Source organism: Nonomuraea spiralis (assembly GCF_014648435.1).
GTDB classification, from domain to species: domain Bacteria; phylum Actinomycetota; class Actinomycetes; order Streptosporangiales; family Streptosporangiaceae; genus Nonomuraea; species Nonomuraea spiralis.
This window is the reverse complement of sequence record NZ_BMRC01000035.1, coordinates 1-57,671: the sequence shown is the minus strand read 5'-3', so window position 1 is coordinate 57,671 and position 57,671 is coordinate 1. Positions and strand designations below refer to the sequence as shown.

Genomic DNA, 57,671 nt, shown 5'->3' with positions numbered 1-57,671 from the left:
ACGTCCATCGTGATCAGCTTCTGGTCGGCCCGCGCGGTGAGCAGGGCCGCCTCGTTGATCACGTTGGCCAGGTCGGCGCCGGTGAACCCGGGGGTGCGGCGCGCGATGACGTCGAGGTCGACGTCGGGCGCGAACGGCTTGCCACGACCGTGGACCTTGAGGATGCCCTTGCGGCCCTCCAGGTCGGGGCGGTCGACCGTGACCTGCCGGTCGAAACGGCCGGGACGCAGCAGCGCCGGGTCGAGGATGTCCGGCCGGTTGGTCGCGGCGATGAGGATCACGCCGCCCTTGACGTCGAAGCCGTCCATCTCGACGAGCAGCTGGTTGAGGGTCTGCTCGCGCTCGTCGTGACCGCCGCCCAGGCCGGCGCCGCGGTGGCGGCCGACGGCGTCGATCTCGTCGATGAAGATGATCGCGGGGGCGTTGGCCTTGGCCTGCTCGAACAGGTCACGCACACGCGAGGCGCCGACACCGACGAACATCTCGACGAAGTCGGAACCGGAGATCGAGTAGAAGGGCACGCCGGCCTCACCCGCGACCGCGCGGGCCAGCAGGGTCTTGCCGGTGCCGGGCGGGCCGTAGAGCAGCACGCCCTTGGGGATCTTGGCGCCGATCGCCTGGAACTTGGCCGGGGCCTGCAAGAACTCCTTGATCTCCTGGAGCTCCTCGATGGCCTCGTCAGCGCCGGCGACATCGGCGAACGTCGTCTTCGGGGTGTCCTTGGTGATGAGCTTGGCCTTCGACTTGCCGAAGTTCATCACCCGGGAGCCGCCGCCCTGCATCTGGTTCATGATGAACAGGAAGATCAGCACGATGATGACGATCGGCAGGAAGCTCACCAGGATGCTGAGCAGGAAGTTCTCCTGGGGCACCTCGGTGGTGAAGCTCTTCGTCTTGTTGGCGTCGACCTGGGCCTGCAGCTCGTCGGTCAGCTTCGCGCCGTAGCCGCTGACCCAGTTGGACTGGATCAGCTTCGCCGGGGCGTCGCCCGGCCTGACGACGACCGGCTTGATGAGGGTGAGCTCGACCCGGTTGTCCTTGTCGACCACTTTGGCGCTGGTGAAATTGCCGGCGCGAATCTGCTGGAGAACCGTGGACGTGTCGGCCTGCTTGAAATTGCCCCCGCCGCTCCAGAGCTGAGTGACGAGCAGGAGCAGCACGACGATGCCCAGGATCCACAGCAGTGGCCCACGTGTAAATCGCTTGAGATCCATCCGATGCGGAACCCCTTGCGGGCCCGTCCCTTCCTGACCATGGCCTGGAACCCCGGGCTGGCCCGGGGCCGCGGCATCCGACACCGCGACTTCTGACTACCCGAAGGGGACACGCGGTCACCCTTCCGGAGTCTGAAGGTACACCGGCACGGCGCGCGGAGGGACCCGCCCACTACACCGGTCTTGCCCTATCAACGTACGTCACGTTGCGCGATGTTCCCGGCCATGGCCAGGATTACTACTTATAAACGTGCGGGGCGAGCGTTCCGATGAACGGCAAATTCCGGTAGCGCTCCGCGTAGTCGAGCCCGTAGCCGATGACGAACTCGTTGGGAATGTCGAACCCGACGTATTTCACGTCCATCGGCACCTTCACCGCGTCCGGCTTGCGCAGCGCGGCGCAGATCTCCAGCGAGGCCGGATTGCGCGACTTCAGGTTTTCCAGCAGCCAGTGGAGAGTGAGACCGGAGTCGATGATGTCCTCGACGATCAGGACGTGGCGGTTCAAGATGTCGGTGTCGAGGTCCTTCAGCACCCGTACGACGCCGGACGACTTGGTGCCCGCGCCGTAGGACGACACCGCCATCCAGTCCATCTGAACGGGCACGTGCAGCGCCCTGGCCAGGTCGGCCATCACCATGACCGCGCCCTTCAGCACGCCCACGAGCAGGACGTCCTTGCCCGCGTAGTCCTCGTCGATGCGCCCGGCAAGCTCTTTGATCTTGGCCTGGAGCTCGTCCTCGGGGATGAGGACCTTCTCCAGGTCTGTGCCCATGTCGGCAGCGTCCACCTGTGGTTCCTTAAACGATGGGACTGATGGCGAGTATCAGGGTGCCATACCGCCGAACTGCGGACAGACCTCCGGGCAGATCGACCGCCTTCTGCCCGTGCCATTGTGTGACCAGCCGATCCACCGCAAGCACATGGGTGGCCGAAAGCGCCCCGGAGGGCGTTCCGGCCGCGATGGCCGCGCGCCGCAGCACCCTGCGCCGCACGGCGTCGGGCAGTTTCTCCAACTCCGGTACGGACAGGATGACGGACTCGGCGATATCGCTTAGAGCGCAATTCGGGAACGCCGATTCGGCCCACTGATCGAGGGCGTCGGCGTCCTCCCGGGCCATTCTGGCCGTCCTCGCGAGCGCTTCGGCGACCCCCGGGCCGAGTTCTTCGTCGAGCATCGGCAGGATCCGCTTCCTGACGCGGACGCGGGTGTAGCGGGGGTCGTCGTTGTGGGGGTCGTCCCAGGGGTGGAGGGACATCGCCCGGCAGGCGGCGACCGTCGTGGCCCTGGGCAGGTCGAGGAAGGGACGGCGGTAGCGGCCCGCCCGCGGGGCCATGCCGGAGATCGACCGCAGCCCGCTCCCCCTGGCCAGGCCCAGGAGCACGGTCTCGGCCTGGTCGTCGCGGGTGTGCCCGAGGAGGACGGCGGCGGCCTGGAGCCGGTCGGCCGCCTCGGCCAGAGCGGTGTACCTGGCCTCGCGGGCGGCGGCTTCCGGGCCGCCTTCGGTGCCCACGGTGACGGTGAGCACCTCGGAGGGGGCCAGGCCCATGGAGGCGGCCAGCTCGGCGACCTGCCGGGCCCGCTCGGCCGAGCCGGGCTGGAGCTGGTGGTCGACCGTGACCAGGCCCGCGCGCAGGCCGGCACGGGGGGCGACGAAGGCGAGGGCCGCCGCCAAGGCCAGGGAGTCGGCGCCGCCGCTGCAGGCGGCCAGGACCAGCGCGCCGGTGCCGCCGAGGTCGGCCAGCGCCTCGCGCACGGCCCTGCGCACGTCGGCTACGGCTGGATGGGGACCCACGAGGACCATTGTCCCGGCCGCCGGGCCCCGCCGCACGCGGCGACGGGCCCGGCGCGCGGGGCCTTCGGAAGAGGAACGAGGTCAGGCGGGGAGGGCGGGGGTGCCGATGACGCGGTGGACCCAGGCGTCCGGGTCGGCGATCTCGGCGGTCGTGGGCAGGGTCTCCGGGGAGGTCCAGACCTTGTTGAAGCCGTCCATGCCCACGCGGTCGACCACCGTGCGGACGAACGCCGCCCCCTCGGCGTACTGCTTCATCTTGACCTCGATGCCCAGCAGGCGCCGCACCGTGCGGTCGAGCCGGGAGCCGCCCTCGCGGCGCTGGGCGAACTTGGCGCGGATCTCCGAGACGGTCGGGACCACCGACGGGCCCACGGCGTCCATGACGAAGTCGCCGTGGCCCTCGACCAGGGTCATCACGGCCGTCAGACGGTCGAGGATCTCCTTCTGGGCGGGCGTCTGGATGGCGTCGATCAGGTTGCCCTCGCCGCCCCTGACCACGTCGGCCACCGTGTCGGCGGCGTTGCGCAGGCGGTCGAGCAGCGTGGGGAGGTCGAGGTCGGAGGCGAGCAGGAACTCCGTCATCTGCGACCGGACGTACTCGCGCAGCCAGGTCACGCCCGTGAACTGCACGCGGTGGGTCTCCTCGTGCAGGCACACCCACAGCCGGAAGTCGCGGGGCACGACGTTCATCTCGCGCTCGGCGTGGACGATGTTGGGCGCGACGAGCGTCAGCCTGCCGGTCGCCTCCTGGCCCGTCGGGTCGGGCGGCAGGAACAGCTCGTACTGGCCGAGCACCCGGGAGGCGAGGAAGGCGAGTACGGCCCCGACCTCCACGCCGGTGATGCGGGAGCCCACGGCGGTGACGATGGCGGGCGGCGGGTTGGCGCCGCTGCCCATGCGCTGGGTCAGCGGTTCGAGGACCACGCGGAAACCCTCGACGTTGGCCTTGATCCAGCCGGGCCGGTCGACGATGGTCGCGGGCTGCGGCGCGGTCTCGGTGTGGATCTTGGTGAACTCGCGCACGTGGCCCTCGGCCTCACGTGACAGCGTGCGGAGCTCGGTGACGGCCTGCCTGGCCTCCTCCTTGCTCACCTGAGGACCGGGGCGCACCAGGCGCGTGCCGGTCGTGACGGCCAGATCCCAGTCGATCACCTGCATACCGTCCACCGTACGTTGTTCTCGTCACGCCTGCGAAGAAGCGGCGTTCAGGATCGCGCGACGATCGCGGCGAGCCTGTCGAGCACGGGTTCGGCGTTCACCGGCACGTCGTCGGCCAGGAAGGCGAAGGTGACCAGCCGGCCGTCCTTGGTGGTGGCGAGGCCGGCCAGGGTGTTGACGTTGTTGAGCGTGCCGGTCTTGGCGCGTACGAGGCCGACCTGGCCCCTGCTGTCGGCGCGGGTGAAGCGCCGGCCGTTGCCGAGCGTGCCGGAGAAGCCGGCGATCGGCATGCCCGAGTCGACGGCCCGCAGCTCGGGGTGCTGGGCGGAGCTGGCGATGGCGATGACCCTGGCCATGGCGTCGGCGCTGACCCGGTTGCGGATGGACAGGCCGCTGCCGTCGGCGACGGCGACGCCCTTCGTCACGCCGAGCCGCCGCATCACCGCGAGCACGGCCTCCGCCGCCCCCGCGAACGACGCCTCCTTGCCCTCCTTGATGGCGACGTGCCTGGCCAGGGCCTCGGCCATGTCGTTGTCGCTGTGGGTCAGGGTGTGCTCGACCAGGGCGTACAGGGGGGCGGAGTCGACCTTGCCCAGCTCGGCGGCGCCCGCCGCGGCCTTCTCCTGGCGGATGTCCTTGGAGACGGTGACGCCGTACTTGGGGAGGAGCCGGGCGAAGGCGGCGGCGGCGGTCACGGCCGGGTCGGCCACGCGGGGCCGGGCGCCGGGGCGCTGGCGTCCCTCGTCGATGGCCAGGGCGTGGACGGGGGCCGCCTCGCCGTCGGGCACGTAGTTCGGCTTCCAGCCGGGCGCGATGGCCGGCCCGGTGAACAGGCTGTCGTCGTAGGAGAGCGTGACCTTCCTGACGCCCTTCGCCTTCAGCGTGGCGGCGGTGCGGGCGGCCAGGGTGGCGAGGGAGGCCTGCTTGGGGTAGCCGGGCTTCGCCGTCGGCCCGGCGAGCAGCGGGTCGCCGCCGCCCACCAGGACGATCGCGCCGGGCGCGCGGCCCTGGACGACGCGGGTGGAGAAGCGGGTGTCGGGGCCGAGCGAGGCGAGCGCCGCGGTGGTCGTGACGACCTTGTTCGTGGAGGCGGGGGTGATGCCCACGTCGGGGTTGGAGGCGAAGATCTGGCCGCCGGTCGCGGCGTCGAGCACGACCGCGCCGACCCGGCCGCCGAGCGCTTTGTCACCCAGCGCGTCGGTGAGCTGGCGCGTCAAAGTACTCTTAGTCGGGAGAGGTCCGTCTCCTGACGTCGCCGAAAGCTGGGCCAGCACAGGCCCCGAGGTGACCACGGGGGCGGGGGGGATTCCCCGAGGAGACGCCGTCGGCCCGATCGGTGACGGCTGCCTCGTCAGCGCTCCCAGGTTGAAGTCGCTGGTCATGGCGTAAACGCCGATGACGATCGTGACGATCTGGAGCACGGCGAGAGTGGCCAGCATCACCGTACGCTCGTGCCGCGCCACGTCGCCTGACCTCTCTCCTGGTGTTCGCCTACGAGACATTAACGCCCAGCCGGGACTTCCCGGGGGCCTTGAGCGGAGGAACCGCGGTGGAGTTCGACGTTGTCGTTGAGATTCCCAAGGGGCAACGGAACAAGTACGAAGTGGACCATGAGACCGGGAAGATCAGGCTGGACCGGCTCCTGTTCACCTCCACGCAGTACCCCGCCGACTACGGCTTCATCGAGCACACGCTCGGCGAGGACGGCGACCCGCTCGACGCGCTGGTGCTGCTCCAGGAGCCGACGTTCCCGGGGTGCTACATCACCTGCCGCGCGGTCGGCATGTTCCGGATGACCGACGAGAAGGGCGGCGACGACAAGGTCCTGTGCGTCCCCTCGACCGACCCCCGGATGCACCACATCCAGGACATCCACCACGTGTCGGAGTTCGACCGGCTGGAGATCCAGCACTTCTTCGAGGTCTACAAGGACCTTGAGCCCGGCAAGTCCGTCGAGGGCGCCAACTGGGTCGGCCGCATCGAGGCCGAGGCCGAGATCGAGCGCTCGTTCCAGCGGGCCAAGGACGCGGGTCACCACCACTGATCCTCACTGGGGCCTGGTGGCGCCCACCAGGTCCCCTCTCCAGATCGAGGCCACCCGCACGACGTCGCCGGTCTGCGGCGCGTGCACCATCTGGCCCTGGCCGACGTAGATGCCGACGTGGTGGATCGTCCCGGGGTCGTCGGTGATCCGGCCGAAGAACAGCAGGTCGCCGCGGCGCAGCTGGTCCAGCGGCACGTGCGGGCCGGAGGTCCACTGGGTCCCGGTCCAGTGGTCGAGGCGCACGCCCACCTGTTCCCAGGCACGCATCACGAGTCCGGAGCAGTCGTAGGTGTCGGGGCCGGCGGCGGCCCACACGTACGGCTTGCCGAGCTGGGTCAGCGCCCAGTTGGCGGCCAGGTTGCCGCCCGCCGAGCCCGCCGCGAGGCCGGCCGCGGACAGTGCCACCGTCCGCCGCCTGGCCAGCAGCTCGGCTCGGCTGCGGGCGGCGTTCACCCGCTGTTGCAGTTCCTTCCGTTCCAGGCGCAGGGTCCGCGTCTCGCGGCGCTGCCGGGCCACTGCCGCCTCCGCGGCGAGCTTCGCCCGCCGGGCGCGCTCCGAGGCCGCCTGCTGGGTGTCGTAGGCGTTCTGTGCCTGCTTGCCCAGGATGGTGGCCACCTCCTGGGCGTCGCGCATCCTGCGCAGGATCTCAGACCGCTCGTCGCCAAGGTGGTCGAGCACGCTCGCCCGGTGCAGGAAGCCGTCCGTGCCGCCTTCGTCGATGAGCATGCCGACCATGGGGTCCACGGCCGTCATGCCGCCATAGCTCTCCGCCGCGAGCAGGGCGACGGCCTGCCGGGCCCGCTCGGCCTCGGCGCCGGCCGCCGTCTGCCGCTCCTTGGCCTGCGCGTACGCCTGTTCGGCCACCCGGAGCCGGACCAGCTCGCCGTTGTACGCCTCCACCTGCCGTTCCACGCCGGCCGCCAGCTCGTCCAGCCGGGACTGGGCCACCGCCAGCCCGGCACTGGCCACCCCCAGCTCCTTCGACCGGTGGCGGGCGGTCTCGCGCGCCTTCTTCACGTCCCTGGCCGACGGCACGGGGTCGGCCGCCACCGGCGGACACAAGGTGAAAAGCAGGGCGCACGCCAGGAGTCCGGCCCGAATTGAGCGCATAAGTCCCCCTGAAAACAGATGGTTACTCTATGCACACAGTTCCCGCGCGTGCGCTCACGTAACGTAGTCAGCGCAGGCGGAACAGGCGTTCGATCCACGGACGGATGCCGGCGACCGCCGGACGCGCGGCTCTCGGGTACGTGAAAACGGGCGGCCGGCCGCCGTACGCGGCGTGCAACTCGGCCGCCTTGCACCAGTCGGCGGTCACCCGGCCCGTGGCCCACGCCGCCGCGATGGCCGGCCTGGCCTCGGGATGCCGGTCGTAGGTCTGGAACAGGGTCATCGTGGCGTCGGCGGCCGCGTGCCCGTCACCCGGGTACGCGGTGCCCGCCAGGTAGGCGGCGGTGACCCGGCCGCCGTGGCAGGTGTCGAGCACCCAGGTCCAGTTGGCCGTCACCAGGCCGAGCACGGGATCGGGAACGGCGGCTGCGGCGCCGTACATGCGTTCCTGGCGGGGGCCGGTCAGGCGGCGGGCGTCCCAGAGCCAGTCGAGCTCGTCCGGCTGCGGGCCCCCGGCCAGCCACGACAGGACGGCCAGGCCGCGCGCGGTGCGCAGGCGGCACAGGTCGAGCACGTGGCGCAGCATGCGCGGGCCATGGTCGAGCCAGGTCGGCCAGTCGACGCGGTGACCTCTCGGCACCAGCTCGGCCACCCTCCGCGGGACGGGCAGCGGGCAGACCCGGCAGCCTAAGTGCGGGTCCTGGCGCACCTCGAACGCCTCCACGGCCCGCTCAGCCGCTCTCGACCGGCGTGACGGGCTCCTCGGTGGGGGTGCGCGTGGGAGGGTGCGTGGGCGCGGGGGTCGCCGTCTCGGAGGGCGTGGTGGTCGGCGCGGGCGTCTCGGTGGGGGTCGGGGTCGGGGTGGGCACGGGCGGCGTGCGGCTGGGAGGACGCGTTCCCGGCTCGCCGTGGGGCGGACGGCCCGGCTCGCCGTGCGGCGGATGACCGGGCTCCCCGTGCGTCGGCCGGCCGGGCTCGCCGTACGTCGGACCGGGGGGCTCGACCTGGGTCGGGCCGTCGGGGGGCGTCGGCTGCGGCTCGGCGGGCTCGGGGGCGGTGGGCTCGCCGGGCGGCGTGGTGACGTGCGCGGTCACGTGCGCGGGCACGAGCAGGGCCGGCGGCACGGGCGTCGCCGAGCCGAGCAGGCCGAACGGCTCGGGGGCGGCGCTGTCGAGGATGGGCTCTACGGTCAACGACACGTCCTGGGGGTCGGGCTGCCAGGGCAGTCTGATGCCGGGCGGCTCACCCGTGGCGGGGAACGCCGCGGTCGCCACCCCGGCGAGACCGCCGTTGTCCTTGCCGAACTGGTTGAAGATCACCGCTATCGCCACCACGGTCGCGACCGCCGCCAGCGCGCCCGCCACCGCCTGAGGCCACCTTCGAGCCGCCTTCTGCGTGGGAACGGGAAACCCGGCGGCGTCCAGGGAGGCCGTACGCCTGGCGACGTAACGGCGGTAGGGCAGCAGCTCAGGGTCGACGAAGCAGCTCATGACCCTGATGCGCAGCGCGTCGGGGAGCGCGGCGGCGGGCAGCAGCCGGTAGACCTTGGCGGCCGAGACCTGGCGGTCGCGGTGGGGGGCGCAGACCTCGCAGCGGGCGACGTGCCTGACCAGGGCCTCGCGCATCTCTCTGGTGAGGTCGCCGGAGAAGCCGGCGAGGATCCGGGCGCGGCGGGGGCAGTCGTAGGGGCCTTTGCGCGCCAGGATCTCGGCGGTGATCGCGTCGGTCAGGCGCTCGCGGGCCTGCGCCTGGGCCTGTTCGACCTGGCGCGGCGGGATCGCGAGCACCTGGGCCAGGTCGGCGGTGGGGAGCTCGTGGCCGGTCGCCAGCTCCAGCACCTCGCGGTCGGCGACGGGCAGGCTGACGACGGCGTTCCAGGCCATGATCCGCAGGTCGGCGTCGGCCGGGTCGTCCGGTGGCGGCGCCTCGGCCAGGGCCTCGTCGGCGCCGGGCGGCGCGGCCATCCTGCGGCGCAGGCATTCGAGCCGGGCGAGGGCGAGCAGCCAGACCCGGAACCTGTCGGGCTGGGTCAGCGCGCCCGCGTGCGCCTCGGCGGCGATCAGCGTGTCGCGCAGCGCCACCTGCGCGCTCTCGGTGTCGAGGAGGAGGGACCAGCAGTAGCGGTAGACGCTCTCCGCGTGGGTGTCGTAGAGCGCGGCGAGGGCTCCCGGGTCACGGGTGCGGAGCGCCTCCACCAGGACGCGGTCATTCATGTAACCGAAGGTAATGGATCGGTAACTAGTAGTTCTACCGGTTCCGCCGCTTGTCTACCGCGACCCCGCGAATTCACCAACCCTTATCATGACTAATACCGATTATTGCTTTACTCCGGCCATCGCCTCGCTCCCCCGGTCCACCGCGAACGGCTCGGTGGTGGGCTTGATCGTGTGCATCGGGATCGCGCCGCCCATCGCCAGATCCTCGTACGGGCGGCCGGTCGAACCCCAGGTCCTCGCGGTGACGTCGGTCTTGGTGACCTTGATGTCCTTGGGCAGTCCGGCCACGGTGAGGATGAACCGGGGCGGGCTGCCGGCCTTCACGTCGTCCACGAAGGTGCTGCCGCCGCCGAGGAGTTTGCCTGCCGAGTCGCGCAGCAACGCGTTCACGACGAGGCTGCTCGCCGGCAATTGATACGGATTCCCGACATATCCAGTAATAAGGTAGGAGCCGTCTTTTTGGCGCATTGTCTGGACGCGCGTGATCGGGAACGACTGGAACGCCGACGGGATGCGCGCGGCCGACCGCCACTGCGCCGGACGGTACTGGATGGTCACCTTGACCGGTTTCTCGGCGGCCGACGCCTGGCCGGTGAAGGCCAGGGAGCCGCCCGGCGGCACGGCGTCGAGCGGCTGGTCCATGCGCACCACCTCGGTGCCGGCGGCGTCGCGGCCCACGATGGTGGCCACCACGTGCTCGCCGAAGTGCCACGGGTTGGCGTTGCTGAGCACGCCCGCCCAGTTGACGGCGTAACCGTCGGCGGACTTGGCGATGTTCGAGACCTGCTCCTTGAGAACGAGCGGCTTGAGCGATTGGGCTGGCTGGTCCTCACTTGAACAACTGGCGAGGCAGATCGCCCCGAGTGCGAGGAGGCTGACGGTTCGGCTACGCGGGATCACTTTGCCGTGATAACCCGTGCATGGGCACGGCTGGCAGATGACACGCGCCGGGCGTACCAACTCTTTAACGGCGGCGGACGACCCTGGTCTCGTCCCACACCGGCTCGGGCGACTCGTAGACCGTGCCGTCGGAGCCGAAGACCAGGAAACGGTCGAAGTCGGCGGCGAACCAGCGGTCGTGGGTGACCGCCATGACCGTGCCGTCGAACGCGTCGAGGCCCACCTGGAGCGCCTCGGCGCTGGCCAGGTCGAGGTTGTCGGTCGGCTCGTCGAGCAGGAGCAGCGTGGCGCCCGACAACTCCAGCAGCAGGATCTGCAGCCGGGCCTGCTGGCCGCCGGACAACGTGTCGAACCGCTGCTCGGCGATCAGCCCGGCCAGCTCGTAGCGGGCCAGCGTCTTCATGGCCTCGTTCTTGAGCTTGGCGTGCTCGTTCATCACGATCTCTACCGGAGTGCGGCCGAGCAGCTCGGGGCGGGCGTGGGTCTGGGCGAAGTGCCCAGGCACCACGCGTGCGCCGAGCCTGGCCACGCCCGCGTGCGTGACGGGCTCGCCGGCCAGCAGGCGCAGGAAGTGGGACTTGCCCGAGCCGTTGGAGCCGAGGACGGCGACGCGCTCGCCGTACCAGATCTCCAGGTCGAACGGGCGCATGAGGCCGGTCAGCTCCAGGCCCTCGCAGATGACCGCGCGCTTGCCGGTGCGGCCGCCGCGCAGCCGCATCTTGATGTTCTGGTCGCCGGGGGCCTGCTCGGGCGGGCCCGCCTCGACGAACCTGCGCAGCCGCGTCTGGGCCGCGTGGTACGGGGCGGCCATGCCGTCGTTGTACCTGGCCTTGTTCTTCAGCATGTTGACCAGGGCCTTGAGCTTGGCGTGCTCTTCGTCCCAGCGCCTGCGCAGCTCGTCGAGCCGCTCGTTGCGGGCCTTGCGGGCCTCGCCGTAGGTGGCGAAGCCGTCGCCGTGGATCCAGATGTTGCCGGACTCGACCGTGACGATGCGGTCGGCGGCGTTGGCGAGGAGCTGACGGTCGTGGCTGACCAGCAACACGGTCTTGGACGTCTCCCTGAGCTGCTGCTCCAGCCACTCCTTGCCGGGCACGTCGAGGTAGTTGTCGGGCTCGTCGAGCAGCAGGGTCTGGTCGGGGCCGCGCAGCAGCGCCTCCAGGACGAGCCGCTTCTGCTCGCCGCCGGACAGGGTGGCCACGTCGCGGTACTTCACCCGGTCGTACGGGACGCCGAGGGCGGCGACCGTGCAGGTGTCCCAGAGCACCTCGATCTCGTAGCCGCCGGCGTCGGTGTAGTCGCTGATGGCCTGCGCGTAGCGCATCTGCGTCTTCTCGTCGTCGCGCTCCATCATCACCAGCTCGGCCGCGTCGAGCCGCTCGGCCGCCTGCCGCACGGCCGGCGGGGCGACGCCGAGCAGCAGGTCGCGGACGTTGCTGCCGTCGCGCACGCTGCCGATGAACTGGCGCATCACGCCCAGCCCGCCGGAGCTGGTCACGGCGCCCTCGACAGGCTCCAGGTCACCGGCGACCAGGCGCATGAGGGTGGTCTTGCCCGCGCCGTTGGGCCCGACGAGCGCCGCCTTGACACCGTCGCCGATCCGGAAGGAGACGTCGTTGAGCAGGGGCCTGCCGTCGGGCAGCACGTACGTCAGATGTCCTACTTCAACGTGGCCCATCCGGGCAGGTTACCGGCCGTCTTCCGTGGTCGGCACCCGGTTTTCGGCCCGGCGATCTCCGGACTCTAGACAGTAAGTGATCTAATGACTAGAACTGTAGGGACTCCCCAGCCCCTTAGGAACCGGTGATGACGCGATTCCGCTCCTCCCTCGCCCCCCTCGCCGTCGCGGTGCTCGGCCTGATCGCCGTTCCGCAGCAGGCGTGGGCCGCGCCGCCCAAGCCCGTGCCGCCGTCGATCGGCGCGACGCAGCAGCCGTCCGGTCCGGTCTCGGCGTGCGCGCCCACCGTACGCGGCGCTTCCGTCGACGCCCGGCTGACCAGCCTGTTCACCTCGTACGGCGACGACAACAGCCGCCTGGACGACTGGACGGGAGCCGACGGCACCTACTCGCTGCGGCTGCCGAACGGCCGCGAGTTGTGGGTGTTCTCCGACACCTTCCTCGGCCGGGTCAACCCCGACGGGTCCAGGCCGCCCGTCGTCGAGGAGGGCGGCACGACCGTCTTCCTGAACAACTCCTTCGCCGTCGAGCGGAACGGGCGGCTGTCCACGGTCCACGACGGCACGGCCGCCAAGCCCGAGGCCGTGATGCCGCCCCGGGACGACAAACACTGGTTCTGGGCCGGGGACGCCACGCTGGCGGGCGGCGTCGTCGAGGTGACGTACCAGGAGTACGAGCGGTTCGGCACCGGCGCGTGGGACTGGCGCTGGCACCGCAACGTGGTGGCCAGGTTCGCACCCGGCCGGCTCGACCAGCCGATCAGCGTGCACGACCTGCCCTCGGGCCACGGCGTCTCCTGGGCCTCCGGCATCCTGAAGGACGGCGGCTACACCTACGTGTACGGCGTCGAGGACCTGGGCGCGACCAAGTACATGCACCTCGCCCGGGTCAGGGGCCAGAGCCTGCTGGGCGCCTGGGAGTTCCGTACGGCCGACGGCTCCTGGTCGCCGGACGAGAAGGACTCGGCCCGGATCATGGGCGGGGTGGCGAACGAGTACAGCGTCTCCCGGGTCGGATCCGGATATGTCCTGATCACGCATGACACGACCGAAGCGCTCAGCCCCAACATCGTGGCCTACTCCTCCTGCTCGCCCACCGGCCCCTTCACCGGCAAGCAGCACGTCTACACCACCCCCGAGACCAGCGGGAACGTCTTCACCTACAACGCCCACGCCCACCCCGACGTCGCCGGGAACGGCCTGGTGGTCTCCTACAACGTCAACAGCTTCGTCAACACCGACCACTACCGCGACGTGTCCATCTACCGGCCAAGGTTCCTGGATGTGACGTTCGAGTGAGGCGTAACTGGGCGGCGCGCCTGCGGCACCTCACCCTCGACGGGCTGCGGGCGGTCACGCTGGAGAACGAGCGGTTGCGCGTGACCGTCGTGCCGGACAAGGGCGGGGACGTGGTGGAGTTCCTCCACAAACCCACCGACACCGACTTCGTCTGGCTCTCGCCGCAGGGCCTGCGGGATCCGCGCGACCACCGTCACGGCGCGGCCGACGACGTCGCCCAGTTCGTCGACCACTACGAGGGCGGCTGGCAGGAGGCCTTCCCCAACGGCGGCGCGCCCAGCGAGTACCGGGGCGCCCGCCTCGCCCAGCACGGCGAGGTCGCCGGGCTGCCGTGGTCGTGCGAGGTCGTGGCCGACTCCGAGGAGGAGGTCGCGGTGCGGCTCGGCGTACGGACGCGGCGGTTGCCGTACCGGGTGGAGAAGGTGTTCAGGCTCCGCTCTGGGACGGCCGCGCTGGAGGTCGAAGGGCGGGCGACCAACGAGTCGGACCTCACGCTGCACGCCATGTGGGGGCAGCACATCGTCTACGGGCTGCCGTTCCTGCGGGCCGGGGCGCGGATCCGGCTGCCCGAGGGGGTCAGGGTGATCCCGCACGCGGGCCCGATCAACCCGGCAGGGCGCCGGGTGCGGCCCGGCGGGCCGTGGCGGTGGCCGGTGGTGCCCGCCGACGGGGGCGGGGAGACGGATCTGAGCGTGGTGCCGGAGCGGGGCGGGCCGAGCGACATCGTCTACCTCACAGGATTCACCGAGGGTTGGTACGAAATTTCGGGGGATATCGGTATGCGGGTGGAGTGGGATGCGGCGCTCCTCCCCTACCTGTGGATGTGGCAGGAGCTCGGCGCGTCCACCGGTTACCCCTGGTGGGGCCGGGCCTACACGCTGGGGCTCGAACCGTTCGCCGGCATGCCGACCGACGGCCTGGCCGCCGCCGTGGACAACGGGAGCGCCCTGTCGCTCGGACCGCACGAGACGAAGGTGTTGAGTTGGCGCGCGGAGGTGCTGGCGTGAGTGAGTTTTCCGGGAAGGTGGCGCTGGTCACCGGCGGGTCCATGGGCATCGGCCGGGCGGTGGTCGACCGGCTGGCCGACGGCGGCGCGAACGTGGTGTTCTGCGGCGTGGACGAGGACGCGGCGCTCGACAGCGAGCACGTGACCGGCGTCGTCGCCGACGTACGCCGGGCCGGCGACCTGCGCGACCTCGTGGACCTGGCCGTGACCAGGTACGGCGGCCTCGACATCGTCGTCACCTGCGCCGGCGTGCAGCGCTACGGCACGGTCGAGGACACCCCCGAGGAGGTGTGGGACGAGGTCATGGACATCAACCTCAAGGGCGTCTACCTCACCTGCAAGGCGGCCGTGCCGAGGCTCAGGGAGCGCGGCGGCGGCTCGATCGTGGTCATGTCGTCGGTGCAGGCGTTCTCCTCGCAGGCGCAGGTGGCCGCCTACACCGCGAGCAAGGCCGCGCTGAACGGCCTGACCAGGGCCATGGCTCTCGACCACGCGGCCGACGGGATCAGGGTCAACGTGGTCTGCCCCGGCTCGGTGGACACCCCCATGCTGCGCTGGGCGGCCGACCTGTGGCGGGGCGAGTTGTCGCAGGAGGAGCAGGTCGAGCAGTGGGGCAAGGCCCATCCGCTGGGCCGCGTGGGCCGTCCGGAGGAGGTGGCCGAGCTGGTGGCGTTCCTGGCGGGGCCGCGCTCGTCGTTCATCACCGGGGCCGAGCACCGCGTGGACGGGGGTCTGCTGGCCCGAAACCCGGCGGCGCTCCCCGACTAGGTCGAGTAAGTCCCCAGTCGCCGCCCAATCCTGGCAAGCGTTGCGTCAATGCGACGAAGTGCCAGGTGGTGAGCCTGGTAACCAGGTTCTCTGCGTGTCTCATGAGGGTGGGTCCCGAGCCCCCTCCCAACACGCTGAACGGGTTCCGAAACGACTCACCGATCTAGGAGAGACCTGTGAGGCTCACCAAGAAGGCCGCCGCCATCGTCGCCGCGGCCGCGCTGTTCACCGTGGTCGTCCCGGCTGCCGCCGCGGAGGCCAGCCCGCGTTCGACCTGTTACGGCGGCCGCGTCTGCCTGTACGCCGGTTTCGACTACAACCGAGGCCAGAGCGACCACTGGCGCGACTTCACGGCCGACGACTCCGACCTGGCCGACAACAACTGGCTGAACTGGGACTTCAGCAACACCTGGCACAGCATGGACAACGAGACCAGCTCGGTCAGGAACCGCGTCGGCTGCAGCACCACCCTCTGGCAGCACGCCGAGTACACCGGTGCCCACAGCACCTTCACCCACAACTCCAACGACGGTTACCTGGTGAACAACGCCATCGGCAACAACCGCACCAGCTCGATCGACATCTGGTGCCGCTGAGAAATAACGGGAGTGCCGGTTTCCGGGCTTGGCCGCCGGAAACCGGCTGTCGTGGGCTCCTCGCGGGCGCGCTGCTGCTGTCCGTCGCGGCCTGCGCCACCGCCGAGCCCGTACGCGAACGGCCCCCGGCGGGCGTGACCTCGGTGTCGCAGCTCGTGTTGCCGTTCGACGCCTACAAGCCGACTCCCGAGCAGCAGGCCGTCCTGGGCAACGCCCACAACCACCTGGTCGTACGGTGCATGAGCCGCCGCGGCCTCACCGTCACCCCACCCGCCGAGAACGCCGCCGACCTGGCCGCGATCGACCCGGGCAACTCCCGCCGCTACGGCGTCGTGGACACCGCCGCCGCCCAGCGGTACGGCTACCACCTGGCCAGGCCGCCGTCCCCGGACACCAGCGGTTCCTGGATCAACAAACTGCCCAAGCACACCCGCCACCGCCTGTACGGCACCGCGGCCGACCGCGGTTGCCTCGACCGTGCCTCCTCCGCCCTGGAGAGCGGCACCCGCAAGGCCGACTGGCCCTGGCTGGGCCTCCAGGACTCGCTCACGCTGGAGCAGGCCGCCAAGCACGGCGGCGTGACCGCGGCGACCAGGCGCTGGCAGTCGTGCATGACCCAGGCCGGGCACTCCTACCCGGATCCCGAGGCGGCCATCGCCGACTCGCGCTGGGACCTGGAGAAGCCGCGTGTGAGCGAGGAGGAGAAGCAGACGGCCGTCGCCGACACGACCTGCAAGTGGTCGTCGGGCCTGGTCGCCGCCTGGTTCACGGCCGACGCCGAGCTTCAGCGGGCGATCATCCGGGACAACCGCGACCGCTTCGACGCGCTGGCGGCGAGCCTGCGGGAGCGGCTGGCACGCGCCTCAAGCCTGCTGTCCGAGCACGAAGGCCGCCAGGTCGGCTGACTGGCTCAGCCTGCTGGGCTCGTGCACGTACATCATGTGGCCGGCCTCGTAGTACTTGAACTCGACGTTGGCCGCCAGCTCGGCGGGCACGGGCAGGTGGGCGAAGGCGTGCTCGGCGGCGTAGTAGGGCGTGGCGCCGTCGTGGTAGCCGCAGGCCACGTGCACGCGCAGGTGCGGGTTGGTCCGCATGGCGGCGCCGAGCCGGTCGGTCACGATGACGTGCGCGCCCTCGAACTCCTTGTACGACCACGGGTGCACCCGCGAGGTGAGGATCTCGTACGGCAGGTCGTTGGCGTAGCCCAGCTCGGTCCGCAGGTAGTGGTTGAGCGCGGCGCTGTAGGGGCCGGTGATGGCGTTCATGCTCGGGTCGGCGGTGAAGTGCTCGCGCCCGCTGTCGGGGTCCCAGCCGGTGAAGCGGCCGTCGAGCCTGCCGACGGTAAGGCGGCGCTCGCGCAGCAGCTCGGTGAAGAAGCGGATGTGCTCGATGCGCAGGTCCACGCGGTCGACGTAGCCCTCGGACAGGCCGGACAGCGCGGCGACCCTGGAGACCGCGGTGGCGCGCTCGGCGGGGGTCAGGCGGTTGCCGCGGGCCAGGGCCCAGGGGTAGTCGCGGGCGGCGTACTCCTCGGCCTCGCGCAGCACGTCGGCGAGCGGCCGGTCGCCATGCAGCCCGTGATAGTGCGCGATGGCGGCATATGTCGGTAGATAGAGGGCGTAGGCCAGGTCGTTGCCCTCGTTGAACTCCACGGTCGCGTAGTCGAGCACCGAGGAGATCAGCATCACGCCGTTGAGGTACATGCCGTACCGCGACTGGAGGTGGTCGGCCAGCCCGGCCGCCCTGACCGTGCCGTACGACTCGCCGGCCAGGAATTTCGGCGACATCCACCGCGCGTTCCTGGTCGTCCAGAGCCGGATCACCTCGCCGACCGACTCCAGGTCGCCGCTGAACCCGTGGTACGGCTCGGCCTTCTCCCCCTCGGCCGCCCGCGAGTAGCCGGTGGACATCGGGTCGATGACGACCAGGTCGCTCACCTTGAGCAGGGTCTCGTCGTTGTCGGCGAGCGCGTACGGGGGAGGCAGGAGCCCGCCCGCGTCCCCCATCACGACCCGGCGCGGCCCGAGGATGCCGAGGTGCAGCCACACGCTCGACGACCCGGGGCCGCCGTTGAAGGCGAACGTGACCGGTCTGGTCAGCGGGTCGGCGTCGTCGAGCGTGTAGGAGGTGAGGAACACCTCGGCCTTCGGGCGGTGGCCGCCGAACGCCCCGTCCGTGAACACCTCCTCGCGCACCACCATGGTTCCGGTGGTCGCGGTGTACCCCTGGCCGGTGGGCAGGGTGTGCCGGGTGGTGACGAGGTTGTCGGCGGGCGGGGTCGTCTGCGCTTCTTCGGACATAGCGGCCAATTATGGAGCAACGTCCACCGAGATCGCGGGGTCGGCGAAGCGCTCGTTCGGCACGGTGGCGTACCAGCCGGGGCGGCCGGGGTCGCGGTCGTAGGGGTAGCCGCCGGTCTCCCGGTACAGCTCGGCGTAGCGGGCCATGCGGTCCCGGTCGAGGCGTACCCCGAGCCCGGGGCCCGAGGGCACGGCGATGGCGCCGCCCGCGTACGGTAGCTTGCCGCCCTCGATCACGTCGTCGCGCAACTGGTGGTAGTGGGCGTCGGCGGCGTAGGTGAGGTTGGGCAGCACCGCGCCGAGGTGCAACATGGTCGCGAGCTGGATGCCCAGTTCGCCCGAGGAGTGGACGGCCACCCCGACCTGGAACGTGTCGCACACGCCCGCCGCCCGCACGCACGGCCTGATCCCGCCCCAGAACGTCGTGTCGAGCAGCACCACGTCGGCGGCCCTGCGCAACACGTTGGAGGCGAGCTGCTCGAAGTTGACGACCACCGTGTTGGTGGCGAGGGGCACCCTGACCTGCTCCCGAACGGCCCTGAGCCCCTCCAGCCCCCAGACGGGGTCCTCCAGGTAGTCGTTGTTCAGCTCCTCGATGGCCCGGCCGAACCGCAGCCCCTCGGCCACCGACAACACGGCGTTGGGGTCGTACCTGAGCCGGTCGCCGGGGAACGCCTCGGCCAGGGCCCGGTAGCACTCCAGCTCGTAGTCCGGGGGGAACACGCCGCCCTTGAGCTTGTGCACGGTGAACCCGTGCTCCTCCTTGAGCCGGGCGGCGTGCTCGACGAGCTGGCCGGGGGTGCGGATCTCCGGGTGGCCGTCGGCGGCGTACCGGAAGAACAGGTACGAGGCGAACGGGACGGCGTCCCGCAGCCGCCCGCCCAGCAGGTCGTGGGCGGGCACGCCGAGGTGCTGCCCGACCAGGTCGAGGCAGGCGAACTCGACGGCGGCGAGGAGCTGGGTGCGGTTGTTGTAGAGCGAGGCGGTCGGGTTGGCGATCTTGAAGCGCAACGCCTCCAGCTCGAACGGATTGTGGCCCTTCAGGTACGGGACGAGCGCGCGGAAGGCCGACTCCGCGCTCTCGCCCCCGCCACCCATCTCCCCCAGGCCGATCAGCCCGTTGTCCGCCTCGACCTCGACGATCGTGCGGACGAACCGCCCCCAGTGGGCGCCGTTGCTGTGCCGCAGCGGCGCCTCCAGTGGGACGGCGACCGTCGTGGCCCGGATGTCGACGATCTTCACGCGCGCTTCCCCCCAACGACGGCGACGCCGCAGGCCGGCAGCCGTACCTCGACCGGTTCCCGCCCCGGGACCGTGACCATCGCCGTCACCGGCTCGGCGGCCAGCGACTGGAGCCGTACCACCTGCTCCCCGTCCACCCGGCCGATCGAGGTGATCAGCACGTCGGGGTGGTCCACCGAGGCGTAGGTCTCGGAGGCCGGCGGGCCGTCGGTGACCAGTGCGCCGACGAACGGCTCGGTCAGTCCCGAGGCCGCCGCCGCGCCCAGCCTGCTGCCCTTGACGCCCGCCGCCGACGTGACGGCGTAGCGGAAGGTCGTCTCGCCCTGCTGCTGAGCCGGGAAGTTGGTGTCCCAGATGTTGTTGAGCGCCCAGGAGTAGACCGTGCCGTCCTCCTGGTCGAGTGTGGGCGGGAACGGCGCGTACGGCATGTGGATGGTGCCGAGCTGCACCAGCGGCGCTTCCAGGGTGGCCCAGGCGACGGTCAGCTCGGGGTCCTCGAAGGCGATCCAGTGCCTGATCGGCAACATGTACTCGGCCGAGCCCGGCACGCGCGGCACGTCCGGCCCGCCGACGCCGCCGGTCAGCTCCCAGCCCGTGGCCGGGCCCGTGGCGAACGGGAAGGCCAGGAACACCGCCTCCTTGGCCGGGGTGCCCTGCTTGGCGAGCTGGTAGGTCAGGTCGAGCCTGGGGACGCCCCGGTGCAGCTCGATCGTGGTGCGCAGCCAGTCGACGCCCTTGCCCTGGAGCTCGACCACCAGCTTCTCGCCGACCTCCGTGCGCTGGGCCTTGACGATCGTCGCGTTGCGGGCGACGGCCCGGTCGCCGAGCAGCGTCCGGTCGTGCGCGCCGACGTGCCCCGACAGGTGGTTGAAGTGCGGGGCGGTGGCGTAGCGGTCATAGACGTACTGGCCGAAGCCGGCTGCGGCGTCGCCGTTGACCAGCTCGCGGCCGGCGGACTTGTCGAAGATCGAGCTGATGTAGCCCTCGCGCACGTCGTAGGCGACCCGGTAGAACTCGTTCTCGATCACGCCGCCCGTGTCCGGTTCGACCGGTTCGGGGGCCTGACTCCGCGCGGGGACGACGTCGAGCCGCGCGTAGCCGTAGCCGGGGACGTCGGCCACGACCGCCTGGATGTGCCGGCCGATCGGGCGGGTCGGCCAGTCGCCGGGGTCCACGATCTCCTCGTGGTGCGGCACGCTCTCGCCGGTCCGCGCGTCCACCAGCGCGATCGGCACGTCCATGGCCACCACGTCGCGCGGCAGGAACGCGCGTACCACGTCGGTCCGCGCCCGGGTGCCGGGGTTGAAGACGGCGAAGGCGGCCAGGGCGCCGCCTTCCACACCCGAGCCCGGCCGCGTGCCCGGCTCCGGTTCGGACAGGGCGGCGGCGAAGCGGCGGGTCGCGGCGTGCATCAGGTCGGAGGCGTCGTCCTGGGCCTGGTAGGCGCCCGAGGACTTGCGGGTCCACTGCAGGCCGCCGGAGTCGCCCGCCTCCTCGGCGTCCTCCCACGGGTTGGCCGCGCCCCACGTGTGCTCGTTGAACAGGGCGACCTTGTCGTACGCCTCGTCGATCTGGGCCGTGGCATCGGTGCCGGCGATCGTGTGCAGGGTCTCGGCGACGCGCAGGGCCGACTGCGCGCGGCGTACGTAGCCGAGCGGGCGCGCGCCCGAGCCGAGCCCGTCGGCCCACCAGTCGGTCCAGTCGCCCTCGTGCACCGCCAGCCGGTCGTGGTAGCGCTCCTCGACGTGCTCGAAGAAGTCGCTGTTGACCGCCGAGCGCAGGCGCGGCCAGGCCCACGTCTCGTTCCACTGGCGGGCGATCGAGGCCGGCACGATCGACGGCCCGGCGTTGTCGGCGTGCGCGCCCTGCACGCGCAGGTGCAGCACGTCCAGCTCGTACGGCTCGCGCGGCGCGTCCGGCCCCTGCCAGCCGAACGTCCCCGGCCCGTACGGGTAACCGCGCGTGGCCAGCGCCGACAGGTAGCGCGGCAGCAGGTCGTCGGCCAGCTCGTAGGAGTCGGTCAGCCCGACCGTGTTGCCCTCCATGTACGCCATCCCGTGCGGCGTGTCGGTGAACCACACCAGCAGCTCGTTCCCGCTCGGCGCCCGCCACCGGAACGGCCTGGTCAGCTTGTCGCCCCCGTGCAGGTACGGCACCGACCGCCCGGCCCAGTTGTGCGCGGCGGCGAGGTAGCGCACGCCGGAGGCGTTCAGCGCGTCCACCAGGCCGACGACCGCGCCCGGCACGTCGGTGTGCATGGCCGACCTGGTGGCGAAGCCGTACCGGTCCTTGAGCTGACCGGTGAAGCGGAGCTGGCGGTAGAGCTCCTCGGTCGAGCACGCCTCGGTGTGCAGCTGGAACGGCAGCGCGGTCACCTCGATCACGCCCGCCCTGGCCAGCGCGGCGAACGACTCGACCTGCTCGGCGGGCCGGGCGTCGAGCCATTTGAGCGCGGGCATCGAGGACTCGACCGTCCACCTGAACTTGGCGTCGTCGGGCCAGGAGGCGGTCTCCTCGGCCAGCCGCAGCGCCGCGTCGAGGTAGTCGAGGTGGTGGCGGAGCACCGTGCCCTGCGGGTCGGTGTAGCCGATGTCGAGGTGCGAGTGGTGCACGACGAACACGCTCCACTTGCGCTGCGGCGTGACCGTGACCTGCGCGCTGCCGACCACGCCCGCGTCGTCGCGGCACTCCAGGGTGAGCGTGCGCGGCGCGTCCACCTCGGGCACCAGCAGCGTCACGTCCGTGCCCGAGGCGCTGTCCACGCCCACCAGCACGTGGGTCAGGGGCTGCGTGCTCGACACCCTGACCGCCTGGCGGCCGTCGTGCGTGAACAGCGGCAACACCGCGACCCGCACCTCCAGCCCGCGCGCACTGATCACCGGTGTCGAGGTGTCGTTGCGCAGCGCCTGCCTGATCCCGTCGTAGTCGGGGCTACCCAGGCTCCGCTGCAGCAACCGGCTCGTCATTCAAACACTCCCTAGGGACAGGCCCCGTGCGAAGAGGCGCTGGGTTGCCAGGAACAACACGACCGTCGGCAACGAGACCACCAGGCCCGCCGCCAGGCCGACGGGGACCGGGGTGCCGGCGTAGACGTCGGTCATCAGCCCCGCCAGTGCGGTCATGACCGGCCGCACGCTCTCGGTCTGCGTCAGCGTCAGGCCGAAGATGAGGTCGTTCCAGATGAAGGTGAACTCAAGGATGAACACCGCCGTCAGCGCGCTGAGCGAGATCGGCAGGTAGACGCGCCAGAAGATGCGCCACGTGGACGCGCCGTCCATGCGGGCCGCCTCGAAGATCGAGAACGCGACGCCGGTGTAGAAGTTGCGCAACACGAACGCGGCCAGCGGCACGTTGATCCCGGTGTAGATGAGGATCATGCCGATCCTGGTGTCGTACAGGCCGGCGTCGCTGAAGCCGACGAAGAGCGGCACGAGCAACATCTGCGACGGGAACACGGTCCCGCCGAAGATCAGCAGGAACCACCAGAACCCGTGGCGCAGCCGCAGCACCACGATCGTGTAGCCGGCCAGTGCGCCGATGACCACGCCGAGCAGCGGCGAGACGACCGCGTACAGGGCGGTGCTGGCCAGGCTGTCGGTCAGGTTGGCGCTGTCCAGGGCGCGGGTGAAGTTCTCCAGCAGCGCGAAGTCGCCGGACGGCACCCAGGCGCTGCCCGGGTCGTACGAGGCGGCCGGCCTTGAGGCGTTGACGACGAGCAGGTACGTCGGCCCGAGCCAGATCAGCCCGAGCACGATCAGCACGATCCGCCGGATCATCGCACCTGCCTCCTCAGGTAGAGGTAGGAGGCCAGCCCGGTGACCACGGTCAGCATCACCGCGACCGCCGAGCCGTAGCCGTAGTCACTGGCCACGAACGTGTCCCGGTACATGGTCACCGCCAGCGTCTCGGAGTTGCGCCCCGGGCCGCCCGCCGTCAGCACCCACACGATGTCGAACGTCTTCAGGCTCGCCACCAGCGCCAGCCCGACCACGACCGCCGTCAGCGGGCGCATCAGCGGCCAGATCACGTGCCGGAACAGCCGCCAGCCGGACGCGCCGTCCAGCCGGGCGGCCTCGATCGGCTCCTTGGGGATGGACTGCAGGCCCACGACGAACAGCAGCGTGTTCACGCCGAGTTGCTGCCAGGTCCACACCAGCAGCATGGCCAGCGTGTTGTGCGGCGCGACCTGGAGGAACGCGGTGTCCACGCCGAGCAGCCGGTTCGCGATCCCGTCGTGGGAGAGCACCGGGCTCCACACCATGGCGAGGCCCGCGCCGCTCAGCGCGTACGGCAACATGAACGGCACCCGGTACCAGGCGCCGCCCCTGATGTCGTAGGACAACACCGCGACCAGCAGTCCGAGGCCGACCGGCAACACCATCGTGCCGGCCACCCAGATGAGCGTGTTGCGGGTCGAGGTGAGCAGCGCGGGGTCGTCGAACAACTTGGCGAAGTTGTGCACGCCGACCCACGCCGGCGACTCCAGGCCGTCGTACCGGGTGAGGCTCAGGTAGGCCGTCCACAGGAACGGCGCGTACAGCAGCCCCGCGACCAGCACGGCCGCGGGCGCCACATAGCCGTGCCTGAAACGCCCGAGCATCGGCGCCCGCGTGCTCATGACCTCACTCCGCGCGCCGGCTCTCCCTCGCTCACTGGTGGGTGCTCCAGTACTCGTCGGCGGCCTTCTGGATGCTGTCCAGCACTTCCTTGTACGTGCCGGGCTCGGTGACGAACTTGCCGAAGCCGTCGAGCGCGGCGGTCAGCACCGGCGGCGGCGTCGCCTCGAAGTACCGGTTGACCAGCCGGTACGTGCCGCCGCCCGCGTCCTTGGTGACGGCGCCGAGCGCTTCGTCGGCGATCTCGACCTTGGGGTTGGCGCTCACGTCACCCCTGGTGGAGGCCCACTTCTTCTGGGCGTCGGCGGTGGTCCACCACTTGAGGTACTTCATGCTGGAGTCGGGGTCGTCCGCCTTGGCGAGCGAGCACAGCGGGCCGCTCTCGAAGATCATCGACGTCTTCGGCAGCGACGGGTTGACGTTGGGGATGACGAAGAATCCGTAGTCGGTGCCGGACTTCAGGTCGCGCTGCGTCATGCTGGTGTTGAACCAGGTGCCGAAGGAGACCATCGCCGCCTTGCCGTTCTTCAGCACGTCGCCGGGGTCGGTCTTGTCACCCGGGTTGATGAAGTATCCGGCGTCGATGAGCGACTTCCACTTCTCCATCACCTGGACCACGCCGGGGTCGGTGTACTTGGCCTTGCCCGTGGACAGGCGGTCGTACAGGTCGGGGTCGGAGCCGGCCATGAGCTGCTCGAACCAGACGAAGGAGAACAGCACGCTGGTGTGGTAGAAGGCTTTGACGCCGTTCTTCTTCAGGGTCTCGGCGGCCTGCACCAGCTCGTCCCACGTCTGCGGGGGCTTGAGGCCGTACTTGTCGAAGATCTTCTTGTTGTAGAACATGCCCCAGTAGGCGACGTTCATCGGCACGCAGTACTGCTTGCCGCCGATCGTGTAATAAGAGGCGAGGTCCTGTGACAGGTCGCCCGCCTTGATCGCCTCCTGCCAGACGGCCGTGGTGTCGGCCACCTGCTTCTGCTTGACGATCTCCTCCAGCATCCCCCCGGTCTGCCAGGTGAACAGGTCGGGCTTCACGTTCGTGCGGAACGACGCCTTGATGAAGGCCTGGTACTGCGCGGAGTCGGTGTATCCCGTCGGCTTCATGCCCAGGCCGATCTGCTGCTTGGACAGGGCGCCCATCTCGTCGAAGTATTTGGTCCAGGCGCCCTTGTCGTTGTAGAGCGTCAGTTCGGTCTTCTTCTTCGGCGCCTCGGCGCTGTTTCCGCCGCAGGCGGTCAGGACCAGCGCCGCCACGCCGAGCGTGGCCACACGTGACCGGAACATGGCCGGCCTCCTTGCTCTTTCGGGGGGACTTGCTTTATCTGGGGGGCAACCTCTGCTCGATGACGGTCTTCACGTCGACCAGATGGGCCCGCATACGTGCCTGTGCCTCGGCGGCGTCGCGCGCTTCGATGGCCTCCAGGATGGCCAGGTGCTCCTCGTAGTCGCGGCGCCGGTCGTCGAAGATCTGCAGGATCTCCCGCTGCTCGGGCCCGTGGACGGTGAGCAGCGAGTCGACGACCTCGTCCAGCACGCTGTTGCCCGCCATCCGCGCGGTGGCCCGGTGGAAGGACATGTTGGCCTCGTGCAGCTCGGCGTCCTCGCCGCGCAGGTGGCGGCCGGCCTCGTCGAGCACCCGCTTGAGCGCGGCCAGCTCCGGGCCCTCGGCGCGTTCGGCGGCCATGGCGGCCAGCGGCGGCTCGATCACGATCCGCGCGCCGAGCAGTTCGAGGAGCTGGGCGGCGTGCATCTCGCGCATGTTGGGGTTGGGCAGCACGAGCCGCTCGATGTCGGCGCCGACGTAGATGCCCGAGCCGTGCCGCAGCTCGATGGCCCCGGTGGCCTCCAGCCTGCGCAACGCTTCGCGCAGCGTCGGGGTGGTGACGGCGAAACGCTGGGAGAGCTCCCTGGTCGAGGGCAGCCTGTCGCCCGGCCGGTGCCCCCCGGTACGGATGAGCTCCAGCATGCGCTCGGTCAGAGCGTCGGAAAGCGTCGGCCGCGCAACCTCGGACATATCAAGTGATCTAATCACTTATTCCGACGCGCGTCTACGACGCCCGGCGATTTCTCCGCTCAGCGCTTGAGCAGGTCCTTCATCAGGTCGATCTGCGCCTTCCTGGACGCCTGGACCTGCGCCGCCCACTCCTTGACCGCCGGATCGGCCCCGGCGGTCACCTCGGTGTCGGCCATCTTGATCGCGTCGCCCTGGTGCGCGATCAGCAGGGTCATCAGGTCGCGTTCGAAGGACTTCGACTTCTTCAGCGCCCGGATCTGCTTGCGGTCGGTCTCCGGCATGCCGCCGTGGTGGTCGTGCGAGCCGGACGCGGCCGTGAGCGGCTGCTCCCAGGAGTACAACCAGCGCAGCATCATCTCGACCTCGTCCTGCTGCGTGCTGGCCACGGCGGCGACGAGGATCTTGAGCTGCTCATCGGTCGCCCGCTCGGTGCCCAGTTTGGCGATCTCGATGCCCTGCCGGTGGTGCTGGACCATCATCTGCACGAACATCACGTCCTGGGCGTTCACGGGAGGGGCCTGGGCCCCGGCCGTCCCGCAGGCGGCGGCCAGCAGGAGGCCGAGGGCCGCCAGGACGAGCTTCAGGGCGCTGGATCGGGGGGTTGCGGCCACTCTGCGCGCCTTCCATTAAAAAGGAAACCTTCCTAAGAGTTAGACGATTTCGCCATGGCGCGCAAGGGCCCCTGTCAAGCGTTCGGAAAGCTCGTTGAGGCGGCGGCCGTGGAGCGAGCCGCCGCTCACGCGGGCCTGGTCGTTGATGAAGGCGTGCACCTCCTCGTTCGGGTCAGCGGTCCCGGCTGGCGTGGATCACCGGACGCCGGCGCGGTAGGTCAGGATCAGGCCGACGCCGGTGAGCGTCGCCCGGTCGCCCTCCACGGCGAGCGGCCACCCGGCGCCGCCCACCAGCAGGCCCGGTGTGGACAGGAGCTTGCCGTCGTTGAGCGCCAGCCGCCGGTCCCCGTTGAGCAGCAGCCGCGCCGACGTCCCCGGCGCGTACGCCGCGTAGACGCCCGTGATCTGCCGCCCGATCATGCCCGGGAACATCCCGGTCGTGAACGGCAACGTCAGGACGTCCTCGGCGCCCTCCGCGAAGGCCGTCCACTGGTCGGGGAACACGGTGGCGACGTCGAAGAACCGGGCCGCCGGGTACGGCTTGAGCATGCCCTTCACCGCGTTGGCGAACAGCTCGCCACCCTGCTCGGCGGCGTACTTGACGGTGATCACGACGTCCCTGAGGGCGGGCGCGCCGCCGGCGGGCAGCTCCAGCCGCCACCGGGACACCGCGCCCGTGCCCTCGAAGGGCAGGTAGCGGTCGTCGTCGAAGCGCAGCTCGAACAGGCCGTTGTTGTCCTTGTACTCCTCCAGGTCCGACAGCGCGATCTGCTGCCCGGCCCGCCAGTTGGCCCGCAGCGTGGACGGCATCGGCCCCTTCGGGTCGATCAGGTACTTGACCGCCTTGGGATCGGCACTGAGCACGATCTTGCTGTCGAGCTGCGTGAGCGTGGCGTTCAGCCCGATCGGCCCCTCCGGCCCCTCGAACGTGACCGACAACGTCCTGATCCGCCGCCGGTAGTGCCCGGGGAAGTCGCGGTCGAACAGCGGCTCGGTGAGCGCGAACTCGCACCGCCCGGTGGTACGCAGGTTCAGCGCGGCCAGCGGGTCGAGGGCCAGCAGCGACACCTTCTTGGTGATCTCCAGACCGCGCGCGTCGCTCTCGACGTACGCCTGGCCGAGCCGTTCCAGGTCGACCGACAGGCTCTCGCCCGCCAGCAGCCCGTTGCGCCGGCTCTCCCAGTACGTCGGCCGGATGTAGTCGGCCTCGCCCTCCGGGATGCCACGCTCGTACTGGAAGGCCCGTTGCGCGGCCCGTGCCATCTCGTACGCCAGGTTGTACGACTGGAAGTACATCCCGGACAGCCGCCCCGACATCCACTGGTAGAGCTGGGCGTTGGCGAACTTGCTCGTCATGAACGCCCCGACCGCCTCCTGGTTGGCGATCTCCTGCTTGAGCACCTCCAGCTCCCGCTGGGCGACCTTGACCTGGAGCTCCGCACCCGCCACCTGGTGGCCGAGCTGCGCCACGTCGCTCCGGGAGATGGCGAGCTGGAAGGCCCAGTCCTGGGCCATGCGCTCCTGCTCGGCCCGTACGCCGAACAGCTCGCCGAGCACGCTGAGCCCCTCGGCCGTGGTCGTCGCGATGTCGGCGCCGGTGTTGAGCGCGTCCGATACCTGGATGCCGCCCTCCTCGGTGCCGATGATGAATGGGCCGATCAGGATCTGCGGCAGGGCGGCGGCGACCGCCGCGCCGACCTTGAGCCCGGCCCCCACGAAGTGGGCGACCGCGGCCCCCGTCATGACCTCGATCTGGGCCTGCTGGAGTGGGGACATCCCGGCGGCGATCAGCCCCTCGTAGTAGCGCACCCGTTCCTCGGCGCTCTTCCTGCTCACCTGGAGCTCCAGAAGGCCCTCGGTGGCGATCTGGACCTGCGCCTCCTTGATCGCGCGGTTGAGCCCGAGGATCGTGCCCTCCTGCCTGTTCTGCAGCAGCGCCAGTTCCTCGGCGTCGTGCCGCTCCAGCACGCTGAGCAGGTCGCCGGCGAACTGCCGCAGCTTGTCCACCAGCTCCTGCGCCTTGCGGAAGGTGAAGGCGAAGCGGTAGTGCGGCACCGGCACGGCGGCGGCCAGGGCGAGCTGGTCCGGCGAAGCGCCCCCGGCCACCCCTCTGACCAGTGCCATCACGTCGGCGGGCGGCTCGAACAGCGGCACCGGACGGCTGATGCCCATGATGTCGAGCGAGGCCCTGATCTTGCGCAGCCGGTCCTCGACCCGGGTCCAGTAGTCGAGGAACACGCTGTTGCCCGGGATGTGGAAGTAGGGGTTGTCGATGCTGCCGTGCACCTCGCCGGCCCCCTTCAGCAGCGCGCCGCCCGCGGTCAGCTCGGCGATGGCGCCGTTCCTGGACGGCGCGGGCGCGCCGCCCGCGGTCAGCTGCTCGTAGCTGCGCGCCGGGGTCAGCGCCCGCGGCCCGAGGTTCTCCGGCCGCGGGCCGAGCAGGTCGTGGGCGAAGATGTAGAGCATCCTGGCCTCGTCCAGACTCTCTCCCGTGTACTGGCGGAAGAGCATGTCGCCCCAGTCGAGCAGGTTGTCGACGTAGGCCATCACGACCGCGCGGCGGTGGGCCGACGGGCGCAGGTCCGCGATGGCGTGCGGGTCGAACGGATCGTCCATGTACGTCCGGATCATCGTGTCCCAGTCACCCACCAGGTCGTACTGGCGGCGCAGCCGGCCGATCATGGCGACCTTCTCCCCCAGGCCGTCCAGCGCGCGGCGGGCCCGTGCCGGGACCACCGTGTCGGCGAGCGCGCCCTGGACCTCCTTCAGCCCGTCGGAGGCGAGCCCGGCCAGGTAGCCCTCCTCGTCCGTGGACAGGTCGTGGACCTGGTACGCCGAGGCCAGCGCCTCCAGCGCGCGCAGGATCGGGTTGAGCAGCCCGGCGACCTTGTCGGCCTCCGTACCGATCTCGCGCAGGTCGTCGCGGCAGCCGGTGACCAGCGCCTTGACGTCCACCGACAGGAACGGCAGGAAACGCCAGTACCTCGGCTGGGTGGGGTCGAAGACGTACTCGTACCAGGTGCGGGCCTCGTCGAAGCGCTGGGCGTTGTTGAGCGCCTGGGCGATGAGCACGGTGGCGTGGAAGAAGACCTCCCAGTAGTAGATGCCGTTGCCGCTCTGGAAGTCGAGGTGCGAGCTGGTCGGATAACCCTGCTTGACCACCTGCGGGCCCACCTTGATCGTGGTCGGCCCGGAGTCGGTCTCGCTGAAGGCGGGCAGCTCGTCGATCTCCTGCGTACGCGGCGCGAGCAGCTCGGCCACGCCGCCGGTCAGCAGCGCCTTGTTCAGCCGGTACGCCGTGCTCGACGTCAGCCGGATGATCTCGTGCGGCAGCGAGGCGACCTCGTAGGGGCGTTCCGGGGCGTACTTGACGTACTCGGCGCCGAGGAACAGGAAGAGGTTCTTGCTGTCCAGGACGCCGGTCAGCCGGGTCGCCCAGTCGTCGGGCAGCCCGCCCCAGTTGCCGGCGACCGGGGAGAAGACCAGGTGGCCGCCCAGCTCCTGCCCGTCCTCCAGGACGGCGTAGTCGGTGCCGGAGAAGGCGTACCGGCTGCCGGCGCGGGTGAACACGGCCCGGACGGTCTGGCCCATGGGCTTGGGGTAGCCGCGGTCGACCAGGTCGGGGATCGTGTCGCCGGTCAGCGTGTAGCGCACGTACTCCGCGCCCTTGGCGAGGTACAGCCGGCCGTCGGCGACGTAGGCCGCGTCCACGCCCTGCCGGGAGACCAGCGTCCCGGCCCTGCCCAGGTTCCTGGTCGGCGACGGGTCGCTCTGGACGTACTCCTTGCGGTCCTTCGAGGTGATGGAGACGTACGTCCTGGTCGTGTTGTCGAAGAAGTAGGCGCCGTCGCCGTACACGAAGGCGGCGCCGACCCGGCCGGACTGCGGCAGGCCGTCGGTGTTCTTGGCCAGGGGACGCGGGTAGCCCTTGTCCAGGCCGCCGTCGAGGGAGAAGCGGAAGTACTGGTCGCCGGAGAAGACGAACACCTTGTCCCGCAGCAGGATCGTGTCCACCTTGGCCCCGCCGGGCAGCGTCCAGGGGAGTTTGCGCGGCGCGTCGAGCGAGTCGGAGTCGACGTAGCCGAGCTCGCGCGAGAAGAAGTACTCCTTGTCGCCGGGCAGCGACCCGGCCGCGTCCACCTTGGGCCACTTGGGCAGGCGTTCCTCGTTGGTCGCGAGCTGCTTCGGGTAGCCCTCGTCGAGCAGCCCGAACGGCGAGCCCGAGTAGCGGTAGTACTCCGGACCGGCGAACAGGTACGTCTGCCCGCCGCGTACCAGCACCGCGTCCACGACACCCGACTGGTACAGCGGGGTGGGCACGTGCCCCCACTGGCCGGCGATCGGCAGCCGGCTCAGGCGGGTGGCGTCGGGGCGGTCCGTGGCGAGCTCGACGTAGAAGCGGCCCGCGTTGTTGAAGAAGTACCGGGTTCCGCCGGGCAGCTCCACCGCGGCGTCGATCGGGTTCCAGCCGGTGGGCAGCCTGTCGGTGTTCGTACTGAGTGACAGGAGTTTGTCCTTGCCGCCGGGCGGGCTGACCGGACGGCACAGGAAGCTGCCGCCCTTGTGGTCCACGCTCAGCCACGCGCCGATCTCAAGCTCTTCGTGCGCCGGCATCGTGAACCGCACGACCTTGGACTCTTCGATCGGATCGTCGAAGATCTGCTTCAGCCTGGTCGCGCGCAGCGGCTCGGGCACGCCCTCGGCACGGACGGCGTACAGCTCGGGGGTGAGCGCGAAGGAGGAGTGGTCCTCCTCGCCGTCCACCTTGTAGAAGCAGGTGATCACGATCGAGTCGTGCGCGCCGGCGCCCTCGCCGGGCACGGTGGCCGACGCCTGGACGTACAGGCGCACGTCGCTGATCGGCGCGTCCCGCCGCTCCTCCACGGGGAGCACCTGCGCGGCCACCCACTCGTGGTTGAGGTTGCGGAAGGAGTAGGAGATCCGCACCCGGTGCGCCGGCGGCGGCGCGGTGACCTCCTGGGTGTCGGTGTCGCCGGTACGGGTGGCGGTGATCTTCGTCCCGGACGGGTCCTCCGGCGCGACCGTCTCGACGACCGGCCAGAACACGAACACCCGGCCGAACGCGTGCACCGGGTACACCCGCTCGGACTCGATCTGCACGTCGGCCTTGAGCCACGGCTCCCAGGTGGCCGACAACTTCGCGCCGTCCCTGAACTCGGCCTCGCGGCAGTAGTAGCGCCGCGGCTCGGTCCTGGTCCTGCCGAACATGACCAGCCGCCGCACACCCTCGTCCGCGCCGTCCTCGGCGTAGACGTAGCCGCCGGCGATGGCGAGCCTGGAGACCTCGGTGTACTCGTCGAGGTAACGCTTGTACGCCTGCTCGACCTTGTCCCTCGTGATCTCGCCCTGAAGCAGGTCATCCTCCAGGGCCTCGAAGGCCGGGGTCTTCGCCGTCCGCAGCTCGGGGCGCAGGTAGTTCTCCGGGTAGAGGAAGACCTTCCTGTTGGCCTCCCAGACGCGGTAGTTCCGCATCCAGGCCCACCAGGTCTTCACCCGCTGCCTGAGCCCGTCCGGCTCGTCGCCGTCGTGGAGGGTGACCGGCTCCAGGTCGAGCAGGTAGCGGTGCAGATAGAGCTGCGCCGCCGCGATGGCCTCGCGCACCCGCGAGGTGCGGCCCTCGCCGCCCATCTCCACGTCGATCAGGAAACGGTCGTAGAGCTCCTGCGGGACGCCGGCGCCGACCGCGGCCGCGACCAGCGCGTCGCGCTTGAGCACGTTGATCTCGTCGTGGATCGTCGCCGACAGCGCCGTCCACTCCTCCGGGGCGTGCAGGCGCTCGATGAGGCCGTACAGGGCCGTGCAGGCCGCGTCGAGGTCGCCGCCGAACGCGTTCCGCCAGACGTCGGCGTACAGCGTGGACGGCGCGCCGCCCAGCCGGTCGGTGACCACGAACAGGTCCACCAGCCGGAGCAGGAACTCGACCTCGAAGCGGTCCTCCTCGGAGGTGACGGGCGTGAGCAGCGCCGCGTTGCGCCTGGCCCACCTGACCTCGTCGAGGTCCCAGCCGAACAGGTCGGCCAGGTACCGGTACGGGTCCTCGACCGAGGCCGGGCCGTCCAGCAGGAACGCGGCCAGCCCGTCGGGCCGCGCCCGGACGAGGTCGACGAACCTGGTGATCGTGTGCACGTCGCTCAGCCGGTACTCGGCCGTGTCGGACCAGCGGTGGGCGAAGCGCTGGGGGAAGGTGCGGTCCACGGCGTGGTAGCCGCCGGAGTAGCGCACGTACTCCGGGCCCTGGCACAGGTAGGTGCGGCCCTCGAAGACGAACGCGCCGTCGGGGCCGGTCTCGAAGCGGCCGGGCAGGTCGCCCCAGTCGTCCTTGACCGTACGCGGGTAGCCCTGCTCGACGTACTCCAGCTCGCCCGGACGGTAGCGCACGTACTGGCCGGACCTGAAGGCGTACAGCTCGCCGGTGGGCGCGGCGAAGGCGGCGTCCACGGCCGCGCCCTCGGTGAAGGCGTTGCGCACCTTGCCCCACTGGTCGGTGATCGGCCGGGCCGCGGACGTGCCGTCGGCGCGCAGGTACTGCGTGCCCTTGAACAGGTACGTCGTGCCGCCCGCCGTACGGAAGGCCGCGTCGAGACCGTCCGCGAACGCCTCGGGCCAGGACTGGACACCCAGCTCGTACGGCGGCATGGCCTCGATCGTGCGCGGGTGGCCGTCGTCGGCGAACTCGTACTCGGTGCCGGTGTAGCGCACGTACTGGTCGCCGGAGAACAGGTACGTGTGCGGGCCCTTGACCAGGGTCGCGTCCACCTTCTCCCGTTCTGTGATGGTGTTCCTGACCCGGCCGAGCGCGGCCAGGTCCACGACACCGGTCGCCGCGCGGGAGACGACGTGGCAGGAGCCGCCGGCGAGGACGTAGACCGTGCGGTCGTTGGCGACGACGGCGTCGATCATCCGCGACCCGGCCCGGTCCTGCATGGCGTCGTCGAACGACTCGGGCAGGTTGGCGAACGCCTCCTCGTGCCGCAGGTTGCCGATGATCTTCTTCGGGTAGCCCGGGTCGACGTAGCGGTACTCCGAGCCGGTGTAACGGACATAGTGGTCGCCCGAGAACAGGTACGTCGTCTCGCCCCTGTGCACGAAGGCGGCGTCCACGCGGGCGCCGGCGCCGTCGGCGACGAACGGGTTGGGCGACCTGCCCCACCGCTCGCGGATGGCGGCGAGCGGCCCGAAGGCCCGGTCGGCGAACCTGGCGTACTGCTCGGCGAAGAAGAAGTACGTGGACCCGTCCGGCGCGGTGAAGGCCGTGCGCAGGGCGTCGCCGGGCTCCAGGCCGCGGCCGAACCCGCGCCAGATCCGCTCCGACGGCCGCGGGTAGGACCATTCGCGGGTCGTCTCGTCGAACCGCACGCAGCGCTCGCCGAACAGCAGGAGCATGGTGTCACCCTCGAACAGCACCGCGTCCGGCCTGGTGCGGCCGGGCACACGGTAGGACTCGGGCACGTCCCAGAAGCTCTCGTCGGCCGGCGCCGGGTAGCCGTCGTCGGGCCGGGTGTAGTCGGCGCCCGAGTAGACGACGTGGCGCAGGTTGCCGTCGCCGTCCGGCCGTTCGAACAGGTAGGTCTTCCCGGCCCGTACGTAGGCGAGCACGACGTTGTCCAGGCCGCCCCAGTGGTCGGCGACCGGGCGCGGCTCGCCGTCGATGGTGGAGTCGACGTCGGTGTAGACGACGAACTGGTCGCCGCTGAACAGGTACGTCTTCCCGTCCCGCCCAACGAACGCCGCATCCACCGCGTTGTCCTGATAAATCGTGTTACGGGGGCGTCCCCACTCCTCCGTGAGCGGATAGTCCCTGTTCAGCCGTGTGTTGAAGCACGACGCCCCCTTGAACAGGTACGTGTTCCCGTCCGCGCCGCTCAGCACCGCGTCGAGCCCCGTCCTGAACTCCTCCGGCACCGCCCGCAACAACCGCGGCCTGACCCGCGCCGGGGCGACCGGCGGCCCTTCGAGCGCCGGGCGCCTGCTCCAGCCGCCGGCGTCCTGCGTGAGCACCGCGCCGTCCTCGACGAAGGCGCAGGTCACGCCGTCGATCGCCAGGTCGTCGTAACGGCGGTGGAGGGTGTCGGAGACGACGTGGCAGCTCGTGCCGCGGAACAGGTAGACGTTGCGGCGATCGGCGAAGGCCGCGTCCACGGCGTCCAGCCTGACGTCCAGGTGCGCCAGCCTCGGCTCCCGGGAGAGCGCGGACAGGGCCTGGGGGTAGCCGTCCTGGACGTGGGTGAGGTCGTCGCCCAGGTAGCGGACGTACTGGTCGCCGGAGAACAGGTAGGTGTACCGGCTGGTCACCTCGGCGCCGTCGACGAGTTCGGTCGCGTCCATGACCAGGGCGGCGTCCACCCGGCCCGTCCTGGCGATCCGGCTGACCACGTTGCCCCAGAACGCCCGTACGTCGGCGGGGTAGCGGTCGTCGATCTCGGTGTAGTCGCCGGTCGAGTAGCGCGCGTACCGGCCGCCGGAGAAGACGTACGTGCGGCCGTCCTTGCCGACGAAGGCCGCGTCCACCTGCCTGAACGGCAGGCTGTCCCAGTGCCCGGCGAGCGTACGGGGCTCCGACCACCAGCGGTGCCTGCTGTCGAACACGACGAACCGCTCACCGGAGAACAGGTACGTCTGCCCGTCCGCCCCGGTGAACACGGCGTCGATCACCGTGAAGTCCGGATCGGCCACCAGCGTGGCCGGCAGGTTCCACCAGTTGTCGGAGACCGGCTTGGGATAGCCGGCGTCGGGCGTGGTGTAGTCCCTGGTGGCGTAGCGGACGTAGAAGTCGCCGCCGTCCGCGTGCACCTCGATCTGGAGCGGGTCGCTCCTGAGGGTGACCTCGACGCCCTGCTCGGTGCTCACGTGCCACTCCGGGGAGGCGCCGCGCACCCTGGCGCCCTCGGCGAAGGACAGGCCGTGCTCCAGGAACCGGCGGCGCAGCGCGGGCGACAACCGGCCCGCGTCCAGCTCGGGCGCCTGCGCCAGAGGCAGGTCGAACAGCCGCCCGCCGACCCCGAACAGGTACGTCTTGCCGTCCAGGACGAAGGAGGCGTTCACCCGGCGCAGCCCGCCCCAGTCGCCGGCGATGCGGCGCGGGTAGCCCAGGTCCACGACCGAGTAGTCGGCGCCGGAGTACCTGATGTACCGCTCGCCGCTGAACAGGTACGTGCGCCCGTCCAGCCCGGCCAGAGCCGCGTCCACCACCCCGCCGGGCAGCACCTCGGCGACCCGCCCCCAGCGGTCGGCGGTCGGCTCGGGCAGGCCCACGCCGGACTCGCCCGCGGCGATCGTCCAGCCGTCCTTGAACAGGTGGACGAGCCCGCCGGAGTCGGTGAAGGCCGCCTCGATCCCGGTCTCGAACTCGCCGGGCAGGCCGGGGAAACGGGACTCGATCCGCAGCGGGTAACCGTCGTCCACCCGTACGCCGTCGTTCTCCAGGCTGTCGGAGTAGGCGACCGTCTGGTTGCCGCGCAGCAGGTAGGCCCGGCCGTCCCGGGCGACGAACGCGCTGTCCAGGCGCTCGGCGCCGTCGAAGGTGTTGCGGACGCGTCCCCAGCGGGCGGAGACCGGCAGCTCGCCCCGGCCCACGTCCAGGTAACGTCCGCCGGTGAACAGATGCGTACGGCCGTCCACGTCCTGGAAGGCCGCGTCCAGCGAGGCGCCGAACGCCGGGGGCAGCGGCGCGTCGTGGCCCTCCGCCTGCCACCACTCGCCGACGCCGCGCGGGTAGCCCTCGTCCACGGCGGAGTAGTCGGAGCCCGAGTAGCGCACGTACTGGTCGCCGCAGAACAGGTAGGTCCTGCCGTCCTCGTCCACGTACGCGCTGTCGATCCGCTTCGGGGCGTCGAAGTTGTTCCTGACCTTGCCCCACACCTGGTCGCGCGGGGCCCAGCGGATGCTGCCGGGCTCCTTGACGTACAGGTGCGAGGCGCCGTCGAGACCGCGGCCGACGATCCATTCGGCGCCGCCGGGGTGCGCGAACGCGGCGTCCACGCCGGTCAGCCCGGCGAACCTGGGCGACAGGTCGATCAGCGACTTCGGCCGCGGGTCGGCCAGCGCGTACGTGGCCCCCGAGTACACCCAGTAGCCGCCGGGGGCGAACAGGTAGATGTTCCCGTCACCGCTCCTGAGCACGGCGTCGACGGTCTCGACGTTCGGCGGCAGCGCCAGCGGCTCGGGGTACTTGCCGGTCAGGTCCTGGTCCTGGAACGCGACCGCGACCTCCGTGGGGTCCATGCCGAGCTTGCCGGCCAGCGCCGCGAAGCGCCGTACGCGCCGGTAGGCGGCCCGCAGGTGCGGGTCCGCGGGCACGGCGGTGATCTCGCCGCTCTCGTCCCCCGCCACGAGGACGGGCGGGACCAGCACGTCCAGCGCCTCGGGCAGGCTGCCCGCCACCCCGGCGCAGATGGCCGCGACCGTCGCCTGCGGCACGCCGAACCCGTCGGCGAGCACCGAGGTCAGCGCCGTCTCCTGCGCCCGCGCGCCGCTCTCCAGCGCGCCGGTGATCTCGCCGACCGCCTCCGCGATCCGCACCGCCACCGGGTGCAGCAGGAAGAAGACGTCCTTGGCGAAGTCCTCCAGGCCGGGCAGGGCGAACTCCAGCGCGTTCCCGACGTTGCGGAAGTAGTCGAGGGCCTCGCGGCGCACCGCGAGCGCGCCGTCGAGGTGCCCGGCCGCGACGAGCATCGCGGCCACCCGCGTCCGCTCGTCCTCGTCGAACCCGAGCTCCCCGAGCGCCTCCATGTCCAGCCGGTACGGCTGCTCGTCCCGTACGCACTCGGCGATCCGGCCCGCCACCACGGACGTCTCCGCCGCGGTGAACCCGTCGCCCAGCGTCAGGTCGTCCAGACCGGCCACCACCCGGCCGCCGCTCAGGTAGACGCCGTCGAGCGCGTCCATCACCCGCTGCGCGACCGCCTCGTCGGCGACCGGCGTGAAGTCGTCGGCGGTGAAGGTGTGCAGCTCCTCCTCCAGCACCGCGATCTGCTGCTTCATCGCGTCGAGGATGAAGCGCCGGTGCGGGTAGAACTCCATCGCGAGCGCGAAGTCGCCGACCGTGAGCGCGGACAGCGCCACCTTGTCCAGGTAGTTCCCGTTCGCGTCGAGGTAGCCGTTGAAACGCAGGCTCTCGGCCAGCCTGGGGGCGTTCAGCCGGCGCTCGGCGAAGATCTCCGGGTCGAGCGCGAGCGGCTCCCGCCGGAACTGCTCGATCCGGGCGCGCAACTCGTCCAGGACGGCCGGGGCGACGTCGGTCAGGCCGGCGTTCACCAGGAGGTGGCCCACGTTCTCCTCGTCGGCGAAGAAGCCGGGCGAGGTGACCGCTCCGTCGGTGTCGACGTAGCCGTGGTAGATCAGGTTGTCGTACAGCTCGGCCTGCTGCTCCTCGGTCAGGCCGCCGAGCGTGGCCAGGTCCGACGGGTAGAACGACGACGTGCCGTTCGACACGCTGTTGATCAGCTTGAACAGCGGCTCCCTGAACGACTCGAAGTCCCGCTCCAGCCGCAGCCCGTGATCGCTCACCGGCATGCCCTCGGTGACGAGCCGGCCGTCGGCCCGCAGCCGCCCGCAGAAGACGAGCTGGGCGTAGATCTTCCCGGCCATGCGCTCGCCGAGCCCGAGCCCGGCGAAGTCGTCGGCGACGATCATCCCGAGCCCGGTCACCGCGTCGTACGCCGCCGCGGCGGCCTGCGCCGGGTCGAGCCGGAGCAGCCGGTCGTCCCGCGCCGAGACGACCCCGTGCTCGTGGCTGCCCACGATGTCGTGCACGACCTGGGCCGCCCGCTCCCCGAACCGCTCACCGGCGAACATGCCGGGCGCGCGGGCGACCGTCTCGAAACGCTGGTTGAGGCTCTCCAGCACGGCGACCTGGTCCGCGTCGTCACGGGTGGCCGACCGGCCGCCCAGGATCTCGACCAGCTCCCGGGTGTCGAACCCGGCGGCCTGCGTCCAGCTCGCCACGGCCCGCAACGTCTGCGCCAGCCACAGGCTGGAGCCCGGGTCCGCCCCCTCCAGGATCCGGTAGCAGTCCCCGGTGCCCGCCTCGACCCCGCCCAGGACGGAGAACGTGGAGTACCGCGACACCGACGGATCGCTCTCCAGGATCTCCATCAGGTCGAACAGCTCGCCGACGGAGATCCCGAGCGTCGAGACGAACCGGCCCGCGCGCTGGAGCAGCGCGATCGCGGCCAACCCGATCTCCCCCCGGTCGAACGGGCTCGGCTCAAGGGCGTTGTAACGTTCCCGGTAGCGGCGGACGACCTCGACGATGTCGCTCTCGGCCGTCTCGATGGAACGTGCCAGCCTGCGCCTGTACTCCTTGTTGTGGGCGGCCAGGAGGTCGCCGGAGACCGGCGGCAGGTCCTCGAAGTCGGCCGGCCTGATGGGCACGACCAGCCCGCACACGCCGTCCACGGTCAGGTCGTAGCCGCGGGTCAGGTGGACGACCACCGCGAGGGTCCGCAGCGCGGCCGCGTTCAGGGTGCCGCCGCAGCAGACGGTCAGCACGCGGTCGAGGTCGGTGGTGCTCAACCCGGTCCGGCGGGCCAGCCGTACGAGCCTGCTGACCCGGTCGAACCAGTACGGCGGGACCGGCCCCGGCTTGCCCCCGGCCATGGTCCCCAGCGTGACGCCGTCCTCGGACATCGTCACCGGGTCGCCGCCGAGGTTGACGAAGAACTTCGCCGGCGGCCGGTCCGGATCCTCCGCCTGCACGAGCAGTTCGCGCAGCTCCAGCGCGGTCACCCCGGCGGCCCGCCGGAACCGCTCGACGTTCTCCAGCACGTTCAGCCGCTCCCGCTCGGCCAGCCCGTACAGGCCCTTGATCTGCGTCTCGCTGGTCGCGGCCGTCGTGGCGTTGGTGACGTCCTCGCGGGACAGGCCGAGGTACAGCCGGGCCACCGTGCCGGCGTCGGCGTCCGGGGCGAAGAGCCGGTAGAGCTCGTCCGGGCCCAGCCTCAGCCGGCCCAGGTGGTTCCTGAACCGCTCCTCGCCCAGCGAGAACGGCATCGAGAACGGGAAGGTCAGCCCGAGCATCAGCTCGTACGGATCCTGCCCGACGAGCTTCTCCAGCACCTCGACGACGACGTCGAGGTACGGCGATTCCGTGAACGTGTTCTCGGCGTCGAGCAGGATCTTCTTCAGATCGGGCCGGCGGTCCTGGGCGAGCAGGGACGGTTGCTGGAAGACGCTCTCCATGAGCCCCAGCAGATCGGTGAGATAGGCGCCCGGCGAGTACACCGTCCGGGCCTCGTCCTCTTGCTTGTAGTCCAGCTCGACGTCGAACAGCTTCTCGTAATCCGGTAGGTATTCGCCCCTGGCCACGGGTCCCCCTCAAAGGAGCTCTTGTGCTGCCGCCGGTCCTCCGATCCTCCGACTCAGAGGCACTCGACCCTCCAGGAATACGCCTGGTGCCAGGGAGGTCCAGCCCCGTGTCCGCAACCGGACAATCGATCACCGGAGCGCCGGGGCGGCCCGCCGCCGCCTACCGGCCGCGGCCGTCGCCGAACACCGCCTTGACCAGGTCCTGCGTGACCTTCTGGAACGCCTCGGCCTGGGACATCGCGGCGTCGTCCACGTACGTCAGCGAGGCGGTCAGGGTGGTGGTGCCGTCGGGGGTGCCGTACAGCAGCGCCGCGGAGCCCGAGATGCCGCCGTTGTGGGTGATGATCGTGCCGAGCTCGGGGTCGGCGTCCTGCACGAACACGCCCAGGCCGTAGCCGACCTTGGGGTGCGCGTCGAGCATCTCGGCCAGCAGCGGGGCGGGCAGGAGCCGGCCGCCGAGCAGCGCGGAGAGGAACGTGTGGAGGTCCCGGGTCGAGGAGATCATGTCGCCGCCGGTGGAGATCCAGGACGGGTTCTGGCGGGTGACGTCGACCGTCCGCTCCTGGCCGGCCTCCTCGTAGCGGTAGTAGGCGTGGGCGTGCGGCCCGGCGATGTCGGTCGAGGTGCCCGGCACGACGGTGTCCGACAACCCGAGCGGCCCCAGGACGCGGCGCTGCATCTCGTCGGCCAGCGAATGGCCGGTGACCTTCTCGATCAGCAGCTTGACCAGCACGTAGTTGGTGTTGGAGTAGCTCCAGTCCGTACCGGGCTCGAAGCGGGCGGGCTTGGAGAGCGCGAGCCGTACCAGCTCCTCCGGCAGGTAGGTCCTGAACCGGTTGTCCACCCATTCCTTGCCCGACCAGACGATGCCCGGCACGACCGTACCGTCCTCGAAGTACTCACCGGTGAAGTTGAACACGCCGCTGGTGTGCTGGAGCAGCATGCGCACGGTGATCCGCGGGTCCAGGCCGAACTCGGTCAGGCGGTCGGCCACCACGTCGTCCAGCCCGATCACGCCGTCGGCCACGAGCCGCAGGGCGAGGGCCGCGGTGAAGGTCTTGGTGACGCTGCCCACCCGGAACCGCCCGTCCGTCGGCGGCTCGTCGCTCCCGCCCAGCTCACGCACCCCTGCGCTGCCGACCCACTCGCCGCGCTCGTCGTTCACCCGCAACTGCACCCCGACGAAACCGGCGTGCACGATCTCCTGGATGATCTTCTGCAGCTCCGGACGGTCCTGCTCGGCAACGGCCTTGTTGTCCACGGAAACGCTGTCGTTCGTCATGATTCAAATGCCTTTCAGGGCCTTGCGGGCATTCGGTCCGCAAGGAGCGGAACCGGTGATGTGACCAACCATCGCCGACCGCCCTGACGCCGGACCGTCACCGTCCTGACGTGGCCGCTGACACCTATCGGTGGCTGCGGTGCGCGGTCTCCGGCCCGACCACCCGCAGCAACTCCAGCGCCTCGAACGTCTTCGACCCCGGCGGCGGCGTGAAGATCAGCAGCCGCTGGTCCTCGGCCGGCGCGAGCAGCACCTCGTAGTCGAACTCCATGGCGCCGATGGCCGGGTGCAGCACGCGCATGCGGCTGCTGCGGCGTACCGCGACCTCGTGGCGTTCCCACAGCGCGGCGAACCCGGGGCTGGCCCGCCGCAGCCGCTCGACGAGCGCGCGGGCCGGCTCGTCGTCGCCGCGGCGGGCCACCGCCGCGCGCAGGTCGGCCACATGCACGCGGGCGTGCTCGGCGTGCTCCTCCTCCGGGTACGCCGCCCGCCTGAACGGGTCGGTGAACCAGCGCCAGACGATGTTGCGGTCGGGCTCCTCGACCGTGCAGTGGCAGCCGAACAGCGCCTCGGCCATCGCGTTCTGCGCCAGTACGTCGCCCAGGTCGCTCAGCAGTTGCGCGGGCGTGCCTTCCAAGCGGTCGAGCAGGTAGAGCAGGCCCGGCTTGACGTGCTCGCCCGCGCGCGGCCCGGCCGGGGGCCGGTGCCCGGCGAGCAGATGGAGGTGGTCGCGTTCGTCGCGGGTCAGCCGCAGCGCCCGTGCCAGCGCCCCCAGCAGTTGTGTGGAAGGCTGCGGGCTGCGTGCCTGCTCCAGCCGCATCAGGTAGTCGGCCGACATGCCCGCGAGCAGGGCGACCTCCTCGCGCCGCAGTCCAGGCGTACGGCGGCGCGGCCCGGAGGGCAGCCCTACTTCGCCGGGCAGCAGCCGCTCCCGGGAGCGGCGCAGGAAATCGGCGAGCTCCTCACGATTCATGGCCCCCATACTGCAATATCCCGAAATTTCGCACTCTAGGACTGCTTGTCCTAGGGAATCCGGTCCGCTCCTCATCAGCCACCCGGCCTGGCACGGTGACGCTCATGACACGACACCTCACCGTCTCCGGAACCCGCGTCGCCTACCGAACCGCCGGCGACGGCCCCGGCCTGGTGCTCGTGCACGGCACCGGACCGGGATCCACGACCTGGGACGACACGACCGGGCACTTCACCGGCCGCAACACCGTGATCCTGCCCGACCTCGGCGGCAGCGACCTGGCCGAGGACGACGGCGGCCCGCTGACCATCGAGGACCTGACCCGGCAGCTCGCGGCCGTCATCGAGGACTCCGGGAAGGCGCCGGTGGACCTGGTGGGCTTCTCTCTGGGCGCGGTGGTCGTGTTGTCGCTCGCCGCCACCCGCCCCGAACTGGTCCGCCGCCTGATCCCCATCTCAGGCTGGGCCGACGGCGAGGACGCCTACCTGCGCACCGCCCTGGACGTCTGGCTGAGCCTGGCGCGGACCCCGGACGCGTTCGCCCGCTTCGCCATGCTGACCGGCTTCAGCCGCCGCCACCTCAACTCCCTCACCCCGGACGAGCTTGAGCAACTCGGCACGTACTTCCAGCCGAACCCCAACCGCCTGCGCCAGATCGACCTCGACCGCCGCGTGGACATCCGCCACCTGCTGCCCCGCGTCCAGGCCCCCACGCTGGTCGTCGGCGCCACCCGCGACGCGCTGGTCCCGGTGGAGAACGCCCGCGCGATCCACGCCGCCATCCCCGGCAGCACGTACGTCGAGCTGGACACCGGCCACGTCTCCGGCTCCGAACGCCCGGCCGACTTCATCGAACTGATCCACGACTTCACCCCCTGACCCACCCCACCGGACCTGGATCCTGGAGACACGAACGGGGGCCGGGCCCGACACCTCGGACCCGGCCCCCGTCACCGACCCTCTTTGCTCAGACCAGAGTGTCCTTGATCTTGATCTGCCCGGCGTCGATCACGAACTTCTGGTTGTTGTTACCGCCCTGGCACTCCCACTGATAAATCTTGACCCCGTTGCCCCGATTGTTCGTGACGTCCACACACATCGGCCGCGCCGACCCGAGCGTGTCCTTGATCTTGATCTGACCCGCGTCGATCACGAACCTCTGGTTGTCGTTGTTGCTCTGGCATTCCCACTGATAAATCCTGACGCCGTTGCCCCGATCGTTCGTGACGTCCACACACATCGGCCGCGCCGACCCGAGCGTGTCCTTGATCTTGATCTGACCCGCGTCGATCACGAACTTCTGGTTGTCGTTGTTGCTCTGGCACTCCCACTGGTAGAGGTCGATGCCGTTGCCGCGGTTGTTGGTGACGTCGAGGCACATCGGACGCGGCGCGGAGGCCGCGGCAGGCAGCGCGAGCCCCGCGCTGACGGTGGCGACGAGGACGGCTCCGGACAGAAGGCGGTGAACAAGCAGCATGGGACCCTCCGGGTGAGATGATCGGGGCTAGAGCACCATGTCGCAACTCACCGTGGTCGATCAATCACCTTCCGTATACAGTCGCCTACCCCTCGGAAAAGCACGCCCGTACGCCATGGCAGCCGACCGGGATGCGGGTGTGGGCGTACATGCCCATGGACTGATCGCGCCGCCGCCACCGACCGACGATCCGCACATGCACATCTCCGAGCACAGTGACCTTTTCGTCCTCACATCGAAGAGTGCGAATGCGGCGCACATGTTAGCATTTTGAATTGATCAGTGGCCCTAGTGTCATGGCGGCAGCATGGCGAACTCGGATGCCCCGGCAGTCCCATCGCTGCCTTGGCGATTCAGCACTCGCACCCTCGACCCTGACGAGGCCAGCGAGCAGGGCACCCAGACGTACTATCCGCTTCGCATGGATATTCTTCGCGGAGCCGATCAATTCAGGATGTCGATAGACGCCATGCAGCTCGGGCCGATCCTGATCGGAGACTGTCGGTTCGACGCGGACATCAAGATGGACTTCGCCGAGCTGCGCGATTTCTATCACATCAACATTCCGCTGTCGGGTTACCTGAGCTCCCGGAATTTGGGAAATGAGATCACGGCAACCCCCAACCGGGCCGTGTTGTACGGGCCGACCGGGGATGTGCAACTGAGCCGCTGGAGCGCACGCAGCCGCATCCTGTGCATCAAGATCAGACGTGCCGCACTGGAGGCGGAACTGGAGCGCCTCCTGCAAAGGCCCATTCGCTCACCGATCGATCTCGCCCCCTCGATGGACCTGACCCACGGCTACGGGCGAGTTCTGCGGGACCTGGCGTCCATGCTCGCCGGGCAGATCGGGCACAAGGATCCCCTGACGAGGCAGGAGATCATCAGCGCCCCGCTCTGGCACAGCATGCTCACCCACTTGCTGGCATCGGCAGATCACCGCTACCGGGAGGAACTGCTCAGCCCTCGATCACCGTGCCGGCCTCCGGCGCTCAAACGGGCCATCGAAGCGATGCGGGCCTCACCGGAGACTCCGTTCACCGCCGCAGGGCTCGCCGAAATCGCGGGCGTCAGCATCCGTACGCTCCAAGTGGCATTCCACACGCACGTCGACGTGTCACCGATGGCCTACCTGCGAGACCTGCGCCTGGAACGCGTACACGCGGATCTTGTCGCGTCAGAGCCGTCCCGCACCAGCGTCACCGAAGTAGCGCATCGCTGGGGTTTCACCCATATGGGGAGATTCGCCACCGCCTACAGCAAGAAGTACGGAGTCCACCCCTTCGAAACTCTGCGGTCGGCCAGATAACCGGCACATAGGCGCCCAACTGCTTGCGTAAATCGGCCACCCGCTGCGCAATGGGGATCGCGCACGGCATGATGTCGGCCTTATCGTTCGTGACGAACGCCCCGAACCATGCTGAGAGCAAAGACCGTAATGCGACTGCACGAAGACCATTTCGAAAGCAGCCGATTGTGTACCTGTAGGGGGCCAATATGGCAGGGACGAAATCACCGGCTGACGCCCGGCAGCGAACCGTCCGATTGATGCGCCGTTTGAGGACGTGGGCCGGATTCGATCGTGCTGCCGGCGACCCGGATCCGTCACGCGCCGGAGAGGGGCAGAATCAGGCGACCGGCAGGTTCACGTCGTTGAACATGGCCTTGATCCTGGTGTGCACCATCATCAGCGCGGGCTCCGCCATATGGTCAGCCAACGAGGCCCGCATGGCCAACGAACGGGAAGACCGGAACATCAGTACGGCGGCCATCACCCAACCGCTGATCAAAGACGGCGCCTGCGCCACAGTGAAGAAGGGCAAGGAGTTCGCCTTCTCGGGAACCGCGAAGATGGCCTACGGCTCGGTTCTCTGGGAGATCACCCAGCCCTCCGACAACAGCCTGTACGCCGGCTCGGTGGCGAATCCCCAGAGCCCGAACGGCAACTGGACCATCAAGATCCCGTCCATAGGTGCGGCGGGAGACGCCCACAAGGTGTTCCAGATCCTTGTGGTCAGCGCGACGCCGAACGCCGCGAAGTCACTCCGCGCCGCCGCGACGGCCATCCCCTACAAGGCGCTCAAGCAGATCCCCGACGGCGTCGACATCCTGGACCAGATCTGCGTCGAGCGCTCGAACTGACCCTGGCAGCACGCTCGGGCGACGCGGTCGCTGGACGAACAGTACGCGGCCTGTTCGGCGCCTCGAAGGGCCTGATGCTTCAGGAATGTTCTTCGGCCTTGCCCGTCCAGGAGGCGAATCTGGTGCGGGCCTTCACGGTGTCCAAGTGCTCGGGGCCCAACACGCGGTTCAGCACCGGAAGCAGCACCGCGAGCTGGTCGCGTGCCGCGCCGGAATCCCCCGCCACCCCTGTCCAGTGGGCGAGATCGCTGCGAACGGTCAGGGTGGCGGGGTGCTCCACGCCGGAGACCCGCTCACGCACCGGAAGCAGCGCCGCGAGCTGATCTCGTGCGACGACCGCGTCCCCCGCCTCTCCTGTGAAGTCAGCCAGGAAACCCCGGTAGATCAACGTGTACGGGTGCTCAGGACCCCGTACCCGGTCCAGCACGGGGAGCAGGGTCGTGAGTTGCTCCCTTGCCGCGGTCGCATCCCCTGCTTCCCCGGTCCAATAGGCGAGATCGCCGTGATCGGCCACCGTGGCGGGGTGCTCCGGGCCCAAGACCTGCTCGCGTACCGACGCCAGGACGGCGAACTGGTCTCGCGCCGCAGCCGCGTCCCCCGCCGTCCCCGTCCAGTGGGCGAGGTTGGCACGGGCCCTCAACGTGTCCGGGTGCTCCGGGCCCAGCGTTCGTTCCATCACCGGCACCAGCGCTGTGATCTGGTCCCGTGCCGTGACCGTGTCTCCCGCCCTCCCCGTCCAGCGAGCGAGGTCATCGCGGGTTTTCAACGTGTCCGGGTGCTCCGGGCCCAACGCTCGTTCCATCACCGGCAGCAGCGCTGTGATCTGGTCCCGTGCCGCTGCCGGTTCACCTCCCCATGCGGTGAAAAAGGCGAGCCTGGTGCGGGCGGTCAAGGTGTCCAGGTGTTCGAGGCCCAGTTCGTCCTGCAAAGCGGTCACGCGCTGCTGTTGCACGGTCCGGGCGGTGTGCCAGTCGCCGTTGACGGTCAGGTAGGCGATGAAGATGGCCATGGCGGGTGACTCGGGGGCCAGGACGGCGCGGGCATGTGGCAGCAGGCGAGCGTAGAGCGGCCAGGAGGAGATGGCCTCCGGATCGGCGGGCAACGCCGCCTCCAGCAGTCCGGCTGCGGTGGCGCGAACCCTGGCGCGCTCGTCGTCGGACAGTTCGGCCCAGGTGACGGCTTGGACCAGCCGGTGGATGCTCAGCTCCTGACCGTCCACCGATCGGCTGATCATGCTGTACGAGGCCAGCACCCCCAGCGCCTCGGCGACGGCCACCTCGTCGGTGTCCGCCAATCCGTACAGCACCTGGCAGGGCAGGTGGTCAGGCGCGTAGCAGGCCAGCAGCCGCAGCAGCCGCATCGCCGGCGGATCGGTCTCTGCGATCCGGGCAGTGGTCACGGCCCACGTGCGGGCGACGACCTGGTCGGCGTCCCGCCGCCGACCGGAATCGGCGGCCAGGACCCGCTGGGGGGTGGTGTGCAGCAGGCGCAGGTAACGGGCCAGGTCCATGCCGGGGCTTGCGACGATGTAGGCACCGGCCTGCTTGAGCGCCAGCGGCAGATCCCCCAGTTCCTCGGCCAGTTCCGCGGCGAGCCTCTCATCCTCCGCAGCCGGACTGCCAATCATCTCCAACAACAGCCTGACCGCCTCGGCCCGCGGCAGAATGCCCAAAGTCAGCACGGTCGCCACCTCCTGCCAGCCGACGTCGCGCCGACTCGTGATCAGGACATGCCCGGTGTGCAGCCGGCCCAAATATGGCTGTACATCTTCGATGTCTTCGACGTTGTCCCACACCACCAGCCAGTCAGAGTGCGCGCCCAGCCACGCCAGTGCCCAAGCGACGGCCTCCTCGGTGGGGACTTGGGCGGCGGCGGTCGCCGCAGTCGCCGCGCACAGGGCCCGGCACAACCCGGCCAGCCCCGTCTGGATGTTGTCCGGTCCTTCGGCGTCGATCCACCACACCAGCCGGTACGCGTCGCGGTGACGGGTGGCATAGTGCAGGGCCAGCTCGCTCTTGCCGATGCCACCCAGTCCTATCACCGCCTGGGTGATCACCCCGGGTCTGTCCTTCAACGCCTGCCCCAGCGCCTCCAACTCGTCGCCGCGGCCGACGAACACCATCGATTGCCGGCGAGGCAGGCCGATGACGCCATCGGCAGGCACGTCGGACACCGATGGCAGGGCCTGCCGGGCGGATTGCCCCGCGACCGCCGGCACCCCTGCGAGACCGGTCGTTCGGGCGTCGAGCGGGGGTTGCGTCCCGGCCGTTTCGTCCAAGGGGGTCGGAGGCAGACGGGGCAAGGTGGGAGCCGGGGGACGTAGCTGGGCCAGCAGGGCCGCTCCGGCAACGAGCAGGCCGGCGATGCCGACGAACATGCTGATCACGCTGGCCCGCTTGTCCAACGCGTCCAGCACGTCTGCGGACGCCCACAGCAGGTCGGCGAAGAACCCGACCAGCCCGGCGGCCAACATCGTGACCGAGACGGCCACCGCCATCACCGTCACCACTCGACGTCTGCGGAGACGACCATGCGGAGGAGAGGGGCGAGGAGATGAGGAAGGGGGAGTCGTCACCCCTTCAAGGTTGCCGACAAACGGCTACGGCGCGCCCTCAACCGGTTATCGGTCGCCCGGATCCCCCCAAGCAGCTCGTCCACCAGTTCATCGATGTCCTTGGTCAACGGGTGGGTGCCCGACGGGTGGACTCAGATCCGTTCGACGGCAGTGGCGCGAGCTGGGAGCCGCCTCGGGGATTCGAACCCCGGCCCCGCGGCTTCGCCGACCCGACCCTTCCCAGGCCGTGCCTGGTGGGCCCAGGCTTATGGCCGGGTGGCGACGCACGGCGCCGCCACTCCTTGATGCCCTATGAGTGGACCCCGTTGGGGCTCATTCCTTCAGTTCAGTATTGGCGGCGAACAGAGTTCCCCGTTCCGTGCCACGCCCCCGGCGGATGTTCAGCCCCTCCGCGCGGAAGCTGATCCATCCGTCATCGTCATTCAGTCCCCGCACGATTCTGGTTTTCACGATGTCGTGGGTCGCGTAACCGACGTCCAGATGTGTCAGGTGACTGTCGTCCTTCCGGTGGACTTTGAGCCCTTCTACGGGGAAGGTGATCCATCCGTCGCCGGCGCTTCTCCCCTGCACCCATTCGGTGTTCACACCGCGAACGCTGGCCCTGCCGGCCGTCACGGTCCCCTGACCGGCAGACTTGTCGAAGATCGCCACCCCTGCGTCGGTGAAGGTGACGCGCCCCTTGGTCGCGTCCGTCGTCCCCTGGACCCAGGGTGTGTCGATGCCGGTAGTGGCAGTGAGCGTTTCCAGGGCGGGATGGCGCACCTGAACGGTCGTGGTGAGGAAGTGTTCCTGCTGGGGCGTGGTGCGGGAAACGGCGACGAGGGTGTAGGTGGTGGCCCGCTTCGGCGCGGCGTCCGGGGACCAGGTACGCGCGCCCGGGGGGATGGGCACATCCCCGCCGGGGAACCGGATCTTGTAGTCGAAGTCGGCGGACCCCTCCCAGCTCAGCGTGAGGGGGTCTCCGACGTCCAGCATGGCCTTGTCCGGGCGGAAGTCGCGCGGCGCCGGGATCTCCTTCGGGGCGGCCTTCATCAGCGGCACCGACGCGAAGCTGGATTCAAACCCCATCCCCGTTGGTCTGATCTCCTCCACCAGCAGCACGGCCAGCCCGGCAGCCTCGGCGACAGTGATGTTCTCCAGTGCCAGCACCATGTAGTCGCCGGGGGAGAAGTTGCCGGCACCATCCGGAGGGGTGGCCCGGAAGGTGTTGGTGTCCTGCCATCGCTGGAATGTCACCGGCCGGACGATCCGCGGACTGAGCACCTTGTCGTTCAGGTGGGTGTGGGTATACGTGCCCTTGGGCATGATCTCGCCGATATTAGGGGTGAGGTCGCCGTCTCCGTTGCCGGCGGGCACCGTTACCTCGATCCTGAGCCAGTCCACATTCTTGTGGTTGTTGGTGACGACCAGATACACCTTTCCCTTGGACAGGGACCGCCCGGCCTGTGACGCCTCCAGAGGCGCCGGGTCGGTGAGGAGGGTGTAAGTCAGCATGGTCAAAGTCATGGCTCCTTTTCTCGGAGGACGGCGCAGTCCGATGACCTGCCCACGACGAGAGGACCGTGTAAGGCAGGACAGGCGGCGACACGGGTGACGCATCCGGAACGTGCCGCTTACAGCGCACTGCGGAAGAACACCCCCTAGATCCAAACGTCAGCATTGGAGCGTGACAAGGACATTAAAGGACGCCATAACAGGGCGACTTGGCAACATCCTCACCGTCTTGACACGCGTTCAGGCCACCGTGCGTCACTACGCCACGACGAACAGCGAACCCTCTGTGGCGCGACGTCTCCTCCCGATACACGAGGTCAAACCGTCCTCTGCTGGCGAGGACAGGATCGAGGTTGCCCCGACGTGGTGGACCTCTGCTAAGTCCCGCGCGGCAAGGAGGGCCGTCCGTCCAAGGCGCTCACGCCGGCTCAGGCAGAAGCCGTGCTCGGGCCGCCGAAGGGACCCGCATGAATGGTGCTGGCCCTGCTCACCGGCGCTCCCACAGCGCTGCGTGGAAGCGCTCAAAGCGCAGAGGGCTCAGCAGGAGGCGGACAAGGAAGCGGCGGGCAAGCGGTGGATGGAACACGGGCTCGTGTTCGCCTCGACCGTGGGCACACCTCTCGACTCCCATAACGTGCGGCGCGCCTTCCGCGCGGTCATCGCCAAGACCGACCTCGACCCCGACAAGTGGACGCCCCGAGAGCTGTGGCACAGCTTCGTGTCCCTGCTCTCAGACCAAGGCATCCCCTTGGAGGAGATCTCCCGGCTGGCCGGCCACAGCAGCACGGCGGTAACCGAGCTGGTCTGCCGCAAGCAGATCCGCCCCGTACTCCAGGAGGGCGCGGCGGCCATGGATCGGATCTTCAAGACATGAGATCGGGAGGCTTGGTCACCCACTTAGACACCCAGAAGCCCCCCGCGATCACGCGGGGGGCTTCTGCGATGGAGCCGCCTTCGGGATTCGAACCCGAGACCCCTTCATTACGAGTGAAGTGCTCTGGCCGACTGAGCTAAGGCGGCGTGCCGTACGGCTTCAAGGAGTCTACAGGAGATCGAGGGGTTCTTGCTCCTCCCGATCACCGGATGCCCGGACAGATCACGCCATCTCTCGGCACCACCTCCTCCACGAGGTATCGGTCCACCGCGTCGTCCACGCACGGTGAGCCGCCCGCGTACGCGGTGTGCCCGTCGCCGTCGTAGCCGAGCAGCACGCCGGACCGCAGTTCCCCGGCCAACGCCCGGGCCCACCCGTACGGCGTCGCCGGGTCGCGTCTCGTACCGACGACCAGGATCGGCGGAGCACCGGCGGCGGCGAGGGGACGCGGCGAGAGAGTCGGCCGAACCGGCCAGAAGGCACACGGAAGGGACGACCACATGATGTACGGCCCGAACCTGGGCGCCTTCCTGGACGCCTCCGCCGCCTCCGCCGCGAAGGCGGCCGCGCTCGCCGGGTACGGACCGTCGACGCAGTTGACGGCCAGGTTGGCCGCCAGCTGGTTGGAGTACGTGCCGTCGTCCAGCCGGCCCGCGAGCTGGTCGGCGTTGCGGAGGAGGAGCGAGCCGTCGCCGTTCAGGGCCCGGCGCAGCGCCTCGGTGAGTTCGGGCCAGGAGGCGCGGTCGTAGAGAGGCGTCAGCGTTCCCAGCGTGGCCAGCGCCTCGGTGAGCGGCCGTCCGCCGCCGCCCAGGGGCCGGGTGTCGGCGCCGCGGAGCAGGGTCGCCAGCTCGTCCAGCGCCCCGTCGGCGTCGCGGCTGGTGAACGGGCATTCCCGGCTTCCCAGGCAGTCCTCGACGTACGCGCGCAGCGCCTCCTCGAACGCCGCCGCCTGCTCCGCGTTGCCCCGCACCCGCGAGATGGCCGGATCGAGGGCGCCGTCCAGCACGAGGGCACGTACCTTGCCGGGGAACAGGTCGGCGTAGACGGCCCCAAGGAAGGTGCCGTACGACTTGCCGAGGTAGGTCAGCTTCGGGTCGCCCAGGGCTTGGCGCAGCAGGTCGAGGTCGCGGGCCACGTCGGCGGTCCCCATGTGGGGCAGCAGCCGTCCGGCGTGCTTCTGGCAGCCCGCCGCGAACTCCCGTGCCACGGACTCCAGCTCTGCCCGCTCCGCGGCGGTGTCGGGCGTGGTGTCCATGGCCACGAACGCGTCCAGCCGCGCGTCGTCGAGGCACCTGACCGGCGCCGATTGTCCCACTCCGCGCGGATCGAACCCCACGACGTCGAACCGCTCCCGTACCCTCTCACTCACGACGAGCCGGGCGGCTCTGGCGTACTCGACCCCGGACACCCCGGGCCCGCCGGGGTTCAGCACCAGCGAGCCGATGCGCTGCCCGCTCGCGGGCAGCCGGACGACGGCGAGCTCAAGCTGCTCACCGTCGGGCTCCCCATGGTCGAGCGGCACCCGCAACCTCGCGCACTCGAACCCGTCACCGCACTCGGACCACCCGAGCCCCGGCGCCGCCCGCTCCTCCCGCTCCCCCTGGCCGCACCCACCGGCGAGGAGCAGCGCCGCCACCGTCATCCCGGCGACGACGCCACGCGACCACGACCGAACACCCCCGGACCCACCAGGCACCACCGCCCGCCGCCGCCGTCGAGGCGCACGCCAGAGGGCGTGCGCGGGCCGGGCGCCCGATCGCAAGCTCGCGGGCTCGTACGCCCGCAAGCTCATGGGCTCGTACGCCCCCAGCCCCGCAGACCTCTCTCGGGACGAACCCGGCATCAGCCGCCTTATCGCAGCCCCCCACGAGCGGTAGTCACGCACCGCACCAGCCAACCACGGGAGGCGCGGTCGTCACCCCAGATGACGTCGCACTATGCCAGGAGTTAGCCTGAAAAGACTGCTCCGTCCCCTCGGTGACGGCCACTCGGCCGGCCCACCGGAGGCAGTCGCTCGGCATGTCCGGCGAACAACGGAGGAATCGATGAACGGCTACCCGCAGATCGCGGACCACGGCATGATCGGAGACCTGCAGACCGCCGCGCTCGTCTCCGGCAACGGCACCATCGACTGGTGGTGCACGCCCCGATTCGACTCCCCGAGCCTCTTCGCCTCCATCCTCGACAGCCGGCGCGGGGGGCACTGCCGGTTGGCCGCCGACGTGGACCGGATCGAGGGGGCGGTCGTCCGCCAGCTCTACCTGCCGGACACCGCCATCCTCGTCACCCGTTTCATGGCTCCCGGCGGGGTGGGCGAGGTCGCCGACTTCATGGAACCGGACACCTCCGCCACGCCGTCCGGCCGCCACCGCCTCGTACGGCTCGCCCGGGTCGTACGCGGGAGCCTGCCCTTCGTCTTCACCTGCCGTCCGCGCTTCGACTACGGACGGGCGCCGCACACGCTCGTCCTCCACGACGACGGGACGGCGGTCTTCCAGGGCCCCGGCACGGACCTCCACCTTCAGGCCGTCGGCCCCCTCGACCTGCGCCCGGACGGCGAGGACCTCCTCGCCGACTTCACGCTCCAGGCCGGCGAGACAGCCGCGGTCGTCCTGACCAGCGACAGCGACGGCGGCCTGCCGACGCCGCATCTGACCCCCGACGAGGTACGCGACAGCTTCGAAGCCTGCCGCATCTTCTGGCACGGTTGGCTGCGTACGTCCCGATACCGCGGCCGCTGGAACGACAGCGTGAACCGTTCGGCGATCACCCTCAAGCTCCTCACGTACGCGCCCACCGGCGCCCCGATCGCCGCCGCCACCATGGGACTGCCGGAGCAGATCGGCGGCGAGCGCAACTGGGACTACCGCTACACCTGGGTCCGCGACGCCTCGCTGTCCGTCCGAGCGCTGATCGACCTCGGCTTCGTCGAGGAGGCCCAGGCCTTCCGTACGTGGCTGCGTGAACGTCTCACCGCGAGCCGCGCCTCGGGTGAGCCGCTGCAGATCATGTACCGGATCGACGGAGACCCGCACCTGAGCGAGGAGATCCTCGACCACCTGGAGGGATACCAGGGCTCCCGGCCGGTACGTGCCGGCAACGCCGCCGCCGACCAGCTCCAGCTCGACATCTACGGTGAAGCGGCCGACGCCCTGGCTCAGGCCCAGGAGATCGGCGGCATCCGCGGCTGGCGGTCCTTCGCCGAGTTGCTGGACTGGCTGGCCGACACCTGGGACCGTCCTGACGAAGGCATCTGGGAGACCCGGGGCGGACGCCAGGACTTCACCTACAGCCGTCTGATGACCTGGGTCGCCTTCGACCGCGGCATCCGGATGGCCACCGCCTACTCCCGTCCCGCCGACCTCGTCCGGTGGATGGGGGCGCGCGACGCCGTCTTCAACCAGATCATCGACCGCGGCTGGAGCGCCCAGCGGCAGGCGTTCGTCCAGCACTACAGCACCGACGTGCTGGACGCCTCGCTGCTGCTCATGCCCCGCGTCGGGTTCATCTCCCCGCGCGACCCGGCCTGGCTGAGCACCCTGGACGCCATCGACAAGGAGCTGGTCAGCGACAGCCTCGTTTACCGGTACGACCCCGAGGCCTCCCCCGACGGGCTGCGCGGGTCGGAGGGAACGTTCAACCTGTGCAGTTTCCTCTACGTCGAGGCCCTGGCCCGCGCCGGACGGTTGCAGCAGGCCCGTTACGCCTTCGACAAGATGCTCACGTACGCCAACCACGTCGGCCTGTTCGCCGAGGAGATCGGCCCGTCGGGCGAGCAGCTCGGCAACTTCCCGCAGGCGTTCACGCACCTGGCGCTCATCGCCGCGGCCATCGCCCTCGACGAGCAACTCGACCGCGCCGAGACGAACACGCGGTAGGTCTCACCTTTCGTCCCGGTCCGGGGTGGCGGGGAGCCGTACGGCGGCGGCCAGGCCCACCAGGGCGAAGATGGCCAGAGCGATCATGGCGAGGGCGTAGGCCCGGTTTCCCTCGGCCAGTCCGGAGATCAGGATCGTGCCCGCGATCGCCGTGCCGAACGATGAGCCGAGATTGGAGATGCTGCGCGACAATCCGGATATCTCACCCTGTTGTTCCTCGGGGAAGCTGGACTGTACGACGTTGACCGACGGGGTCAGCATCACGCCCACGCCCAAGCCGATCAGCAGCAGCCCCGGCGCGAAGGCGACGACCCTCGACGACGCCTTGACCAGGGTGAGCAGGACGCCGATCCCCGCCGCGGTCATGATGAACCCCGCGGAGATCAGGCTTCTCTGGGAGTGCCTGCCGGTGAGCCGCTCGGCCGCCAGCGACGTCACCAGGATTCCCGCGGTCGCCGCGGTGAAGATGACCCCCGTCTCGATCGCGTTGTACCCGCGGACCTTCTGGAGGAAGACCGCGACGACGAAGGACGTCCCCATGAGGATCAGCCACTGCATGTTCTGGGTGATGAGCCCCAGATTGGAGGTGCGGTTCCGGAACAGCGCCATCCTGAGCAGCGGCTCCTTCCCTGCACGTTCCCGGGCGCGGATGTGCAGGAAGAACCAGGTCAGGAAGCCGGCTCCGGCGACGAGGAACGCCGTCATCAGTACGGCGTCGCTGCCGGCCTGGAGAATCCCGAACACCACGAAGAACATGCCGACCGCCGACAGGACCGCCCCGGCGCCGTCGAACGGACGGGTCGGATCCGGCGCCACCGGGTCGTCGATCCGGCGGCTGAGGAAGACGATCACCATGACGACCACCGCCTGGAAGACGAACGCGGCCCGCCAGTCGATCGCCGTCGCGATGAATCCGCCGATCAGCGGGCCCGCCGCCGCTCCGACACCACCCAGTCCGCTGATCACGCCGAAGGCCCGCGCACGCGCCTGGAAGTCGTCGAACGCCATCGTCGCGAGAATGTAGACGGGCGGGATCAGCAAGGCTGTCCCGACCCCCTCGAAGATCGAGTTGCCCAGGATCAGCACGGCCAGGCTCGGCGAGAGCGCGCTGGTCAGAGCGCCGATCGCGTACAGGGTGAGCCCTGCGAGGAAACACCTCTTGCGGCCCCAGCGGTCGGTCAGCTTGCTGCAAGGGATCATGAGCACCGCCATGATCAACAGGAACAACGTGATCGTGCTCTGGACGCCCTCCACCGTGGTGTCCAGGTCCTCACCGATGTCGTTGATCATCACGTTCATGTTCGAGCCGGCGAAGCTGCAGATGAACTGGGCGAGGGCCAACGGGGTCAGAGGGCTCTTCGAGAGGGAGCGGGTCACGGCTCACCCCGCCGTCGCGTTCCTGAAGCTCGATCACCGGCACGCCGAAGAAGGCCACCCGTCCTGTAAAGGGCGACACCTCCGCGGTACGTCACCCACCCGCACATGGCCACCTCGATCAGAAACCGCATCAGCCGCGAAACGGAAGTGCGCCTACAGCCCCACCACCGACGTGGCCGCCCAGCCGTCTCGACGCTCACAGCGGCCGTCTCGGCACTCACAGCGGCCGTCTCGACGCTCACAGCAGCCCTCCCGGACTCACAGTGGCCCTCCCGGCGAAGGCGAATGATTCCGTCAGATTCCGTCAATGCTGGAACGCGGCCTTCAGCACCACGATGACCAGCCCGAGCAGCAGGTTGACCAGGCTCGTGACCAGGACCACCCGCAGGGAGGCGCCGATCTCCACGGCCGCCGCGGCCGCCCAGCCGACCTGCCCCACCACCGCGACCGCGAGCGCCAGCCAAAGGGTGCCATGAGGGTCGAGACCCAGCAGCGGGCCGACGGCCACGGCGATGGCCGGCGGAACGGCCGCCGTGACGATCGGCCATTCCTCCGCGCAGGCCTTGCGCACCTCGGCCACGCTCGTGACCTTGAAGACCGTACGGGCGCCGAACAGGCGGGCGTGCACGTGAGCTGCCCAGAACACGACACTGGTCCCCAGCAGCAAAATGATCATCTCCAGCCGCGGGAACCTGCCGAGCGTCGCGGCACCGGCCACCACGGAGGCGGCCAGCAGAGATCCATAGACGGCACCGGCGTAGTCCCTGTGCTCGCCGTCGGCCGACGGCCGGGAACCATCGGCCGGTGACCAGGGACCGTCGGTCGGCGGCCGGGGACCGTCGGTCGGCGGCCGAGGACCGTCGGCCGGGTCGGGCACCTTTCCCATGGCGGCCTCTCTTGGTGATGGCCAGACGGGGCATGGATGGAAAGTCCTCAGAAGTCACCCTCGCGGCAGGACGGGCGCGCGCCGCCGAGCCGTGACCGCATCAGAACGCATCCCGTTCAGCGGGCGCCGGCCCCCTCCAACAACTCGCACAGTTGCGCCTCCTCCTCGCGGCTGAGCGAGGTCTGGATGACATGCCCGCCGTACGACTGGATCTCCGGAACGACCTTGTCCGGAATGCTCCGCACGACCAGGACGAACAGCGCGGCGGTGCCGGGTTCCAGCGCGCCGGCGAGTTCACTCATGAACGCGTCGTCGACACCGGCGTCGGTCATCGCTCCGCCGGCCGCCTCCATGCCGGTCGTACCGCTGCTCTGGTGCAGCGTGATCGTGCCGTCGGACCGGCGTTCGACGACGGCCACGTCCTCCATCGTGATCAGATTCTCCCGTTGCAGGCCGGAAAGACGATCCCGTACGGCGACGGCGGTGGCGACGTCCGGATAGGAGATCGCGATGAGGTTGCTCATTCGGCTTTCTTTCTTCTGGCGACGTGGCCTGCGACGCACCCGGGTGCGGGCCGTCGCTCCGAACGCGCACGCCGACGGCGATCGATCGGTGCCAGGCCGTCCTTCATGCTCCTGGTGATCCCCCCTTCCCGATCGGGCGGCCACCGCGAGGAGGCAAAAGATTTCCATTTCATACGGGCACAGACCCCCGGCACATTGAGGTGATCTCAGAGAAATAATTCGGACGATTGCGGATTTCCGGGACGTCGGCGGTGGCGTTTCCGGGCCTTTCGGGAGAAGTCGTCGAAGGCCGGAGGCAGA

General features: G+C 70.0%; 39 protein-coding genes and 1 tRNA gene (1 of these 40 running past the window's edge). 11 read left to right on the top strand and 29 right to left on the bottom strand.

The features are described from left to right. The 5 genes from ftsH to dacB all read right to left on the bottom strand — a co-directional run. Positions 1-1,214 carry the 5' portion of an ATP-dependent zinc metalloprotease FtsH gene (gene ftsH / locus IEZ27_RS46375; protein ID WP_189653085.1) on the bottom strand. 781 nt of this gene lie to the left of the window's left edge, so the window shows 1,214 of its 1,995 coding nt (coding positions 1-1,214); its start codon is at positions 1,212-1,214; its stop codon lies beyond the left edge, outside the window. Between the two features lie 238 nt (positions 1,215-1,452). After that, a complete protein-coding gene (hpt, locus tag IEZ27_RS46370) occupies positions 1,453-2,004 on the bottom strand; it encodes a hypoxanthine phosphoribosyltransferase (RefSeq protein WP_229824966.1) in 552 nt (183 codons plus the stop codon). 10 nt (positions 2,005-2,014) lie between these two features. Further along, positions 2,015-3,019 (bottom strand): tRNA lysidine(34) synthetase TilS, encoded by a 1,005-nt coding sequence (tilS, locus tag IEZ27_RS46365; RefSeq protein WP_189653084.1) that lies wholly within the window; start codon positions 3,017-3,019, stop codon positions 2,015-2,017. Positions 3,020-3,091: 72 nt separating this feature from the next. Continuing rightward, positions 3,092-4,168: a zinc-dependent metalloprotease gene (locus IEZ27_RS46360; protein WP_189653083.1), complete on the bottom strand. Its 1,077-nt coding sequence runs from the start codon at positions 4,166-4,168 to the stop codon at positions 3,092-3,094. A 47-nt stretch (positions 4,169-4,215) separates the two neighbouring features. After that, positions 4,216-5,385 carry a D-alanyl-D-alanine carboxypeptidase/D-alanyl-D-alanine endopeptidase gene (dacB, locus tag IEZ27_RS46355; RefSeq protein ID WP_229824965.1) on the bottom strand — a complete coding sequence of 390 codons (1,170 nt, stop codon included), beginning with the start codon at positions 5,383-5,385 and terminating at the stop codon, positions 4,216-4,218. A gap of 332 nt (positions 5,386-5,717) precedes the next feature. On the opposite strand from dacB, the gene IEZ27_RS46350 reads away from it, so the two are divergent. Next, positions 5,718-6,212, top strand: a complete 495-nt coding sequence (locus IEZ27_RS46350) for an inorganic diphosphatase (RefSeq protein ID WP_125641754.1) — start codon at positions 5,718-5,720, stop codon at positions 6,210-6,212. A 3-nt stretch (positions 6,213-6,215) separates the two neighbouring features. Here IEZ27_RS46350 and IEZ27_RS46345 read toward each other — a convergent pair whose 3' ends face one another. The 5 genes from IEZ27_RS46345 to IEZ27_RS46325 all read right to left on the bottom strand — a co-directional run bounded on the left by IEZ27_RS46345 (position 6,216) and on the right by IEZ27_RS46325 (position 12,113). Then, on the bottom strand, positions 6,216-7,262 hold the full coding sequence (locus IEZ27_RS46345; protein WP_229824964.1) for a C40 family peptidase: 1,047 nt from the start codon (positions 7,260-7,262) through the stop codon (positions 6,216-6,218). Between the two features lie 127 nt (positions 7,263-7,389). After that, the gene (locus IEZ27_RS46340) at positions 7,390-8,046 is read right to left on the bottom strand and encodes a hypothetical protein (protein WP_189653081.1); all 657 of its coding nucleotides are present in this window, start codon (positions 8,044-8,046) and stop codon (positions 7,390-7,392) included. A 7-nt stretch (positions 8,047-8,053) separates the two neighbouring features. Beyond that, a complete protein-coding gene (locus IEZ27_RS46335; protein WP_189653080.1) occupies positions 8,054-9,535 on the bottom strand; it encodes a hypothetical protein in 1,482 nt (493 codons plus the stop codon). Between the two features lie 102 nt (positions 9,536-9,637). After that, on the bottom strand, positions 9,638-10,438 hold the full coding sequence (locus IEZ27_RS46330) for a hypothetical protein (RefSeq protein ID WP_189653079.1): 801 nt from the start codon (positions 10,436-10,438) through the stop codon (positions 9,638-9,640). A gap of 64 nt (positions 10,439-10,502) precedes the next feature. Next, on the bottom strand, positions 10,503-12,113 hold the full coding sequence (locus tag IEZ27_RS46325) for an ABC-F family ATP-binding cassette domain-containing protein (RefSeq protein WP_189653078.1): 1,611 nt from the start codon (positions 12,111-12,113) through the stop codon (positions 10,503-10,505). Positions 12,114-12,241: 128 nt separating this feature from the next. On the opposite strand from IEZ27_RS46325, the gene IEZ27_RS46320 reads away from it, so the two are divergent. From IEZ27_RS46320 to IEZ27_RS46300, 5 genes are all read left to right on the top strand, one after another. Further along, complete coding sequence (locus IEZ27_RS46320) at positions 12,242-13,411, top strand: DUF4185 domain-containing protein (protein WP_189653077.1); 1,170 nt, start codon at positions 12,242-12,244, stop codon at positions 13,409-13,411. Next, positions 13,408-14,418 carry a DUF4432 family protein gene (locus IEZ27_RS46315; protein ID WP_189653076.1) on the top strand — a complete coding sequence of 337 codons (1,011 nt, stop codon included), beginning with the start codon at positions 13,408-13,410 and terminating at the stop codon, positions 14,416-14,418. Before IEZ27_RS46320 ends, IEZ27_RS46315 begins: the two co-directional genes overlap by 4 nt. Continuing rightward, the gene (locus IEZ27_RS46310) at positions 14,415-15,185 is read left to right on the top strand and encodes an SDR family NAD(P)-dependent oxidoreductase (protein ID WP_189653075.1); all 771 of its coding nucleotides are present in this window, start codon (positions 14,415-14,417) and stop codon (positions 15,183-15,185) included. The genes IEZ27_RS46315 and IEZ27_RS46310 overlap by 4 nt, the downstream gene beginning before the upstream one ends. Before the next feature lie 176 nt (positions 15,186-15,361). Continuing rightward, the gene (locus tag IEZ27_RS46305) at positions 15,362-15,781 is read left to right on the top strand and encodes a peptidase inhibitor family I36 protein (protein ID WP_189653074.1); all 420 of its coding nucleotides are present in this window, start codon (positions 15,362-15,364) and stop codon (positions 15,779-15,781) included. Continuing rightward, a complete protein-coding gene (locus IEZ27_RS46300) occupies positions 15,772-16,686 on the top strand; it encodes a hypothetical protein (protein ID WP_189653073.1) in 915 nt (304 codons plus the stop codon). Before IEZ27_RS46305 ends, IEZ27_RS46300 begins: the two co-directional genes overlap by 10 nt. Here IEZ27_RS46300 and IEZ27_RS46295 read toward each other — a convergent pair. The 11 genes from IEZ27_RS46295 to IEZ27_RS46245 all read right to left on the bottom strand — a co-directional run bounded on the left by IEZ27_RS46295 (position 16,645) and on the right by IEZ27_RS46245 (position 42,145). Next, entirely contained in the window at positions 16,645-18,081 is a 1,437-nt protein-coding gene (locus tag IEZ27_RS46295; protein ID WP_189653072.1) for a S10 family peptidase, read from the bottom strand. The genes IEZ27_RS46300 and IEZ27_RS46295 overlap by 42 nt on opposite strands. A 9-nt stretch (positions 18,082-18,090) precedes the next feature. Continuing rightward, positions 18,091-19,323, bottom strand: a complete 1,233-nt coding sequence (locus IEZ27_RS46290) for an enolase C-terminal domain-like protein (protein ID WP_189653071.1) — start codon at positions 19,321-19,323, stop codon at positions 18,091-18,093. Further along, on the bottom strand, positions 19,320-22,289 hold the full coding sequence (locus IEZ27_RS46285) for a glycoside hydrolase family 38 N-terminal domain-containing protein (RefSeq protein ID WP_189653070.1): 2,970 nt from the start codon (positions 22,287-22,289) through the stop codon (positions 19,320-19,322). Before IEZ27_RS46285 ends, IEZ27_RS46290 begins: the two co-directional genes overlap by 4 nt. Continuing rightward, positions 22,290-23,099, bottom strand: coding sequence for a carbohydrate ABC transporter permease (locus IEZ27_RS46280; RefSeq protein WP_189653069.1), 810 nt, complete (start codon positions 23,097-23,099; stop codon positions 22,290-22,292). Further along, positions 23,096-23,941: a carbohydrate ABC transporter permease gene (locus IEZ27_RS46275; RefSeq protein WP_229824963.1), complete on the bottom strand. Its 846-nt coding sequence runs from the start codon at positions 23,939-23,941 to the stop codon at positions 23,096-23,098. Before IEZ27_RS46275 ends, IEZ27_RS46280 begins: the two co-directional genes overlap by 4 nt. 31 nt (positions 23,942-23,972) lie before the next feature. Further along, positions 23,973-25,223 (bottom strand): ABC transporter substrate-binding protein, encoded by a 1,251-nt coding sequence (locus tag IEZ27_RS46270; protein ID WP_189653068.1) that lies wholly within the window; start codon positions 25,221-25,223, stop codon positions 23,973-23,975. Positions 25,224-25,257: 34 nt separating this feature from the next. Then, positions 25,258-25,953 carry a FadR/GntR family transcriptional regulator gene (locus IEZ27_RS46265; protein WP_189653067.1) on the bottom strand — a complete coding sequence of 232 codons (696 nt, stop codon included), beginning with the start codon at positions 25,951-25,953 and terminating at the stop codon, positions 25,258-25,260. Positions 25,954-26,012: 59 nt separating this feature from the next. Further along, on the bottom strand, positions 26,013-26,564 hold the full coding sequence (locus IEZ27_RS46260; protein WP_189653066.1) for a DUF305 domain-containing protein: 552 nt from the start codon (positions 26,562-26,564) through the stop codon (positions 26,013-26,015). 195 nt (positions 26,565-26,759) lie between these two features. Continuing rightward, on the bottom strand, positions 26,760-39,890 hold the full coding sequence (locus tag IEZ27_RS46255; RefSeq protein ID WP_189653065.1) for a hemopexin repeat-containing protein: 13,131 nt from the start codon (positions 39,888-39,890) through the stop codon (positions 26,760-26,762). A gap of 160 nt (positions 39,891-40,050) precedes the next feature. Further along, positions 40,051-41,172, bottom strand: coding sequence for a serine hydrolase domain-containing protein (locus IEZ27_RS46250; protein ID WP_189653064.1), 1,122 nt, complete (start codon positions 41,170-41,172; stop codon positions 40,051-40,053). A 124-nt stretch (positions 41,173-41,296) separates the two neighbouring features. After that, the gene (locus IEZ27_RS46245; protein ID WP_229824962.1) at positions 41,297-42,145 is read right to left on the bottom strand and encodes a helix-turn-helix transcriptional regulator; all 849 of its coding nucleotides are present in this window, start codon (positions 42,143-42,145) and stop codon (positions 41,297-41,299) included. 104 nt (positions 42,146-42,249) lie between these two features. On the opposite strand from IEZ27_RS46245, the gene IEZ27_RS46240 reads away from it, so the two are divergent. After that, the gene (locus tag IEZ27_RS46240) at positions 42,250-43,023 is read left to right on the top strand and encodes an alpha/beta fold hydrolase (protein WP_189653062.1); all 774 of its coding nucleotides are present in this window, start codon (positions 42,250-42,252) and stop codon (positions 43,021-43,023) included. A gap of 88 nt (positions 43,024-43,111) precedes the next feature. Here IEZ27_RS46240 and IEZ27_RS46235 read toward each other — a convergent pair whose 3' ends face one another. Further along, positions 43,112-43,621: an RICIN domain-containing protein gene (locus IEZ27_RS46235; protein ID WP_189653061.1), complete on the bottom strand. Its 510-nt coding sequence runs from the start codon at positions 43,619-43,621 to the stop codon at positions 43,112-43,114. A 307-nt stretch (positions 43,622-43,928) separates the two neighbouring features. Between IEZ27_RS46235 and IEZ27_RS46230 the strand changes: the two genes are divergently transcribed. Both IEZ27_RS46230 and IEZ27_RS46225 read left to right on the top strand, forming a co-directional pair. Further along, positions 43,929-44,930, top strand: coding sequence for an AraC family transcriptional regulator (locus IEZ27_RS46230; protein ID WP_268246125.1), 1,002 nt, complete (start codon positions 43,929-43,931; stop codon positions 44,928-44,930). 419 nt (positions 44,931-45,349) lie between these two features. Beyond that, positions 45,350-45,763, top strand: a complete 414-nt coding sequence (locus IEZ27_RS46225) for a hypothetical protein (protein ID WP_189653059.1) — start codon at positions 45,350-45,352, stop codon at positions 45,761-45,763. A 79-nt stretch (positions 45,764-45,842) separates the two neighbouring features. On the opposite strand, the gene fxsT is transcribed toward IEZ27_RS46225, so the two are convergent. Continuing rightward, positions 45,843-48,260 carry an FxSxx-COOH system tetratricopeptide repeat protein gene (gene fxsT / locus IEZ27_RS46220; RefSeq protein ID WP_189653058.1) on the bottom strand — a complete coding sequence of 806 codons (2,418 nt, stop codon included), beginning with the start codon at positions 48,258-48,260 and terminating at the stop codon, positions 45,843-45,845. 390 nt (positions 48,261-48,650) lie between these two features. After that, a complete protein-coding gene (locus tag IEZ27_RS46215; protein ID WP_189653057.1) occupies positions 48,651-49,844 on the bottom strand; it encodes a hypothetical protein in 1,194 nt (397 codons plus the stop codon). A 499-nt stretch (positions 49,845-50,343) separates the two neighbouring features. Here IEZ27_RS46215 and IEZ27_RS55675 point away from each other — a divergent pair, with 499 nt between their 5' ends. Further along, positions 50,344-50,706: a tyrosine-type recombinase/integrase gene (locus IEZ27_RS55675; protein WP_229824961.1), complete on the top strand. Its 363-nt coding sequence runs from the start codon at positions 50,344-50,346 to the stop codon at positions 50,704-50,706. A gap of 69 nt (positions 50,707-50,775) precedes the next feature. Here IEZ27_RS55675 and IEZ27_RS46205 read toward each other — a convergent pair. Together IEZ27_RS46205 and IEZ27_RS46200 are read right to left on the bottom strand one after the other, a co-directional pair. Continuing rightward, a tRNA-Thr gene (locus IEZ27_RS46205) sits at positions 50,776-50,852 on the bottom strand. Positions 50,853-50,908: 56 nt separating this feature from the next. Further along, positions 50,909-52,348 carry an alpha/beta hydrolase gene (locus tag IEZ27_RS46200; protein ID WP_189653056.1) on the bottom strand — a complete coding sequence of 480 codons (1,440 nt, stop codon included), beginning with the start codon at positions 52,346-52,348 and terminating at the stop codon, positions 50,909-50,911. Between the two features lie 403 nt (positions 52,349-52,751). On the opposite strand from IEZ27_RS46200, the gene IEZ27_RS46195 reads away from it, so the two are divergent. Beyond that, positions 52,752-54,584 (top strand): glycoside hydrolase family 15 protein, encoded by a 1,833-nt coding sequence (locus IEZ27_RS46195; protein WP_189653055.1) that lies wholly within the window; start codon positions 52,752-52,754, stop codon positions 54,582-54,584. A 3-nt stretch (positions 54,585-54,587) separates the two neighbouring features. On the opposite strand, the gene IEZ27_RS46190 is transcribed toward IEZ27_RS46195, so the two are convergent. From IEZ27_RS46190 to IEZ27_RS46180, 3 genes are all read right to left on the bottom strand, one after another. Further along, positions 54,588-55,961, bottom strand: coding sequence for an MFS transporter (locus IEZ27_RS46190; RefSeq protein WP_268246124.1), 1,374 nt, complete (start codon positions 55,959-55,961; stop codon positions 54,588-54,590). Positions 55,962-56,265: 304 nt separating this feature from the next. Then, positions 56,266-56,847, bottom strand: a complete 582-nt coding sequence (locus IEZ27_RS46185) for a hypothetical protein (RefSeq protein WP_229824959.1) — start codon at positions 56,845-56,847, stop codon at positions 56,266-56,268. Between the two features lie 116 nt (positions 56,848-56,963). After that, positions 56,964-57,371 (bottom strand): DUF1269 domain-containing protein, encoded by a 408-nt coding sequence (locus IEZ27_RS46180; RefSeq protein WP_189653054.1) that lies wholly within the window; start codon positions 57,369-57,371, stop codon positions 56,964-56,966. Positions 57,372-57,671: the final 300 nt, after the last annotated feature.

Bases quoted from the DNA above. Each gene is read 5' to 3' on its own strand.
- tilS (WP_189653084.1), bottom strand. From the start codon at position 3,019: ATGGTCCTCGTGGGTCCCCATCCAGCCGTAGCCGACGTGCGCAGGGCC.
- IEZ27_RS46360 (WP_189653083.1), bottom strand. From the start codon at position 4,168: ATGCAGGTGATCGACTGGGATCTGGCCGTCACGACCGGCACGCGCCTG.
- IEZ27_RS46335 (WP_189653080.1), bottom strand. From the start codon at position 9,535: ATGAATGACCGCGTCCTGGTGGAGGCGCTCCGCACCCGTGACCCGGGA.
- IEZ27_RS46325 (WP_189653078.1), bottom strand. From the start codon at position 12,113: ATGGGCCACGTTGAAGTAGGACATCTGACGTACGTGCTGCCCGACGGC.
- IEZ27_RS46320 (WP_189653077.1), top strand. From the start codon at position 12,242: ATGACGCGATTCCGCTCCTCCCTCGCCCCCCTCGCCGTCGCGGTGCTC.
- IEZ27_RS46295 (WP_189653072.1), bottom strand. From the start codon at position 18,081: ATGTCCGAAGAAGCGCAGACGACCCCGCCCGCCGACAACCTCGTCACC.
- IEZ27_RS46285 (WP_189653070.1), bottom strand. From the start codon at position 22,289: ATGACGAGCCGGTTGCTGCAGCGGAGCCTGGGTAGCCCCGACTACGAC.
- IEZ27_RS46280 (WP_189653069.1), bottom strand. From the start codon at position 23,099: ATGATCCGGCGGATCGTGCTGATCGTGCTCGGGCTGATCTGGCTCGGG.
- IEZ27_RS46275 (WP_229824963.1), bottom strand. From the start codon at position 23,941: ATGAGCACGCGGGCGCCGATGCTCGGGCGTTTCAGGCACGGCTATGTG.
- IEZ27_RS46270 (WP_189653068.1), bottom strand. From the start codon at position 25,223: ATGTTCCGGTCACGTGTGGCCACGCTCGGCGTGGCGGCGCTGGTCCTG.
- IEZ27_RS46265 (WP_189653067.1), bottom strand. From the start codon at position 25,953: ATGTCCGAGGTTGCGCGGCCGACGCTTTCCGACGCTCTGACCGAGCGC.
- IEZ27_RS46250 (WP_189653064.1), bottom strand. From the start codon at position 41,172: ATGACGAACGACAGCGTTTCCGTGGACAACAAGGCCGTTGCCGAGCAG.
- IEZ27_RS46245 (WP_229824962.1), bottom strand. From the start codon at position 42,145: ATGAATCGTGAGGAGCTCGCCGATTTCCTGCGCCGCTCCCGGGAGCGG.
- IEZ27_RS46240 (WP_189653062.1), top strand. From the start codon at position 42,250: ATGACACGACACCTCACCGTCTCCGGAACCCGCGTCGCCTACCGAACC.
- IEZ27_RS46235 (WP_189653061.1), bottom strand. From the start codon at position 43,621: ATGCTGCTTGTTCACCGCCTTCTGTCCGGAGCCGTCCTCGTCGCCACC.
- IEZ27_RS46230 (WP_268246125.1), top strand. From the start codon at position 43,929: ATGGCGAACTCGGATGCCCCGGCAGTCCCATCGCTGCCTTGGCGATTC.
- IEZ27_RS46225 (WP_189653059.1), top strand. From the start codon at position 45,350: ATGGCCAACGAACGGGAAGACCGGAACATCAGTACGGCGGCCATCACC.
- fxsT (WP_189653058.1), bottom strand. From the start codon at position 48,260: ATGGCGGTGGCCGTCTCGGTCACGATGTTGGCCGCCGGGCTGGTCGGG.
- IEZ27_RS46215 (WP_189653057.1), bottom strand. From the start codon at position 49,844: ATGACTTTGACCATGCTGACTTACACCCTCCTCACCGACCCGGCGCCT.
- IEZ27_RS46200 (WP_189653056.1), bottom strand. From the start codon at position 52,348: ATGACGGTGGCGGCGCTGCTCCTCGCCGGTGGGTGCGGCCAGGGGGAG.
- IEZ27_RS46195 (WP_189653055.1), top strand. From the start codon at position 52,752: ATGAACGGCTACCCGCAGATCGCGGACCACGGCATGATCGGAGACCTG.
- IEZ27_RS46185 (WP_229824959.1), bottom strand. From the start codon at position 56,847: ATGGGAAAGGTGCCCGACCCGGCCGACGGTCCTCGGCCGCCGACCGAC.
- IEZ27_RS46180 (WP_189653054.1), bottom strand. From the start codon at position 57,371: ATGAGCAACCTCATCGCGATCTCCTATCCGGACGTCGCCACCGCCGTC.